General features: G+C 71.7%; 54 protein-coding genes (2 of these 54 cut by a window edge). 36 read left to right on the top strand and 18 right to left on the bottom strand.

Annotation, left to right across the window (positions count from 1 at the left end; translation table 11 throughout):
- The 5 genes from DJ010_RS16845 to DJ010_RS16825 all read left to right on the top strand — a co-directional run.
- Positions 1-1,097, top strand: the 3' portion of a protein-coding gene (locus tag DJ010_RS16845; protein WP_109695900.1) for a glycosyltransferase family 4 protein. It extends 46 nt beyond the left edge of the window; 1,097 of the gene's 1,143 nt are visible here — the last part of the coding sequence; its start codon lies beyond the left edge, outside the window; it ends in the stop codon at positions 1,095-1,097.
- 86 nt (positions 1,098-1,183) lie between these two features.
- Positions 1,184-3,313 (top strand): PhoX family protein, encoded by a 2,130-nt coding sequence (locus DJ010_RS16840; RefSeq protein WP_109695898.1) that lies wholly within the window; start codon positions 1,184-1,186, stop codon positions 3,311-3,313.
- Positions 3,314-3,513: 200 nt separating this feature from the next.
- Positions 3,514-5,997: a leucine--tRNA ligase gene (gene leuS, locus DJ010_RS16835; RefSeq protein WP_109695896.1), complete on the top strand. Its 2,484-nt coding sequence runs from the start codon at positions 3,514-3,516 to the stop codon at positions 5,995-5,997.
- Between the two features lie 22 nt (positions 5,998-6,019).
- Complete coding sequence (locus tag DJ010_RS16830) at positions 6,020-6,880, top strand: DegV family protein (protein ID WP_109695895.1); 861 nt, start codon at positions 6,020-6,022, stop codon at positions 6,878-6,880.
- A 90-nt stretch (positions 6,881-6,970) separates the two neighbouring features.
- Positions 6,971-7,888: a helix-hairpin-helix domain-containing protein gene (locus DJ010_RS16825; RefSeq protein ID WP_109695893.1), complete on the top strand. Its 918-nt coding sequence runs from the start codon at positions 6,971-6,973 to the stop codon at positions 7,886-7,888.
- Between the two features lie 20 nt (positions 7,889-7,908).
- Here the strand turns inward: DJ010_RS16825 and DJ010_RS16820 are convergent, their stop codons facing one another.
- Entirely contained in the window at positions 7,909-8,949 is a 1,041-nt protein-coding gene (locus DJ010_RS16820) for an HPP family protein (protein ID WP_109695891.1), read from the bottom strand.
- 122 nt (positions 8,950-9,071) lie between these two features.
- On the opposite strand from DJ010_RS16820, the gene DJ010_RS16815 reads away from it, so the two are divergent.
- Positions 9,072-11,423: a ComEC/Rec2 family competence protein gene (locus DJ010_RS16815; protein ID WP_245927639.1), complete on the top strand. Its 2,352-nt coding sequence runs from the start codon at positions 9,072-9,074 to the stop codon at positions 11,421-11,423.
- A 10-nt stretch (positions 11,424-11,433) separates the two neighbouring features.
- Complete coding sequence (gene holA, locus DJ010_RS16810) at positions 11,434-12,381, top strand: DNA polymerase III subunit delta (RefSeq protein WP_109696155.1); 948 nt, start codon at positions 11,434-11,436, stop codon at positions 12,379-12,381.
- Positions 12,382-12,457: 76 nt separating this feature from the next.
- Here the strand turns inward: holA and rpsT are convergent, their stop codons facing one another.
- Entirely contained in the window at positions 12,458-12,718 is a 261-nt protein-coding gene (gene rpsT / locus DJ010_RS16805; protein ID WP_109695887.1) for a 30S ribosomal protein S20, read from the bottom strand.
- Between the two features lie 140 nt (positions 12,719-12,858).
- Positions 12,859-13,797 (bottom strand): phosphotransferase family protein, encoded by a 939-nt coding sequence (locus tag DJ010_RS16800; RefSeq protein ID WP_245927638.1) that lies wholly within the window; start codon positions 13,795-13,797, stop codon positions 12,859-12,861.
- Between the two features lie 92 nt (positions 13,798-13,889).
- Between DJ010_RS16800 and lepA the strand changes: the two genes are divergently transcribed.
- The 7 genes from lepA (at position 13,890) to DJ010_RS16765 (ending at position 21,708) form a co-directional block, all read left to right on the top strand.
- Complete coding sequence (lepA, locus tag DJ010_RS16795) at positions 13,890-15,761, top strand: translation elongation factor 4 (RefSeq protein WP_109695885.1); 1,872 nt, start codon at positions 13,890-13,892, stop codon at positions 15,759-15,761.
- Positions 15,758-16,684: an aminoglycoside phosphotransferase family protein gene (locus tag DJ010_RS16790; RefSeq protein ID WP_109695883.1), complete on the top strand. Its 927-nt coding sequence runs from the start codon at positions 15,758-15,760 to the stop codon at positions 16,682-16,684. The genes lepA and DJ010_RS16790 overlap by 4 nt, the downstream gene beginning before the upstream one ends.
- 23 nt (positions 16,685-16,707) lie before the next feature.
- Complete coding sequence (locus tag DJ010_RS16785; RefSeq protein WP_109695881.1) at positions 16,708-17,487, top strand: hypothetical protein; 780 nt, start codon at positions 16,708-16,710, stop codon at positions 17,485-17,487.
- A 26-nt stretch (positions 17,488-17,513) separates the two neighbouring features.
- A complete protein-coding gene (locus DJ010_RS16780; protein WP_109695879.1) occupies positions 17,514-18,155 on the top strand; it encodes an MOSC domain-containing protein in 642 nt (213 codons plus the stop codon).
- A gap of 116 nt (positions 18,156-18,271) precedes the next feature.
- Positions 18,272-20,059, top strand: a complete 1,788-nt coding sequence (locus DJ010_RS16775) for an AMP-dependent synthetase/ligase (RefSeq protein WP_245927636.1) — start codon at positions 18,272-18,274, stop codon at positions 20,057-20,059.
- 37 nt (positions 20,060-20,096) lie between these two features.
- Complete coding sequence (gene hemW / locus DJ010_RS16770) at positions 20,097-21,320, top strand: radical SAM family heme chaperone HemW (protein ID WP_109695875.1); 1,224 nt, start codon at positions 20,097-20,099, stop codon at positions 21,318-21,320.
- A gap of 28 nt (positions 21,321-21,348) precedes the next feature.
- Positions 21,349-21,708 (top strand): TM2 domain-containing protein, encoded by a 360-nt coding sequence (locus DJ010_RS16765; protein WP_109695873.1) that lies wholly within the window; start codon positions 21,349-21,351, stop codon positions 21,706-21,708.
- An 18-nt stretch (positions 21,709-21,726) separates the two neighbouring features.
- Here the strand turns inward: DJ010_RS16765 and DJ010_RS16760 are convergent, their stop codons facing one another.
- Entirely contained in the window at positions 21,727-22,590 is an 864-nt protein-coding gene (locus DJ010_RS16760; RefSeq protein WP_109695871.1) for a DUF3097 domain-containing protein, read from the bottom strand.
- A 54-nt stretch (positions 22,591-22,644) separates the two neighbouring features.
- On the opposite strand from DJ010_RS16760, the gene DJ010_RS16755 reads away from it, so the two are divergent.
- A complete protein-coding gene (locus DJ010_RS16755) occupies positions 22,645-24,180 on the top strand; it encodes an adenylate/guanylate cyclase domain-containing protein (protein ID WP_109695869.1) in 1,536 nt (511 codons plus the stop codon).
- 616 nt (positions 24,181-24,796) lie between these two features.
- Here the strand turns inward: DJ010_RS16755 and DJ010_RS16750 are convergent.
- Positions 24,797-25,642, bottom strand: a complete 846-nt coding sequence (locus tag DJ010_RS16750; protein ID WP_109695867.1) for an MBL fold metallo-hydrolase — start codon at positions 25,640-25,642, stop codon at positions 24,797-24,799.
- 17 nt (positions 25,643-25,659) lie between these two features.
- Complete coding sequence (locus tag DJ010_RS16745; protein ID WP_109695865.1) at positions 25,660-26,421, bottom strand: hypothetical protein; 762 nt, start codon at positions 26,419-26,421, stop codon at positions 25,660-25,662.
- 160 nt (positions 26,422-26,581) lie between these two features.
- Between DJ010_RS16745 and hrcA the strand changes: the two genes are divergently transcribed.
- The 3 genes from hrcA to DJ010_RS16730 are packed head-to-tail and all read left to right on the top strand — an operon-like array spanning position 26,582 to position 29,588.
- A complete protein-coding gene (gene hrcA / locus DJ010_RS16740; protein ID WP_109695863.1) occupies positions 26,582-27,598 on the top strand; it encodes a heat-inducible transcriptional repressor HrcA in 1,017 nt (338 codons plus the stop codon).
- Positions 27,599-27,655: 57 nt separating this feature from the next.
- Entirely contained in the window at positions 27,656-28,828 is a 1,173-nt protein-coding gene (gene dnaJ / locus DJ010_RS16735; RefSeq protein WP_109695861.1) for a molecular chaperone DnaJ, read from the top strand.
- Positions 28,829-28,844: 16 nt separating this feature from the next.
- Entirely contained in the window at positions 28,845-29,588 is a 744-nt protein-coding gene (locus DJ010_RS16730; RefSeq protein ID WP_109695860.1) for a 16S rRNA (uracil(1498)-N(3))-methyltransferase, read from the top strand.
- A gap of 9 nt (positions 29,589-29,597) precedes the next feature.
- Here the strand turns inward: DJ010_RS16730 and DJ010_RS16725 are convergent, their stop codons facing one another.
- Positions 29,598-30,641, bottom strand: a complete 1,044-nt coding sequence (locus DJ010_RS16725; protein WP_158283044.1) for a winged helix DNA-binding domain-containing protein — start codon at positions 30,639-30,641, stop codon at positions 29,598-29,600.
- 34 nt (positions 30,642-30,675) lie between these two features.
- Here DJ010_RS16725 and DJ010_RS16720 point away from each other — a divergent pair, with 34 nt between their 5' ends.
- The 3 genes from DJ010_RS16720 to DJ010_RS16710 are packed head-to-tail and all read left to right on the top strand — an operon-like array spanning position 30,676 to position 32,974.
- Positions 30,676-31,503: a 1-acyl-sn-glycerol-3-phosphate acyltransferase gene (locus tag DJ010_RS16720; protein ID WP_109695856.1), complete on the top strand. Its 828-nt coding sequence runs from the start codon at positions 30,676-30,678 to the stop codon at positions 31,501-31,503.
- 10 nt (positions 31,504-31,513) lie between these two features.
- Entirely contained in the window at positions 31,514-31,981 is a 468-nt protein-coding gene (locus DJ010_RS16715) for an SRPBCC family protein (RefSeq protein WP_109695854.1), read from the top strand.
- 6 nt (positions 31,982-31,987) lie between these two features.
- Positions 31,988-32,974 carry an SGNH/GDSL hydrolase family protein gene (locus DJ010_RS16710; RefSeq protein WP_109695852.1) on the top strand — a complete coding sequence of 329 codons (987 nt, stop codon included), beginning with the start codon at positions 31,988-31,990 and terminating at the stop codon, positions 32,972-32,974.
- Positions 32,975-33,010: 36 nt separating this feature from the next.
- Here the strand turns inward: DJ010_RS16710 and DJ010_RS16705 are convergent, their stop codons facing one another.
- Genes DJ010_RS16705 through DJ010_RS16695 form a run of 3 tightly spaced genes read right to left on the bottom strand, consistent with a single transcriptional unit; the run spans position 33,011 to position 35,589 of the window.
- Positions 33,011-33,925 carry a Gmad2 immunoglobulin-like domain-containing protein gene (locus DJ010_RS16705; protein WP_109695850.1) on the bottom strand — a complete coding sequence of 305 codons (915 nt, stop codon included), beginning with the start codon at positions 33,923-33,925 and terminating at the stop codon, positions 33,011-33,013.
- 27 nt (positions 33,926-33,952) lie between these two features.
- On the bottom strand, positions 33,953-34,990 hold the full coding sequence (locus DJ010_RS16700) for a GerMN domain-containing protein (RefSeq protein ID WP_109695848.1): 1,038 nt from the start codon (positions 34,988-34,990) through the stop codon (positions 33,953-33,955).
- The gene (locus tag DJ010_RS16695) at positions 34,987-35,589 is read right to left on the bottom strand and encodes a SigE family RNA polymerase sigma factor (RefSeq protein WP_245927633.1); all 603 of its coding nucleotides are present in this window, start codon (positions 35,587-35,589) and stop codon (positions 34,987-34,989) included. Before DJ010_RS16695 ends, DJ010_RS16700 begins: the two co-directional genes overlap by 4 nt.
- Positions 35,590-35,671: 82 nt before the next feature.
- On the opposite strand from DJ010_RS16695, the gene DJ010_RS16690 reads away from it, so the two are divergent.
- On the top strand, positions 35,672-36,052 hold the full coding sequence (locus tag DJ010_RS16690) for a histidine triad nucleotide-binding protein (protein ID WP_109695846.1): 381 nt from the start codon (positions 35,672-35,674) through the stop codon (positions 36,050-36,052).
- A gap of 5 nt (positions 36,053-36,057) precedes the next feature.
- On the opposite strand, the gene DJ010_RS16685 is transcribed toward DJ010_RS16690, so the two are convergent.
- Positions 36,058-36,315 (bottom strand): hypothetical protein, encoded by a 258-nt coding sequence (locus DJ010_RS16685; RefSeq protein ID WP_109695844.1) that lies wholly within the window; start codon positions 36,313-36,315, stop codon positions 36,058-36,060.
- A gap of 127 nt (positions 36,316-36,442) precedes the next feature.
- Here DJ010_RS16685 and DJ010_RS16680 point away from each other — a divergent pair, with 127 nt between their 5' ends.
- The 8 genes from DJ010_RS16680 to era all read left to right on the top strand — a co-directional run bounded on the left by DJ010_RS16680 (position 36,443) and on the right by era (position 44,319).
- Positions 36,443-37,459 carry a PhoH family protein gene (locus tag DJ010_RS16680; protein ID WP_109695842.1) on the top strand — a complete coding sequence of 339 codons (1,017 nt, stop codon included), beginning with the start codon at positions 36,443-36,445 and terminating at the stop codon, positions 37,457-37,459.
- Positions 37,460-37,466: 7 nt separating this feature from the next.
- Positions 37,467-37,922, top strand: a complete 456-nt coding sequence (gene ybeY, locus DJ010_RS16675) for an rRNA maturation RNase YbeY (RefSeq protein ID WP_109695839.1) — start codon at positions 37,467-37,469, stop codon at positions 37,920-37,922.
- Positions 37,909-39,210, top strand: coding sequence for a hemolysin family protein (locus DJ010_RS16670; protein ID WP_109695837.1), 1,302 nt, complete (start codon positions 37,909-37,911; stop codon positions 39,208-39,210). The genes ybeY and DJ010_RS16670 overlap by 14 nt, the downstream gene beginning before the upstream one ends.
- A complete protein-coding gene (locus DJ010_RS16665; protein WP_109695835.1) occupies positions 39,203-39,556 on the top strand; it encodes a cytidine deaminase-like protein in 354 nt (117 codons plus the stop codon). Before DJ010_RS16670 ends, DJ010_RS16665 begins: the two co-directional genes overlap by 8 nt.
- A gap of 231 nt (positions 39,557-39,787) precedes the next feature.
- Positions 39,788-41,170, top strand: coding sequence for an FAD-binding oxidoreductase (locus DJ010_RS16660; RefSeq protein ID WP_109695833.1), 1,383 nt, complete (start codon positions 39,788-39,790; stop codon positions 41,168-41,170).
- Complete coding sequence (locus DJ010_RS16655) at positions 41,170-42,462, top strand: SAM-dependent methyltransferase (protein ID WP_109695831.1); 1,293 nt, start codon at positions 41,170-41,172, stop codon at positions 42,460-42,462. The genes DJ010_RS16660 and DJ010_RS16655 overlap by 1 nt, the downstream gene beginning before the upstream one ends.
- Positions 42,463-42,484: 22 nt before the next feature.
- Positions 42,485-43,288, top strand: coding sequence for a siderophore-interacting protein (locus DJ010_RS16650; protein WP_109695829.1), 804 nt, complete (start codon positions 42,485-42,487; stop codon positions 43,286-43,288).
- Positions 43,285-44,319 carry a GTPase Era gene (gene era, locus DJ010_RS16645; RefSeq protein WP_439331698.1) on the top strand — a complete coding sequence of 345 codons (1,035 nt, stop codon included), beginning with the start codon at positions 43,285-43,287 and terminating at the stop codon, positions 44,317-44,319. The genes DJ010_RS16650 and era overlap by 4 nt, the downstream gene beginning before the upstream one ends.
- 264 nt (positions 44,320-44,583) lie before the next feature.
- Here era and DJ010_RS16640 read toward each other — a convergent pair whose 3' ends face one another.
- The 4 genes from DJ010_RS16640 to DJ010_RS16625 are packed head-to-tail and all read right to left on the bottom strand — an operon-like array spanning position 44,584 to position 48,111.
- The gene (locus DJ010_RS16640) at positions 44,584-45,438 is read right to left on the bottom strand and encodes a septum formation family protein (protein WP_109695827.1); all 855 of its coding nucleotides are present in this window, start codon (positions 45,436-45,438) and stop codon (positions 44,584-44,586) included.
- The gene (locus tag DJ010_RS16635; RefSeq protein ID WP_109695825.1) at positions 45,431-46,240 is read right to left on the bottom strand and encodes a septum formation family protein; all 810 of its coding nucleotides are present in this window, start codon (positions 46,238-46,240) and stop codon (positions 45,431-45,433) included. Before DJ010_RS16635 ends, DJ010_RS16640 begins: the two co-directional genes overlap by 8 nt.
- A 34-nt stretch (positions 46,241-46,274) precedes the next feature.
- Complete coding sequence (locus DJ010_RS16630; RefSeq protein ID WP_109695823.1) at positions 46,275-46,766, bottom strand: flavodoxin family protein; 492 nt, start codon at positions 46,764-46,766, stop codon at positions 46,275-46,277.
- A gap of 31 nt (positions 46,767-46,797) precedes the next feature.
- The gene (locus DJ010_RS16625; protein WP_158283043.1) at positions 46,798-48,111 is read right to left on the bottom strand and encodes a YncE family protein; all 1,314 of its coding nucleotides are present in this window, start codon (positions 48,109-48,111) and stop codon (positions 46,798-46,800) included.
- Positions 48,112-48,321: 210 nt separating this feature from the next.
- On the opposite strand from DJ010_RS16625, the gene leuA reads away from it, so the two are divergent.
- The 5 genes from leuA to DJ010_RS16600 all read left to right on the top strand — a co-directional run bounded on the left by leuA (position 48,322) and on the right by DJ010_RS16600 (position 53,408).
- Entirely contained in the window at positions 48,322-50,052 is a 1,731-nt protein-coding gene (leuA, locus tag DJ010_RS16620) for a 2-isopropylmalate synthase (RefSeq protein ID WP_109695819.1), read from the top strand.
- Positions 50,053-50,073: 21 nt separating this feature from the next.
- Positions 50,074-50,943, top strand: coding sequence for an alpha/beta fold hydrolase (locus DJ010_RS16615; protein WP_245927632.1), 870 nt, complete (start codon positions 50,074-50,076; stop codon positions 50,941-50,943).
- Positions 50,944-50,969: 26 nt separating this feature from the next.
- Positions 50,970-51,704, top strand: coding sequence for a DNA repair protein RecO (gene recO / locus DJ010_RS16610; protein ID WP_109695817.1), 735 nt, complete (start codon positions 50,970-50,972; stop codon positions 51,702-51,704).
- Between the two features lie 19 nt (positions 51,705-51,723).
- Positions 51,724-52,524 (top strand): isoprenyl transferase, encoded by an 801-nt coding sequence (locus DJ010_RS16605; protein WP_109695815.1) that lies wholly within the window; start codon positions 51,724-51,726, stop codon positions 52,522-52,524.
- A gap of 62 nt (positions 52,525-52,586) precedes the next feature.
- Entirely contained in the window at positions 52,587-53,408 is an 822-nt protein-coding gene (locus DJ010_RS16600) for a neutral zinc metallopeptidase (RefSeq protein WP_109695812.1), read from the top strand.
- 6 nt (positions 53,409-53,414) lie between these two features.
- Here DJ010_RS16600 and DJ010_RS16595 read toward each other — a convergent pair whose 3' ends face one another.
- Genes DJ010_RS16595 through DJ010_RS16585 form a run of 3 tightly spaced genes read right to left on the bottom strand, consistent with a single transcriptional unit; the run spans position 53,415 to position 56,190 of the window.
- The gene (locus DJ010_RS16595) at positions 53,415-54,422 is read right to left on the bottom strand and encodes a metal ABC transporter permease (RefSeq protein WP_109695810.1); all 1,008 of its coding nucleotides are present in this window, start codon (positions 54,420-54,422) and stop codon (positions 53,415-53,417) included.
- A complete protein-coding gene (locus tag DJ010_RS16590) occupies positions 54,419-55,234 on the bottom strand; it encodes a metal ABC transporter ATP-binding protein (protein WP_211318838.1) in 816 nt (271 codons plus the stop codon). The genes DJ010_RS16595 and DJ010_RS16590 overlap by 4 nt, the downstream gene beginning before the upstream one ends.
- Positions 55,231-56,190, bottom strand: a complete 960-nt coding sequence (locus tag DJ010_RS16585) for a metal ABC transporter substrate-binding protein (RefSeq protein ID WP_158283042.1) — start codon at positions 56,188-56,190, stop codon at positions 55,231-55,233. The genes DJ010_RS16590 and DJ010_RS16585 overlap by 4 nt, the downstream gene beginning before the upstream one ends.
- Positions 56,191-56,254: 64 nt before the next feature.
- Between DJ010_RS16585 and DJ010_RS16580 the strand changes: the two genes are divergently transcribed.
- Positions 56,255-56,498, top strand: the 5' portion of a protein-coding gene (locus tag DJ010_RS16580; protein WP_109695804.1) for an antibiotic biosynthesis monooxygenase family protein. The gene runs 77 nt beyond the window's last position; 244 of the gene's 321 nt are visible here — the first part of the coding sequence; its start codon is at positions 56,255-56,257; its stop codon lies off the right edge, out of view.

Genomic DNA, 56,498 nt, shown 5'->3' with positions numbered 1-56,498 from the left:
GAGTCGTCAACTCGGTCCGCCACGTTGTCGACCGGCTCCTCCGCCAAGGTCACGAAGCGCTGATCGTCGCGCCCGGTCCCGGGCTGCGCGACTACCGCGGGGTCCGCGTCGTGCGCGTGCGGTCGATGGCGGTGCCGATGTACCGGACGTTCCCCCTCGGCCTGCCCGACCGCCAGGTCGAGGAGGCACTGGCCGGCTTCCGCCCCGACGTGGTGCACCTCGCGTCGCCGATCGCCCTCGGCTGGGCGGGGCTCCGCGCGGCCAGGAAGCTCGGGATCCCCACCGTGACCGTCTACCAGACCGACATTCCCGGTTTCCTGCGCCAGTACAAGGTGCCCGGCGATGCAGCGTGCGCCCGCTGGGTGGCCCGGATCCACAAGCGCTCGACCCGCACCCTCGTGCCGTCGCGGTCCGCCCACGCCCAGCTCGAGGCCCTCGGCGTCCCGAACCTGCACGTCTGGGGGCGCGGCGTCGACCTCGACCTCTTCGGGCCTCGGCACCGTTACCCCTACCTCCACCAGAGCTGGGCGAGGAGGGGCGGCGACGGCGCCGCCCCGACGGGTCGCGTGGTCGTGGGGTACGTCGGCCGGCTGGCCGCCGAGAAGCAGGTACGCCGACTGCGCGAGCTCGCCGGGCTGCCCGGCACCAGTCTCGTCGTGATCGGCGACGGTCCCGAGCTGCCGTGGCTCAGGAAGCACCTTCCCGGGGCCCGGTTCACCGGCACGCTCACCGGGGCCGACCTCGCGGTCGCGTTCGCGTCGCTCGACGTCTTCGTCCACACCGGCGCCGACGAGACCTTCTGCCAGACGATCCAGGAGGCACAGGCCAGTGGCGTCCCGGTCGTCGCCCCGGCGCGCGGCGGCCCGCTGGACCTGGTGGAGCACGAGCGCACCGGCCTGCTCTACCTGCCGTCCCGTCCGCAGTCGCTGACGGAGACGGTGCAACGGCTCGTCGGGGACGAGAAGCTCCGGGCGACGCTCGCGACCAACGGACTCGCCCGGGTGGCGAACCGGTCGTGGGCCGACGTCGTCGACGAGCTGGTCGCCCAGCACTACGCGGGCGTCATCGGTCACGGCGACACGCTCGCCGCGGCCTGATCTCGTCCCCGGCGCTTCCCTTGGACTTCCCCGGCCGTTCACCGGGCGGCGGGCCCGGGTTCAGCGGTGACCGATGGGGTCGCGCCATGACTGTGACCCGTCCTGACGACCGCCCGCTCCTGTCCCTCACCCCGGTGTCCCGCGAGGGCTACCGGCACGGCTCGCGCTCCTACCTGACCTGCCTGTTCAAGTGCGGGAACGCGTGCGACCACCCCGAGCCCAACCGGACGACGGCGGGGCACGTGCAGGACGAGATCGCCAAGGCGGTCGCACGACGCTCGGTGCTGCGCGGCGCCGCTGTCGGCACCGGCGCGCTGGTCCTCGGCGGCGCCAGCGCCACCGCCGCCGCCCAGGTTCCACCCGCCGCGGCGGCGACGGCGCCGCTCGCCGCGGCGGGCGGACCGCTCGCCCGCTCCCGGTTCGCCCCGGTGCCGCCCAACCGGCGCGATGCGGTCGTGCTGCCCGACGGCTTCGACCACCACGTGATCATCCGGTGGGGCGACCCGGTCGTCGCCGGTGCGGCGGCGTTCACGCCGTACGACCTCACCGTCGACGTGGTGAAGAAGACCTTCGGCTACAACAACGACTACGTCGGCGTGGTGCCGCTCGGCCGCGACACCGCGCTGATGACGGTCAACCACGAGTACGACGACCAGACGCTGATGTACCCGGCGGGCCGGTACACCGAGGAGGAGATGGCCTGGTTCGGCATCTACTCGCACGGCCTCTCGGTCGTCACCATCAAGCGCGGCGCGGTGCCGGGCTCGTGGTACCGCGAGAAGAACCTGCGCAAGGCCGGGCACAACCGGCGGATCAACGCGGACACCACCTTCGTGATGACCGGCCCCGCCGCCGGCCACGAGCTGCTGAGGACGTCGGCCGACAGCTCGGGCCGCCGGGTCAAGGGCACCCTCAACAACTGCGCCGGCGGGACCACGCCGTGGGGGACGGTGCTGTCCGGCGAGGAGAACTTCAACCAGTACTTCAACACCGAGGGCACGGTGCCGGGCGGCGTGACCCTGGCCAGCGGGGCGACCCTCGCCGACGCCTACACCCGCTACGGGATCGCCAAGGCGGCCGGCGACCCGCGGAAGTGGCACAAGTACGACCCGCGGTTCGACCTCGAGGCCGAGCCCAACGAGGTGCACCGCTTCGGCTGGGTGGTCGAGGTCGACCCGATGAACCCGACCGAGGCGCCCCGCAAGCACTCGATGCTGGGCCGGTTCAAGCACGAGGGCGCCAGCGTCACCATCGCGAAGAACGGGCGCGCCGTCGCCTACCTGGGCGACGACGAGCGCGGCGACTACCTCTACAAGTTCGTCTCCGCCGAGAAGTACGACGCGCGCCGCACCAAGGCAGCCCGCCGGCACAACAAGACCCTCCTCAGCAAGGGCACCCTGTACGTCGCCAAGCTCACCGGCAACGACGCCGGTGCGCCCGAGGCGCCGTACGACGGCACGGGGGAGTGGATCCGCCTGTGCACCGACACCCAGTCCTTCGTCGACGGCATGACCGTCGCCGAGGTGCTGGTCTTCACGCGTCAGGCGGCGGACCTGGTGAGCCCCACCCGGATGGACCGGCCCGAGGACGTCGAGGTCAACCCGGTCAACAAGAGGGTCTACGCGGCGCTCACGAACAACTCCAACCGCGGCTCGTCCTACCCCGCCGACGAGGCGAACCCCGTGACGACCTCCGGCACCCGCACCAGCCCCGGCGCCCCTTTGGTGAACCAGAGCGGCAACCGCAACGGCTACGTCCTCGAGATCACGCCGGACAAGGGCGACCACGCGGCTCGCACCTTCAGTTGGGATCTGCTGCTCGTCTGCGGCGACCCGGAGTCGCCCGAGACCTACTTCGCCGGCTTCGACAAGTCGCAGGTCAGCCGGATCAGCTGCCCCGACAACGTCACGTTCGACAGCGCCGGGAACCTGTGGATCTCCACCGACGGCGCGCCGACCCCGATGGGCCAGAACGACGGGCTGTTCCGCGTCCCGGTGGCCGGACCGGAGCGCGGCCACGTGGAGGCGTTCCTCTCGGTGCCCAAGGGCGCGGAGTGCTGCGGTCCGCTGGTCTACGACGGCGACCGCTCGCTCTTCTTCGCCCCGCAGCACCCGGGCGAGATCGGCGGGTCCACCTTCGACGCACCGGCCAGCACCTGGCCGCACACCGACGACTTCCCGCGTCCCTCCGTGTGCGTGGCGTACCGCCAGCGCTGACCGTGCGCTGACCGCATCACGTTCGTCCGCGCGGCCCCGGGTGGAGTATCCTGGGGCCGTGCGGACGAACCTGCTTCTTACCTAGCCGCGTCGCCCCCGGGTCCACAGAGCCAGACCGGGTCGACGCGGCTGCCCCTCCTGCGTGAGGGGCTTTCTTGTGTCTGGAGCAAGGCGCCACCACCACGAGCATGAGAGAGACCATGAGCGAGCAAGCAGAAGCAGCGTCGTCGTACGACGTCCACGCCGTCGAGGCCAAGTGGCTGCCCGTCTGGGAGCAGATCGACGCGTTCCGCGCCGACGACGCGGCCGTGGTGTCGGGGAAGCGCGAGAAGCGGTACGCGCTGACGATGTTCCCCTACCCGAGCGGCGACCTGCACATGGGCCACGCCGAGGTGTTCGCGCTGCACGACGTGATCTCGCGCTACTGGCGGTTCCGCGGCTACGAGGTGATGAACCCGATGGGCTGGGACTCCTTCGGGCTGCCCGCCGAGAACGCCGCGATCCGCAACGACACCCACCCGGCGACTTACACCTACGCCAACATCGAGACCCAGCTGGAGTCGATGAAGCGCTACGGCCTGGCGTTCGACTGGTCCCGCCGGCTGCACACCTCCGACCCGGAGTACTACCACTGGACCCAGTGGCTGTTCCTGAAGCTGCGCGAGCAGGGGCTGGCCTACCGCAAGAACAGCCCGGTCAACTGGTGCCCGCAGGACCAGACCGTGCTGGCCAACGAGCAGGTGCTGGCCGACGGCACCTGCGAGCGGTGCGGTGCGGAGGTCACCAAGAAGGAGCTGACCCAGTGGTACTTCAAGACCACGCACTACGCCCAGGAGCTCTACGACTGCCTGGACGAGCTGCAGGAGACCTGGATCGGCAAGGTCGTCAACGCACAGCGCAACTGGATCGGGCGCTCCGAGGGCGCCCACGTGGTGTTCGAGGTCGAGGGCCACGGCCCGGTGTCGGTGTTCACCACCCGCCCGGACACGCTGTTCGGCGCGACGTTCTTCGTCGTCGCCGCTGACGCCAAGCTGGCCGCGGAGATCTGCGCCCCGGAGCAGCGCGAGGCCTTCGACGCCTACCTGGAGGACGTCCGCAAGGCCTCCGACATCGACCGGCTGTCGACCGAGCGCCCGAAGACCGGCGTGTTCCTGGGCCGGTACGCCGTCAACCCGGTCACCGGCGAGCGGATCCCGGTCTGGGCCGCCGACTACGTGCTGGCCGACTACGGCACCGGCGCGATCATGGCCGTGCCCGGGCAGGACCAGCGGGACTGGGACTTCGCCAAGGCCTTCGACCTGCCGATCGTCCGCACGGTGCAGCCGTCGGAGGACTTCGACGGCGAGGCCTACACGGGCGCCGGCCCGGCCATCAACTCGGCCAACGACGAGATCTCCCTGAACGGGATGCACGTCGAGGAGGCGAAGTCGACGGTCATCGCCTGGCTGGAGAGCAAGGGGTTGGGCAACGGCACGGTCAACTTCCGGCTGCGCGACTGGCTGCTGTCGCGCCAGCGCTACTGGGGCGCGCCGATCCCGATCATCCACTGCCCGGACTGCGGCGAGGTGCCGGTCCCCGAGGACCAGCTGCCCGTCGAGCTGCCCGAGCTGCGCGGCGCCGACCTGAAGCCGAAGGGCACCTCACCCCTGGGCGCGGCGACCGACTGGGTCACGGTCGACTGCCCGTCGTGCGGCGGCCCTGCGCAGCGCGACACCGACACGATGGACACGTTCGTCGACTCGTCCTGGTACTTCTTCCGGTTCCTGTCGCCGCACGACAGCGCCCGCGCGTTCGACCCGGCGATGGCCGAGGCCTGGGGCCCGGTGGACTTCTACCTGGGCGGCGACGAGCACGCCGTGCTGCACCTGCTGTACTCGCGGTTCTTCACCAAGGCGCTGCGCGACATGGGGCTGATCAGCTGGGACGAGCCGTTCTCGGCGTACCTGTCCCAGGGCAAGGTGATCAACAACGGCCGCAAGATGAGCAAGTCGCTGGGCAACGGCGTCAACCTGGGTGACCAGCTGAAGGAGTTCGGCGTCGACTCCGTGCGGCTGACGCTGGTCTTCGCCAGCCCGCCCGAGGACAACATCGACTGGGCCGACATGAGCCCGGCCGGCTCGCTGCGCTTCCTGCAGCGCGCCTGGCGGTTGTCCGGGGACGTCACGTCGGCCGCGGGCGTCGACCCGGGCGCTGGTGACGTGGCCCTGCGCAAGGTCACCCACCGGGTGGTGGCGGACGCCGAGCAGCTGGTGGAGTCCTACCGATTCAACGTGATGGTCGCGAAGGTCATGGAGCTGGTGAACGCCACCCGCAAGGCGATCGACAGCGGATGCGGGCCGGAGGATCCCGCGGTCCGCGAGGCGGCCGAGACGGTCGCGATCCTGCTGTCGATGGTCGCGCCCTACACGGCTGAGGAGATGTGGGAGCGGCTGGGCCACCAGCCCTCGGTCGCCCAGGCCTCCTGGCCGACCGTCGACCCCGCGCTGCTGGTCCAGGACACCGTCACCGCGGTCGTCCAGGTCCAGGGCAAGGTGAAGGCGCGTCTGGAGGTGGCCCCCGACATCACCGACGACGACCTGGAGGCGGCCGCCCTGGCTGACGCCGACGTGGTCCGCGCGATCGACGGGCGCGAGGTGCGGCGGGTCGTCGTACGGGCCCCCAAGCTGGTCAACGTCGTCGTCTAGTGCGATGCCCTAGCCTCGTCGCATGACGGTCGCGCTCGTCACCGACTCCACGGCCAGCCTCCCACCCGAGGTCGCCGCGGAGTGCCGGGTCTCGGTGGTGCCGGTGCAGGTCGTGATCGACGACGTCGCCTATGACGAGGGCGCCGAGGAGGCCTCTCCGGCCTGCGTGGCCGCCGCGCTGAAGGAGAAGCGCTCGGTCAGCACCTCCCGGCCGGCTCCGGCCGTGTTCGCCGACCTCTACCGCAGGCTGGCCGACGAGGGCGCCACCGAGATCCTCTCGGTGCACCTGTCGAGTGAGGTCAGCGGGACGCTGGAGTCGGCGCAGGTCGCTGCCCGGCACGCGCCGGTGCCCGTGACCTGCGTGGACACCCGCCAGGTCGGGTTCGGCACCGGCTACGCCGTGGAGTCCGCAGCCGCCGTGCTCGCCGACGGCGGGAGCCGCGGCGACGCAGCGGACGCCGCCCGGCGGCGGGCGGACGCGGTGACGTCGGTGTTCTACGTCGACACCCTGGAGTACCTGCGCCGCGGCGGCCGGATCGGCGGTGCGGCCGCGGTGCTCGGCGGTGCGCTGGCCGTGAAGCCGCTGCTCGGCATCGAGAACGGCGTGATCACGACTCTCGAGAAGGTGCGCACCTCGGGTCGGGCGATCAACCGGCTCGAGGAGCTGGCCGTCCTCGCCGCGGGCGACCAGCGGGTCGACGTCACCGTCGCCCACCTCGCCAGCGAGGAGCGGGCCGGCGTGCTGACCACCCATCTCGCCGACCGCCTGGAGAAGCAGCTCGACGGGCGCGAGGTCCGCTGCGGCGAGCTGGGCGCGGTGCTCGGCGCCCACGTCGGTCCGGGCATGCTCGCGATCTGCGTCGCCCCGTTGCTGGACCAGTAACCGCGCACAGACGATCGCCGTCGGGTCGGTTGTCCACAGGCGCGGCGGCGCGGGGGCGCCGTCGCGGGCAGAGGGTCCTAACGTCGTCGCATGCGCAGCAACCGTGGCTCGTCCGCCGACCCGTCGCGCGCCGACGCGGCCGCGCGCCGGCTGGCGTTGCTGGCCGCGGACCTCGGTGCCGCCGACCCGCAGCCGCGCTCCGAGGAGTGGCCACCCGGAGCCGACGACTACACCCGGGTGGTGCCGTCGCGCCGTCCGCCCCCGCCGGTTCCCGAGCCGCCTCCGGAGCCGTCTCCGCCGGTCGCCGCGCCGCCGGCTCTGCCGCGGCCGGGACGCCACGCCGCACGCCGACGATGGGCCGGGATCACGCCTCACCTCCCGGAGCTGGGGGCCGCCCAGCTGACCGTCGTCGCGGTGATCGTCGCTGCGGGCGTCGCGTTCGGTGCGTGGTGGGTGGTGCGCGACCAGGCGGCGCCGGCCGAGTCAGTGGCTCCGCAGCAGCCCGCCTCGGTCGCGCCGCTGGCAACGGGCGCGACCAGCTCCTCGGGGCCAGGCGCGACGGAGGGGACGGTGACTGTCGACGTCACCGGGAAGGTCCGCCGGCCCGGCATCGTCGTGCTCGACAGCGGGGCGCGGGTGGTCGACGCGCTCGAGGCCGCCGGTGGTGAGCGGAACGGGGTGGACCTGAGCACGCTCAACCTGGCCCGGGTGCTGGTGGACGGCGAGCAGATCGTGGTGGGCACGGCCACCGTGGCGGCGCCCGGGCCGGGAACGCCGGTCGCGCCGGGCGGGGCCGCTCCGTCCGGAGCCCCTCCGGTCCTGGTCAACCTCAACACCGCCTCGCAGGTCGAGCTGGAGACGTTGCCGGACGTCGGGCCGGTCACGGCCCTGGCGATCCTCGCCTGGCGCGACGAGCACGGTGGGTTCACCAGCGTCGACGAGCTCCTCGAGGTCGACGGCATCGGAGAGGTGACGCTGGACAAGCTGGGGCCCTACGTCACGGTCTGAGGTCGTGACGTGGCGTCGGGTCAGCGAGATCCGTCCTCCAGCAGCGCGCGGTGGAGGACGGCGATCAGGTCCCCGCGGGTGACGATGCCGACCATCCGGTCCTCGTCGTCGACCACCGGCACCACCTTGAACCCGGTCTGGGTCATGGTCGGCACCAGCTCGGCGACCGGGGTGTCGTCGCGGATCGTGGTGACGTCGGTGATCATGATCGTCTCCACCGGCTCCAGCTCCACCAGGTCGCGGGTGAAGAGGTCGATGATCGAGACCACGCCGACCACCCTCCGGTCGTTGTCGACGACCGGGAGTGTCTTGACCTCTTTCTGCACCAGGACCGTGCGCGCTCGGTAGATCGACTCGAAGGGCAGCACCGAAGCGACGTCGGTGTGCATGATCCGCGACACCGGGACGCTGCCGAGACGCCGGTCGAGCGCGTGCTCCTCGGCGTCGCGGACCAGCGCGACGACGTCCTCGGGGTTGACGTCGAGGCGCTGGGCGAGCCGGGCCATCGCGGACTCGATGTCGGAGGTGTCGAGCGCCGTCGCCGTCTCCGCGGCGGTGGCGGGCGCGGGCTTCGGTGCACGGTGCGGATAGCGGCTCCCGGTGAGCCCGTGCACCACCGACGCCACGACGAGGAGCATGGCCGCGTTGACCGCGACCGGGAGCGCGGCGAACGCGAGCCCTTGCTCGTCGATGACCGGCGTGGCCGTGGCTGCCAGGAGGGCGCACGCGCCGCCGGGTGGGTGCAGGCAGCCGAGCAGCATCATGACGCCGATCGCGGCGCCCACGCCGACCGCGGCCGCGAGCAGCACGTCGTCGATGAGCCAGTGGGCGGTGAGCCCGACGACGGTCGAGATCGTGTTGCCACCGAGGAGCGGCCACGGCTGGGCGAGCGGGCTGGCCGGCACTGCGAAGAGCAGCACCGCTGCCGCCCCCATCGGCGCGACGAGGAAGGGGAGGGCCTCGGGCCCGCCGGGCACGATCTTCACGGTCAGGCCCGCGAGGGCGATGCCGACCAGCGCGCCGAGGGCGCCGCGACCGAGCTCGGCAGGGGAGTAGCGCATCCGGAGACCTTAAGTGGTCGCGGACCGGGAACCGTCCACAGGCCGCGCCGACGCTCCCCGCTCTCCACAGGGCCACCCCGGGCGCCGGGTTGTCGTCGGGCGTCGTCCGTAGCTTCCCCCGCATGACGCGGCAGGAGGACGCATCCGGGACGACACCGGGGCACGACCTGCGGATGGCGGTGATCGGTGCCGCCGGCTGGCTCGCCGGCATCGCCGCCCACCAGGTCGGCGGCGGTGCCGTGGGGATCCCGCTGGTGCTCGCGGTGGCCGCGGTCGCGATGGTGCGCCGGGGCGCCGCGCGCGTCGCTCGCGTCCTCACGGCCTGCGCGCTGGTGGCAGCGGGGGTCGTCACCAGCACCCTGCTCCGGAGCGAGGTGGTCACGCACGGTCCGCTCCGGGCGTTGGCGGAGGACGGCGCGGTCGCGGAGCTGACCGGGACCGTGGTCTCCGACCCGGTCGAGGTGGACGGCCAGTGGGGACCGCAGGTGGTCGTGCGGATGCGGGTGACGCGGCTGACCGCCCGGGGCGCGTCGTACCGGCTGGGCGGGGTGGTGGTCGTGCTGGGCGATCCGGCCTGGTCCGCAGCGGCGCTGGGGTCCGAGGTGCGGACCTCCGGACGGCTGGTCGTCGCCGACGACGGTGGGGCCGCCGCGCTGGTCGTCGCCCCGCGACCGCCCGTGCGGATCCGGGGACCGGACGTGTGGTGGCGCGGAGCAGCGACGGTCCGCGAGTCGATCGGCGCGGCGGTCGCCGAAAGCCCGGTGGCCGAGCGCGAGCTGGTGCCGGCGCTGGTCGTCGGCGACGACGCCGGACTGCCGGACGGGCTCGAGCAGGACTTCCGCACGACCGGCCTGACCCACCTGACGGCGGTCTCGGGCACCAACCTCACGCTGGTCGTCGGGTTCCTGCTGCTCCTCGCCCGTGGTCTCGGCGTGCGCGGACGTTGGCTGACGGTGGTCGGGCTGCTGGGCATCGTCGGGTTCGTCCTGCTCGCCCGCACCGAGCCGAGCGTGGTCCGGGCGGCGGCGATGGGGACGGTCGGCCTGCTCGCGCTCGGCACGGACGGCCGGCGGCGCGGGCTGCGCGCGCTCGGGGTCGCGGTGACCGTGCTGCTGCTGGTGTCGCCGGCGCTGGCCGTCTCCGCGGGGTTCGCGCTGTCGGTGCTCGCGACGGCCGGCATCGTGGTGGTCGGCCCCGGCGTGCACGCGGCGCTCTGCCGATGGCTGCCCGCGCCGGTGGCGGCTGCCGTCGCCGTGCCGTTCGCCGCGCAGCTGGCCTGCACGCCGGTGATCGCCGGGCTGTCCGGCGAGGTCAGCGTCGTCGCCGTCCTCGCGAACCTGCTCGTGGCGCCGGTGGTCGGCCCGGCGACCGTGCTCGGGCTGGCCGGAGGCCTGGCCGGGCTTCTCTCCGGCACCCTCGGACGACTGCTCGGCGCCCTGGCCGGCGTCTGCGTGAGCTGGATCGTCCGGGTCGCCGAGAACGCGGCGGACCTGCCCGTGCCTGCGGTCGCCTGGGGCTCCGGGGCGTTGTCGATCGGCGTCCTCGCCGTGCTGTGCGCTGTCGTCGCCGTGACGGCCCCGCGGCTCCTGCGCAGCCGGCGGGTCGGCGTCGTGCTCGGCGTCGGGTCGCTGCTCGTGCTGCTCGGCGTTCCCGGACGGATCGCGGTGCTCCCGGGCGGCTGGCTCCCGGGCGGCTGGCCGCCGTCGGGATGGGTGCTGGCGGTCTGCGACGTCGGCCAGGGGGACGCGCTCGCCGTCTCGGTGGGCGCCCGCGCCGCGATCGTCGTCGACGCCGGGCCGGACCCGGCGCTCGTCGACCGGTGCCTGGACCGGCTGGGCGTCCGACAGGTGCCGCTCGTGGTGCTGACGCACTTCCACGCCGACCACGTCGACGGACTGGCCGGGGTGCTGCGCGGTCGCGAGGTCGGGACGGTCGAGGCGAGCTCGATGCTCGATCCGGCGGCCGGGTTCGCCGAGGTGGAGGAGGTCGCCGGTGGGAACGGGCTGACGGTGACCGCGGCGCCGTACGGGCTCACGCGACGGTACGGCGACGTCACGGTCCAGGTCGTGTGGCCGGACCTGCCGCAGCCGGTCGCCGGCCCGGGGGACGGCAGCGCCGCCAACGACGCGAGCGTGGTCCTCCTCGTCGAGTCGCACGGGCTGCGGTTGCTGCTGACCGGCGACATCGAGCCGGCGGGCCAGGCACGGCTCGCGGCCGACCTGCCGGACCTGGACGTCGACGTGCTGAAGGTGCCGCACCACGGCAGCGCCTACCAGGACACCGTCTGGCTGGAGTCGCTCGACCCGGAGGTTGCCGTGGTGTCGGTGGGGGAGGACAACGACTACGGCCACCCGCACCCAGGGCTGCTCGACGCCCTCGCCTCCAGTGGCGCCGAGGTGGCGCGCACCGACGAAGACGGCGACCTCGCCGTCGTGCCGGGGGACGACGGACCGGCTGTCGTCACCTCGGACTAGGGTGACCGCCATGCGGGCGGAGGACGTGCTGGGCCGGGTGGTGCTGGTCACCGGCAAGGAGGAGTTCCTGTCGGCGCGGACGGTCGAGGACGTCCGGGCAGCGGTGAAGGCCCACGACGCCGAGTCGGAGATCTCGGACGCGTCCGCCGCCGACCTGACGCTGGCCACGCTGGGCGAGCTCTCCGCTCCGTCGCTCTTCTCCGCCGTGCGCTGCGTGGTGGTCCGCGGCCTGGAGAACCTGCCGGAAGAGTCGGTCGACGGCCTGCTCGGCTACGCCGCGGCACCGGCCGACGAAGTAGCGCTCGTGCTCGTCCACGGCGGTGGGCCGAAGGGCTCCGGCGTGCTGACCAAGCTGCGCAAGCTGGCGACGGTCACCGAGGTGAAGTCGGCGGAGGTGAAGCCCTGGGAGATGGGCGGGTTCGCCGTGAGCGAGGCCCGCCGCCGCGGCGCCACCCTGGACAAGCGCGCCGCCGAGGTGCTGGTTGTGGCGGTCGGCCACGACCTTCGTTCCTTGGCGGCGGCCGTCGACCAGCTCATCAGCGACTTCCCCGGCGAGCGGATCGACGAGGAGAAGGTCGGGCGCTACTTCGGCGGCCGGGCCGAGGTCAAGAACTACGAGATCGCCGACGCCATGCTGGCCGGCAACCGGTCGCTGGCGCTGCAGGAGCTGCGCTGGGCCATCGAGAGCGGCACCTCGGAGGTCTACATCCTCTCCGCCGTCGCGGGCCAGCTGCGCTCGCTCGCCAACCACGTCGCTGGCAATCGCGACGGCGGCATGCCGCCATGGAAGCTGAAGAACCTCAACGCCCAGGCCCGCGGCTGGACCCCGCCCGCACTCGCCCGCGCCATCCGCGCGGTCGCCCGGGCCGACGCCGACCTCAAGGGCGCTTCGAGCGACGCGTCCTACACGCTCGAGCGGCTGGTGCTCACGGTGGCTGCACTCCGGGAGGCCTCCTGACGCACGAAGGCGCCCGACCCCTCGTGGGGTGGGCGCCTTCGCGGAAGGTCGGTGCTCCGGACCGGAGCCAGGGGCCTCAGAGAGAGGCAGCCTTCTTCATGATCGCGGACTTGCGGTTCGCGGCCTGGTTCTTGTGGATGACGCCCTTCGAGGCGGCCTTGTCGAGCTTCTTGGCGGCCTCGCGACCGAGCGCGACAGCCTGCTCCTTGTCGCCGGCCTCGGCGGCCTCGCGGAACTTGCGCACGGCGCTCTTCAGGCCGGTCTTGACGGCCTTGTTGCGCTCGTGCCGCTTCTCGTTCTGCTTGTTCCGCTTGATCTGGCTCTTGATGTTCGCCACTACTACGCCCTTAGGTCTTGTCGATCGGTGAAAGCTGGTCTGGTCCGGAGCGCGTCGGAGCAGGGCAGAACCTGCGTGTGACGCGACGGACAAGATTAACAGCGCGGCCGGACCGGCCCCAAATCGACCGAGCGCGGCGTTCAGGCGGGCGCGGACCACCCGCGGCGCTCGGCCAGCCAGTCGTGGAGGACGTCGGCCTGCCATGCCTGGGCCTCGCGCAGGTAGGGCGACGTCGGCGGCGCCGGCAGCCGGCGCGAGCTCTCGAAGTAGCCGAGCACCAGCGCCAGGACGACGTCGATGTCGTCGGGGTCGACGGCCGACAGCAGCGGGTGGCCGGCGATGTGCGCCTCGACGTCCAGGCCGTCACCCCGCGGCCCGATGAGCAGCAGCGCCGAGTCGAGCCAGTCCGCGCCGACCACGGGCCAGTTCCAGTCGCACATCACCACCGAGCCGTCCGGGCGGACGATCAGGTTGTCGTCGCGGATGTCGGTGTGGCAGAGCGTGTCGCCGTCGACGACCTCCGCGTAGCGGGACGCGAGGGCGTGGTAGTCCGCCGCCCGCGGGTGGTCGGTCCGCGTCCACAGGTCGCGCCACGAGGAGAACTCCTCGATGGCGCTGACGATCCCGCCGGGCGCCGGGGTCAGCAGCCGGGCCACCTCGAGCGCCATCGCCGACGCGGCGGCGAGCTCTTCCGGCACCCAGGGACGCTGGGGCGAGCGGCCCTCGACGTGCTCGAAGCCGAGCACCACCCAGTCGTCGTCGTGGACCCAGCGCAGGGCCGGTGCCGGCAGGTCCTCGGGGAGAAGGGAGAGCTTGCGCGCCTCCTCGCGATAGGCGTCCGCGAACATCCGCTGCGCGACCACCGACGCCGCCTTCACGAAGTGCCGGCTGCCGTCGGCGCAGCGGAGCACCGAGGCGAAGCCGGGGGTGAAGCCCGACGTCATCGACACCGCGTCGACGACGGGCGAGCCGAACCGCTCCTCGACCTCCGACCGGATGTGCGGCGGCAGGAACACCCAGTCCAGGCGGCGGGCGGTGCGGCCGTGGGGGATCCGGGTCGGGAGCGGTACGACGGTCACGTCGCCCATCTTGGCCCGAGCAGGGCCCGCGCGCCCGCCCATTTGCCGCCGAGTCGGCGTTCCGGGCGGGCGGCTGGAACAATGGCTGCACCATGTCCGCATCCGCCCCGAAGCCGGGTCACACCGACCCCGCGATCATCCGCAACTTCTGCATCATCGCCCACATCGACCACGGGAAGTCGACGTTGGCGGACCGGATGCTCCAGCTGACGGGCGTCGTCGGCGAACGCGAGGCGCGGGCCCAGTACCTCGACCGGATGGACATCGAGCGCGAGCGCGGGATCACCATCAAGAGCCAGGCCGTGCGGATGCCGTGGACGGTGACTGCGGACAACGAGGAGGGTGCCGAGCCCGGCACCTACGTGCTCAACATGATCGACACGCCCGGCCACGTCGACTTCACCTACGAGGTGTCGCGGTCGCTGCAGGCCTGCGAGGCCGCGATCCTCCTCGTCGACGCCGCCCAGGGCATCGAGGCACAGACGCTCGCGAACCTCTACCTGGCCATGGGTGCGGACCTGCACATCATCCCGGTGCTCAACAAGATCGACCTGCCGAGCGCCGAGCCGGAGAAGTACGCCGAGGAGCTCGCCGGCATCATCGGCTGCGACCCGGCCGACGTGCTCAAGGTGAGCGCGAAGACCGGCGAGGGCGTCGCCGCGGTCCTGAACGAGATCGTGAAGCAGACACCGGCACCGGTCGGCGACGCCGACGCGCCCGCCCGTGCCCTCATCTTCGACTCCGTCTACGACACCTACCGCGGCGTCGTGACCTACGTCCGCGTGGTCGACGGCAAGTTGTCGCACCGCGACCGGATCAAGATGATGTCGACCAACGCCGTGCACGAGATGCTCGAGGTCGGCGTGATCAGCCCGGAGCCGGTCAAGGCGGGAGAGATCTCCGTCGGCGAGGTGGGCTACCTGATCACCGGCGTGAAGGACGTCCGGCAGTCGCGGGTCGGTGACACCGTGACCAGCCAGCACCACGGCGCGAGCGAGCCGCTCGGCGGCTACCAGCACCCCAACCCGATGGTGTACGCCGGGCTCTACCCGATCGACGGCGACGACTACCCGGTGCTGCGGGACGCCCTGGAGAAGCTGCAGCTCAATGACGCCGCGCTCGCCTACGAGCCGGAGACCTCGGGCGCCCTCGGCTTCGGTTTCCGTTGCGGCTTCCTCGGGCTGCTGCACATGGAGATCACCCGCGACCGGCTCGAGCGGGAGTTCAACCTCGACCTCATCTCGACCGCACCCAACGTGGTCTACGAGGTGCAGATGGAGGACGGCACGCTCCACGAGGTGACCAACCCCAGCGAGTTCCCCGAGGGCAAGATCGCCGAGGTCCGCGAGCCTGTCGTCCGCGCGACCATCCTCAGCCCGGCCGACTACATCGGCACGATCATGGAGCTGTGCCAGGAGAAGCGCGGCAACCTCGGCGGCATGGACTACCTCTCGGCGGACCGGGTCGAGCTGCGCTACACGCTGCCGATGGGCGAGATCGTCTTCGACTTCTTCGACCAGCTGAAGAGCCGCACCAAGGGCTACGCGAGCCTCGACTACGAGCGCACCGGCGAGCAGGCGGCCGACCTGGTGAAGGTCGACATCCTGCTGCACGGCGACCCGGTCGACGCGTTCAGCGCGATCGTGCACCGGGACGCGGCGTACTCCTACGGAGTGATGATGGCCGGCAAGCTCAAGGACCTGATCCCGCGGCAGCAGTTCGAGGTGCCGATCCAGGCCGCGATCGGCGCTCGGGTGATCGCTCGCGAGACCATCCGCGCGATCCGCAAGGACGTGCTCGCCAAGTGCTACGGCGGTGACATCACCCGCAAGCGCAAGCTGCTCGAGAAGCAGAAGGAAGGCAAGAAGCGCATGAAGATGGTCGGCCGGGTCGAGGTGCCCCAGGAGGCCTTCGTCGCCGCCTTGTCGACCACCGGACCCGCGGGCGACAAGCCCAAGAAGTGATCCCGCCCGGCCTCGACCGGCAGCGGTCGCTGGGACCGGACTGGGAGGCCTGGCTCGACCGGCTCCCGGCGCTCGTCGACGCGGTGGTCGGGGAGTGGGAGCTGACGCTCGACGGTGCCGCCATGCACGGGTTCTGCTCGCTGGTGCTGCCCGTGCGCACCCCGAACGGCACCGAAGCCGTCCTCAAGCTGCACACCGATGCCGAGGCCGAGGAGTCCGACCACGAGCACCTCGCCCTGCAGCGGTGGCGCGGCAGGGGAGCGGTCCGGCTGCTCCGCGCCGATCCCGGCCGCCGCGCGTTGCTCCTGGAGCGGCTCGACCCGGTCGACCTCACCGACCACTGGGACGTGGAGGCGTGCGAGATCGTCGCCGGCCTCTACGAGCGCGTCCACGTGCCGCCGATGCCGCAGCTGCGCGAGCAGGCGTCGTACGTCGCCCGCTGGACCGCGGCGCTCGAGCGCGACGCGCACGCCGTGCCCGTGCCGCGACGCCTCGTCGAGCAGGCGACCTCCCTCGCCCACGACCTCGTCGGCAAGCCCGCCACCGCCGTCATCCACGGCGACCTGCACTACGAGAACGTGCTGCTCGGCGAGCGCGGCGGCGAGCCCACCTGGCTCGTCATCGACCCCAAGCCCACCAACGGCGACCCGCACTACGAGATCGAGCCGATGCTGCGCAACCGCTTCGAGGAGTACGGCGCCGCCGGCCACTCCGTCCGCGACGGCATCCGCCGCCGCTTCCACACCCTCGTCGACACCGCCGACCTCGACGAGCCGCGGGCGCGGGACTGGGTCGTCGTCCGCAGCATCCTCGACGCGCACTGGGCGTTCACCGACGCTCGACGTGCCGGCCGCGCGATGACCGCTGAGGAGAACGAGCACGTGACCCGCTGCATCACTGTCGCGAAAGCCGTGCAGGACTGAGGATCCCGGGCGAGAATCGGCCCATGTCTCGGACACTCCGCGTCTTCGGCGCGACCGCGCTCTCGCTCGCCCTCCTCTCGCCCGTCGCGGCCCACGGCGACCGCTGGGGCGACAGTGACCCGGCAGGCGACGTCGAGGGCTCCTCGTGGAGCCCGGACCCCGCGCCGTGCGGCACGGACACCCCGGTCGACAGCACCGCGGTGACCAACAACGACATCACCCACTTCGCCGTGCGGCACACGCGTCGCATCGTCGTCATCACCACCCGGTTCCGGGGGCTCGACCGGAACCTCGAGCAGCACGTGGCCATGCACGTCCGCACGAACCTCGGCGGCTGGTGGCTCGACGTCGACCGGTTCGAGGACGGGCCTGGCAAGTGGAGGATCTTCTCGTTCCTCGCGAAGGAGCCCGACCTGCCGGACCCCGAGGAACTGCCCGACGACGCGTGCGGCATCGGCGTGGCGGTCGTCGGAGAGGGGTGCCGGATGGAGCGGACGCTCGACTTCAAGCGGGACCTCGTCCGGCTGGCAGTGCCCCGGAAGTGTCTCGACAACCCACGATGGGTGCGTGGCGCGGTGGGCGCCTACGGCTGGGTCGAGAGCGATGACCCCTCCAGCACCGAGACTATTCACTGGGACAGCTGGGACGACGGCGTCGAGCTGTCACCATGGGCTCCCTCCTTCGGTCCTCGGGTGCGGGCGACCAGGCCGGACACCCTTCCTGCTCCGACGAGCACCCGGGAACCAGCCGGTGTCGAGCTCCGGGTCTTCGTCCGACCTGGCGGGATATTCCGGCGACGCTGACGCCTCCGCGCTGCGACAATCTCCTCATGCCCCGCCTCCTCTCCGTCAACGTCGGCCTGCCCAAGGAAGCCGAGTGGGCGGGGATCGGGCGGACGTCCATCGACAAGGCCCGGGTGTCCGGCGTGGTCAAGGTGACCGAGCTGGGGGTCGAGGGCGACCAGGTGTCCGACACCCAGCACCACGGTGGCATCGACCAGGCGGTCTACGCCTACGCTCGCGAGGACCTCGACTTCTGGGAGGGCGAGCTCGCCCTCCCGATCCGCGACGGGCAGTTCGCCGAGAACCTCACCACCGAGGGCATCGACCTCAACAGCGCCGCGGTCGGCACCCGGCTCCGCGTCGGCGACGTGCTGCTGGAGATCGCGAGCGTGCGGACGCCGTGCAACGACTTCAAGTGCTGGATGGGCCTCAACGGCTTCGACAACGCCGCGTGGGTGAAGCGGTTCGCCGCGGCGTTGCGGCCAGGCCCCTACCTCCGGGTGCTCGAGACCGGGTCGATCGCGGCGGGCGACCCGATCGAGGTGGTCCACGAGCCCGATCACGGCATCACGGTGCGCGACCTGTTCATCGCTCTCAACCTGGACCGGACCCGGCTGCCCGAGCTGCTGGCCATCGACGACCTGGCCCCGCGGCTGCGGCGCCGGGTCGAGGATTATCTCGCCCGGTAGGGGGTTCGCTACCCCGCGCCAGCCGAGTGATCTAGGTTACTGACCAGTCCTGTCGGTCTCGGAAGCGCATGAGGAGCGTCATGCCCGTTAGCCACGACACCAGCTTTGTCGAAACCATGCCCCAGAACGTGGCGATCCAGTTCCTGGACCGTGTTGCCGCATCCGGCCCCCGGGAGGCGTTCCGGTTCCCCCGGGGCGAGGCCTGGGAGTCCGTCACCTGGGCCCAGACCGGGGAGAGGGTACGCCGCCTCGCGGCGGGTCTGCTGTCCCTCGGGCTCGAACCCGAGCAGCGGGTGGGCATCGCGTCCTCGACCCGCTACGAGTGGATCCTCGCCGACCTCGCCGTCATGTGCGCGGCGGGCGCGACCACGACGGTCTACCCCTCGACCGGTGCGGAGGACACCTCCTACATCGTCGGCGACGCCGACTGCCGCATCGTCTTCGCCGAGGACGCCGCGCAGCTCGAGAAGCTCCAGTCCCACCGCGCGGACCTGCCCAACCTGGGCAAGGTCATCACGTTCGAGGACTCCGCCGCCGACGGGGACTGGGTCATCACCATGGACGCGCTCGCCGAGCTCGGCGACTCCTACCTGGCCGATCACCCGGACGCGATCGAGGCGGTCAGCAAGGAGATCCGGCCCGACCAGCTCGCGACGCTGATCTACACCTCCGGCACGACCGGCCGGCCGAAGGGCGTCCGCACGCTGCACAAGGCGTGGGTGTTCGAGGGCGAGGCGATCAAGGCCCAGAACATCCTCGGTGAGGACGACCTGCAGTTCCTGTGGCTGCCGATGGCCCACTCGTTCGGCAAGGTGCTGCTCTCGACCCAGCTCGCGTGCGGGTTCGCGACCGCCATCGACGGCCGGGTCGAGAAGATCGTCGACAACCTCGGCGTGGTGAAGCCGACCTTCATGGGCGCCGCGCCCCGCATCTTCGAGAAGGCGCACGCCCGCATCGTCACCATGCAGGCGGCCGAGGGCGGCGCCAAGGAGAAGATCTTCAAGAAGGCCTTCGAGGTCGGCACCAAGGTCGACGAGCTCACGATGGCCGGCAAGTCGGTGCCGCTGCCGCTCAAGGTCCAGCACCGCCTGTTCGACAAGCTGGTCTTCAGCAAGGTCCGCGACCGCTTCGGTGGCCGGGTGAAGTTCTTCATCTCCGGCTCTGCCGCGCTCAACGCCGAGATCGCGCAGTGGTTCCACGCTGCCGGCATCCTCATCCTCGAGGGCTACGGCATGACCGAGAACGCGGCCGGCGCCACGGTCAACCACCCCGACCAGTACAAGATCGGCACGGTCGGCCTGCCGTTCCCCGGCACCGAGGTCCGGATCGCCGAGGACGGTGAGGTCCAGCTCAAGGGCCCGCACATCATGGCCGGCTACCACAACCGCGACGAGGCCACCGCCGAGGCGATGACCGACGACGGCTGGCTGCGCACCGGTGACAAGGGCGAGATCGACGCCGACGGCTACCTCAAGATCACCGGCCGCATCAAGGAGCTCTTCAAGACGTCGGGCGGCAAGTACATCGCACCGCCCGCCATCGAGGCGAAGTTCAAGGCGATCTGTCCCTACGTCAGCCAGTTCATGGTGTTCGGCGCGGAGCGCAACTTCGTGGTCGCGCTGATCACCCTGGACCCCGACGCGATCGCAGGCTGGGCCGCCGAGAACGGCATGGAGGGCACGTCGTACACCGACCTGGTCCGCTCGGACAAGGTGCGCGCGATGGTCGCCGACTACGTCGACGAGCTCAACGGCCAGCTCAACCGCTGGGAGACCATCAAGAAGTGGGAGCTGCTCGACCACGACCTGACCATCGAGTCCGGCGAGCTCACCCCCTCGCTGAAGGTCAAGCGCGCCGTCGTCGAGTCCAACAACAAGGACCTGATCGACAGCTTCTACGGCTGATTCGGCCGGCGTGACGGCACCCTGAGACAATCGCAGGGTGCCGTCCGCCTTGCCCGCTGGGGAGCCCGCGCCCCGCGACGGCTCGCTCCCCGGGAGTGCGCTGCGGGCGCTCGGCGGAAGCCCATTCGGGCTCTACGTGCACGTGCCGTTCTGCCGAGTGCGCTGCGGCTACTGCGACTTCAACACCTACACCGCCGAGGAGCTGGGTGGTGGTGTCTCCCGGACGACGTACGTCGACCAGGCGGTCGCCGAGGTCCGGCTCGCCCGGGGGGTGCTGGGCGAGGCACACCCCCCGGTGGAGACGGTGTTCCTCGGCGGCGGCACCCCGACGCTGCTCCCGGCCGACCACCTCGGCCGGCTGCTCCGTGTCGTCGACGAGGAGCTCGGGCTGGCGCCTGGCGCCGAGGTGACGACCGAGGCCAACCCGGACTCCGTCGACCTCGCCTACCTCGAGCAGCTGCGCGAGGCGGGCTACAACCGGATCTCGTTCGGGATGCAGTCGGTCGTCCCGCACGTGCTCGCCACGCTGGACCGCACCCACGACCCCGAGCGGGTGCCCGAGGTGGTCGCTGCGGCCCGGACCGCGGGTTTCGACCAGGTCAGCCTCGACCTCATCTACGGCACACCCGGGGAGAGCACGGCGGACTGGGCGCGGTCGGTCGAGGCGGCGCTCGCCTGCGCGCCCGACCACGTCTCGGCGTACTCGCTGATCGTGGAGGAGGGCACCGCGCTGGCCCGCCGGGTCAAGCGCGGTGAGCTCCCGATGCCGGACGAGGACGACCTCGCCGACAAGTACCTGGCCGCCGACGACCTGCTCGTGGCCGCCGGCCTCGACTGGTACGAGGTGTCCAACTGGGCGCGCGACGACGCCGCCTGGTGCCGGCACAACGTCGGCTACTGGACCGGGGCGGACTGGTGGGGGATCGGACCGGGCGCCCACTCCCACGTCGGTGGCGTGCGGTGGTGGAACGTCAAGCACCCCGCCGCGTACGGCGACCGGACGGTCGCCGGCGCGAGCCCCGCCCACGCGCGGGAGGTCCTCGACGAGGAGACCCGACGCGTCGAGCGGGTGCTGCTCGAGGTCCGGATCCGCGAGGGCCTCCCCGGGGACGTGCTCGACGGCGCCGGCCGGGCCGCCGTGCCGGACCTGGTGGCTCGCGGACTGGTCGAGGCGGAGCCGTGGGAGCGGGAGGACCGGGTCGCGCTGACCCGGCAGGGGCGGCTCCTGGCCGACCTGGTGGTCCGCGACCTGCTGCCCTGAGGACCGGGAGGGAACGTAGGATCGCCGGGTGGGAGAGCAGCCGCCGGAGTACCAGCCGTACCAGCCGCCGGCCTACGGGCAGCAGCCGCCGCCGTACGGCCAGCCGCCGTCGCCGTACGGCTTCAACCCGGCCGCGCCGTACGGCGTGGACCCGGCCACCGGGCTGCCCTACTCGGACAAGACCAAGCTGGTCGCCGGCCTCCTCCAGGTGATCATCCCGTTGGGCATCGGCCGGATGTACATGGGCCAGACCGGCCTCGGCGTCACCCAGCTGCTGGTCACGATCTTCACCTGCGGGCTCGGCAGCATCTGGCCGTTCATCGACGGGATCATGATCCTGGCGGGCAACCCGCGCGACGCCCAGGGCCGTCCGATGAAGATGAGCTGACGGCTCCTGGAGCGGCCGTCAGTCGACGGTCACGAAGTCGATCAGCTCCTCGACCCGGCCCAGCAGCGCCGGCTCGAGGTCGGCGTAGGAGCCGACCCGCGACAGGATGTGCTGCCAGGCCCGGGCGATGTCGGCCTGGTCGCGGTGCGGCCAGCCGAGGTGCTGGCACACGCCCTTCTTCCACTCGACGTTCCGCGGGATCGTCGGCCACGCCTTCAGGCCGACCCGCTCGGGCTTCACCGCCTGCCAGACGTCGACGTAGGGGTGGCCGACGATCTTCACGTGCGCGCCGTTCGGCCCGCGCGCGATCGCGTCGGCGATCCGGGACTCCTTGGACCCCTTGACCAGGTGGTCGACGAGCACGCCGACCCGCCGCTGCGGGCCGGGCTTGAACGACACCAGGTGGTCGGCGAGGTCGTCGACACCGCCGAGGTACTCCACGACCACGCCCTCGATGCGCAGGTCGTCGCCCCACACCTTCTCGACCAGCTCGGCGTCGTGGCGGCCCTCGACGAAGATCCGGCTGGCGCGCGCGACCCGGGCCTTGGCGCCGTGCACGGCGACCGAACCGCTGGCGGTGCGCTTCGGCCTGCCCTGGTGGTCGAGCTTGTCGGAGCCCGTACGACGCACCGGAGCGGTCAGGATCACCGGCTTGCCCTCGAGCAGGAACCCGGGACCCAGCGGGAAGGTACGTCGCTTGCCGCGCCGGTCCTCCAACGTGAGCGTGTGCAGGTCTCGGTCGACCGCGACGATCTCGCCGCACCAGTCGGCGGTGACCTCCTCGACGACGGCGCCGAGCTCGGCCGGAGCCTCCACGGCACGGCCGTTCCTCGGCCTGTTCCAGTCACCCGCGAGCACGTCGGTCCCGTAGCGATCAACCACGTCGGGAAACGCTAGTTCGTGGACGGATCGCATTCTTGGCGACACACTCGACGTGTGCTCGATCGCATCACCGGGTGGTTGTACGAGCGCCTGGGGTCGCGGTACTGGCTCGTGCTGGCGGTCGGTCAGGCGCTCGTGTCGATCTTCGTCGCCCTCATCACCGTCGTGATCCTCGCGTCCTACTACGACGCGTCCACCCACGACGTGGTCCGACTCGCGGCGTTCGGGTCGATCCTCACCGCGATCGCGGTCCTGGGTGGGTCGCTGCGCACCCGGGCCGCCTTCTGCGCGGTCCGCACCTGGCACGGCACGCCGGACCCGACGCCGGCGGAGACCGTGAAGGCATGGGAGACGGCCTCGACGCTGACCTACGTCCAGTACCGGCGCAACAGCTGGTGGATCAACCCGTTCGTGGTGCTGCCGACCAGCGCGTTCGGCGTGGTGCTCTTCGACCTGGGCTGGGCCGACTTCTTCGTGCTCGTCCTGGCCTGCGTGGTGCCGGCGGTCTACGCCACGATCCTCAGCTACTCGGCCGGCGAGATGCTGTCGCGGCCGCTGGTCGCCGCCATCGCCCCGCAGCTGGCCGACGACTTCCCGTTCAGCAGGATCGGGCTCCCGGTGCGCAAGCGGATCATGCTGGGCCCCTCGGTCTACACGATCGCCACCGCACTGCTCGTCGCGAGCCTGCTCGGCGAGCGCAGCGGCTCCGACGACCTCGTGCTCACGGTCGCGGCGTCAGTGGGCATCGGCCTGCTGCTGTCCCAGGAGCTCTCGGTCCTGCTCGCCGAGGCGATCACCGTGCCGATCGAGCGGGTCCGCGCCGCGATGAGCCGCGTCGAGGCCGGCGACCTCGCGGCCCGGGTGCCGGTGACCACCAGCGACGAGCTCGGTGAGCTCGCCCACGACTTCAACCTGATGGTGCGCGGGCTCGAAGAGCGCGAGCAGATGCGCGCCGCGTTCGGCACCTACGTCGACAAGGAGGTCGCGGCGCTGATCCTCTCGGGCCAGTTCCCCGAGGAGGGCGTCGAGATCGACGTGTCGATCATGTTCTGCGACGTGCGCGGCTTCACGTCGTACGCCGAAGCCGCGCCGGCCACCGAGGTCGTAGCGGTGCTCAACCGCCTGTTCACGGTGATCGTGCCGATCGTCGACCGCAACGGCGGCCACGTCGACAAGTTCATCGGCGACGGCCTGCTCGCCGTCTTCGGTGCGCCCGAGGTCTACCCCGACCACGCCGACCGCGCGGTCCGCGCCGCCCGCGAGATCGTCGCGGCGACCACCGCCCTCGACACTGGGTTGTCGGTCGCGGTTGGTGTCAACACCGGCCGGGTCGTCGCCGGCTCGATCGGCGGCGCCGGACGGCTGAACTTCAGCGTCATCGGCGACGCCGTCAACGTCGCCGCCCGGGTCGAGGCGGCGACCCGCGACACCGGCGACGACGTGCTCATCACCGCCGCGACCGCGGCGATGCTGCAGAGCGACATCCCCCTCGTCTCGCGCGGGAGCATCCCGCTCAAGGGCAAGTCCGCTCCGATGGAGGTGCTCGCGCCGGTGCCGGTGGCGGCGCCGTCGGCCGAGCAGCCGGTCTGACTCGGGGGTGGTGTTCGATCGCTGCGCGGCTTGATGTGTGGGTCGTGCGGGTGGCGCGGTGGTGCCGGGAGGTCCTCGGCCTGCGCGGGAGGGCTCGCGCCGGCGGGGCAACCACATCTGTCCCCCAGCAGCGCGGTCGCTTCGCTCCCGCGGTGCTGGGCGCCGCAGCCAGACCCATCCACGCCCCGCCGGCGCGACCCTCCCGCTTGACCTGGACCTCCCGGCCCCACCGCCCGGCGAGCACGACCGACCCCTCGGGGTGGGCGGGTCTCACCTGTCGTGCTCGCCGGTGGCCGGCCACGTGGCACATGACCAACCACATCCACCTCGTCGTGGAGCCGGGTGTGGCGCGGGCGTGGCCTGCCCACCCTGGCCGGTGCGGGGCGTGGGCCCCGGTGGGCGAGTCCGGGCCCCGCCGGCTTCGAAGGCGGTGTCCTGGTCCCGACGTGTAGGACCGGCGTTGCGAGAACGTCGGGCGGCCGGGCCCTGCTTGATCTGGCCGGCGGAAAAGGCCCGGCTTTGAAGCCGACCGGGCCCCACGACCCGCTCCGGCCCGAACCGGGCAGGCCACGCCCGACACACACCGACCGGCGCAACTCACCAAGCCCGCGCAGCGTCAGATCAGCGGCAACCGCTTCTGCGACCGCGGCAGCTGCTCGTACCCCCGACGGACGGCGTTCTCCAGCGCCTCGGCCGGGAACGGCCACTCGGCGGCGGCCAGCGCCTCGTCGACCGGCACGCCGCGGGACGCGAGGTCGCGGACTGTCTCGGCCACCACGCCGATGTCGGCGCGCTGGTCCTGCACGAAGGCCTGGTCCACGACGGCGCCGTGGCCGGGAACGACGACCGTGGCGGAAGTGGTCAGGTTCAGCACCAGGTCCAGGGTGAGCGGCCAGTCGAGGGGGAAGGAGTCCTCGCCGTAGGCGGGCGGGCCGGACTGCTCGACGAGGTCGCCGGCGAGCACCACGTCGGCGTCGGGGACCCGGACGACCAGGTCGCCGCCCGTGTGCCCGCGGCCCGGGTGCACCAGCTCGACACCGCGGTCGCCGAGGTCGAGCACGGCGGCGGAGCTGAACGTGTGGTCGGCGGGGACGATCTCGGTGGCGAGGATGTCGGGGACGCGCGGGTCGTCGCGGTGGCGGGACTTCGCCTTCCACGCCTCGCCGCTCTCGATCGTCCGCGCGGCGGCCTCCTCGGTCGCGTGGATCGGCAGGCCGCCGTACTCCTGGCGGAAGGTGCCGTTGCCGAAGGTGTGGTCGAAGTGCTCGTGGGTGTTGACGACCGCGACCACCTCGCCGGCGCCGAGCGCGCGGATGTCGTCGATGACGTCACGCGCGAGCGGGCCTGAGGCGTAGGTGTCGACGACCGCGAGACCGCGCGACCCGCCGACCAGGCCGATGTTGAGGTCGATGAACTCGTAGTGGGCGACCCACACCCGGTCGGCGATCTCGGTGAACGGCATGCGGCGAACCTACGCCGTCAGCAGATCCCCGAATGGAGATGGTCCCGGAGCAGCTCGCCGAGCTCGGCGGCAGACGTGGCGGCGCGGCCGAACGCGAGCATGCGGCTGTGGGCACCGGTCAGGTCGACCCACTGCACCTCGACCCGGTCCGGGCGCAGGTCCGTGAGGTGGACGCCGCCGATGTCGCGCACCCGGGTCCCGGTGGTGCTGGAGACCGCCCGCCGGAGCTCGTCCTGGTGGCAGCGGTTGGCGTGCTCGGCCGAGCGCTGGAGGAAGCCGCGGTTGAGCCGGTGGGCGGGGGAGACGTACTCCGCGAGCGGCACCCGGTCCTGCGCCCGCTCCCCGGACGGGCGGGTCCGGGTCAGGAGCACGTAGTCGAGCTCGAGGCAGACCGTGTCGCGCACCCGGTCGCAGCACGGGCACTCCTCGCGGTCGGCCACCGCGAGCCGTCCGGCCAGGACGATCGACGCCGCGCGCGCCGCCGACCCGGGCCGGCCGAGGCCGCTGGTCAGGGTGAGGAGGGCGTTGCGGCCGTCGGCGGCCGCCTGCGCCAGCGGGGCGCCGGCGGGGCAGGCGAAGACCGGCCGGCCGTCGACGTCCCGCAGGTCGAGGCCGTCCTCGCCATCGACGTCGCCACCTTCGGCGGGGTCCTCGAGGAGGCCGGCCGTGACGTCGTCGACACCGTCGACGACCAGCCGGACGTCCGCCGGGCACGACAGGATGCTGCGGGCCACCGCGGCGAGGCGGGAAGCGGTCTGCTGGCTGTTGGCGACGGTCACGGGCACTCCTCGGGTTAGTTAGGCAAGCCTAACCTACTGCGAGACGCGGGCGACAGGCGGCAGCCGCCGGGTACGGCGTCCGCGACCTCGGCGGTATTCTTTTGGCACTCCGGGTATTCGAGTGCCAAGTCCGACGATCCGACCGCCGAAGGGAGGCGAGATGCAGGAGGACCGCAGGCTCGCTGTGCTCCGCGCGATCGTGGAGGACTACGTCGCCACCGAGGAGCCGGTCGGGTCCAAGGCGCTCGTCGAGCGGCACGGGCTCAACGTCTCACCGGCGACGATCCGCAACGACATGGCGGCGCTGGAGGACGAGGGCTACCTCGCCCAGCCGCACACCAGCGCGGGGCGGGTGCCGACCGACAAGGGCTACCGGCTCTTCGTCGACCGGCTGACCACCGTCAAGCCGATGAGCAGCGCCGAGCGGCGTGCCATCTCGACCTTCCTCGACGGCGCCGTCGACCTCGACGACGTGGTGCACCGGTCGGTGCGCGTGCTCTCCCAGCTCACCCGCCAGGTCGCGGTCGTGCAGTACCCCAGCCTCTCCCGCTCGACCGTGCGGCACGTCGAGATCGTCTCGCTGACGCCGACCCGTCTGCTGCTGGTGCTGATCCTCAGCAACGGCAGGGTCGAGCAGCGGCTCGTCGAGCACGACGCCGAGATCGCCGGGGAGGACCTGACCGCGCTGCGGTCGCGGGTCAACCGGGCCGCCACCGGCGAGCAGATCTCGCAGGCGGCGACCGCGCTCAACGCCGTCGTGGACGGCGACGAGCCCACGCCGCCGGCCATGGCTGCCGTCGTCGATGCCCTCGTCGAGGCGATGAGCGACCACCGCTCCGACGAACGGATCGCCGTCGGCGGCACCGCCAACCTCGCGCGGTTCGGGGACAACTTCGAGTCCGCGGTCCGCCCGCTCCTCGAGGCGCTCGAGGAGCAGGTCGTGCTGCTCAAGCTCCTCGGCGAGGCGACGAGCGGTGGCGCCGTCACCGTCCGCATCGGCGCCGAGGGACCCTACGAGGAGCTCTCCTCGACCAGCGTGGTCGCGACCGGCTACGGACCCGACGACGCCCTGTCGTCGCTCGGGATCGTCGGCCCGACCCGGATGGACTACCCGAGCACGATGGCGGCCGTCCGCGCGGTGGCCCGCTACGTGTCCCGGATCCTCGACGAGGGCTGATCGGCACCGCCGGCGACCGGACCACCCCGACCCACCACCAGACCAGCAAGGAACCACGTGAGCCAGGACCTGTACGACCTCCTCGGTGTCGCCCGCGACGCGGATGCCGACACCATCAAGAAGGCCTACCGGCGCCTCGCCCGACAGCTGCACCCCGACGTCAATCCCGACCCGGACGCCCAGGAGCAGTTCAAGCAGGTGTCGACGGCCTACGAGGTGCTGTCCGACCCCCAGAAGCGCGCGGCCTATGACCGCGGTGGGGACCCGTTCGGCGGCGGCTTCGGCGGCGGCCAGGGCGCCGGCTTCTCCTTCACCGACATCATGGACGCGTTCTTCGGCGGCGCGGCGGGCGGCGCCACCCGCGGTCCGCGCTCGCGGACCCGCCGCGGCCAGGACGCCCTCATCCGGCTCGAGGTCGACCTCGCCGAGGCGGCGTTCGGCGTCTCCCGCGAGCTCAAGGTCGACACCGCCATCCACTGCACGACCTGCGGGGGCAGTGGCGCCGCGCCGGGCAGCGAGCCGGTCACCTGCGAGACCTGCCACGGCCAGGGCGAGGTCGCCCACGTGCAGCGGTCGTTCCTCGGCGAGATCCGGACGCTGCGGCCGTGCCCGTCCTGTCGCGGCTTCGGCACCGTGATCCCCGACCCGTGCCGCGAGTGCGCGGGCGACGGGCGGGTCCGCTCGCGCCGTACCCTCACCGTCAAGATCCCCGCCGGTGTCGACACCGGCACCCGCGTGCAGCTCAGCGAGCAGGGCGAGGTCGGCCCCGGCGGTGGGCCGCCCGGCGACCTGTACGTCGAGATCCACGTCGCCCCGCACCCGACGTTCACGCGGCACGGCAACGACCTGCACTGCACGGTCTCGGTGCCGATGACGGCCGCGGCGCTCGGCACCGTCGTCACGCTGCCGACGCTGGAGGCCGACCTGGTCGACGCCGACGGAGCGGACGAGTCCGGCCTCGAGACCGGGTTCGAGCTCGACATCGCGCCGGGCACCCAGTCGGGAGCCGAGACCGTGATCCGCGGCCAGGGCGTGCCCGGGCTGCGCGGCGGTCGCGGCGACCTGGTCGTGACGGTCAGCGTGGAGACCCCGACCCGGATCGACCCGCGCCAGGAGGAGCTGCTGCGCGAGCTCGCGGCCATCCGCGGCGAGGAGCGGCCGGCGGCACAGGTGAAGGCGACCCAGAGGTCGATGTTCGGCCGGCTCCGCGACGCCTTCCAGGGTCACTGACCGGGCGAGGTCGACCGTGACGCTGCCCCAGCACCTGGTGCCCTCGCTGGCGGGCGTCACGACCGGGTCGACGGTGACCGTCGAGGGCGACGAGGCCCACCACGCGGTCGTCGTACGACGACTGCGCGTCGGCGAGCAGGTGACGCTGGCCGACGGCACGGGGTCGGTCGTGGTCGGCGAGGTCAGCGCGACCACGAAGCGGGCGTTCGACGTGACGGTGACAGCGGTGCGAGAGGTCGCCGAGCCGACGCCCGCGGTGACCGTGGTCCAGGCGCTGCCCAAGGGGGAGCGCGGCGAGCTCGCGGTCGAGGTGCTGACCGAGATCGGTGCGAGCCGGATCGTCCCCTGGGCCGCCGCGCGGAGCGTTGCGGTGTGGAAGGGCGAGCGGGCGGCGAAGTCGCACGCGAAGTGGCAGAGCACGGCCCGGGAGGCGGCCAAGCAGGCCCGTCGTGCATGGCATCCGGTCGTGCCACCCCTCGCCACGACGGCCGAGGTGGCCGGGCTGGTGCGGTCCGCGGACCTGGCGGTGGTGCTGCACGAGGAGGCGGCCGAGCCGCTCGGTGCGATCGCCGTCCCGGACGTCGGCGACATCCTGGTCGTGGTCGGACCGGAGGGCGGCCTCACCGAGGAGGAGGTCGGGTTGTTCGTGGCCGAGGGTGCGGTCGCCGTACGCCTGGGCGAGGAGGTGCTCCGCACCTCGACGGCCGGCGTCGCTGCGGTCGCGGCGTTGTTGTCGCGGACCGGCCGCTGGGGGGCGTGAAACCGGCGGTCACCGGGCGAGCAGCGCCTCCACCCGTGCGACCTCCTCGTCGAGCTCGGCCTGCTCGCGTTTGGTGAGGTCGCGGTGCAGCCGGTCGATCTCGACCTTGCCGTCCACCGGCCGCCAGATGCCAGCGAGCCGGCCGTCGGCGAAGAGCGTGTTGCCGATGCCGCCGTTGGTGCCCATCCACGACTTCCGAGCCTCGGGGTCGGTCACCCGGTCGCGGGCGGCGTGGGAGAGCCAGAGGTTGTCGTAGGTGCCCAGCAGCCGCACCGGCGCCGGTGCGTCCTCCTCGGCGACCGGCGCGCCCTCGACGTCGTAGAGCACCTTCCCGTCCTCGTCCTCGTGCTGCACCAGGTCGTCCATCCCCTTCAGCACCGGCACCAGCCGGGTGACGGCCGACCACGCCGTGACGTCGGCGGCGGTGGCCGGACCGAAGGCGCGCAGGTAGCGCCGCACCAGGTCCGGGACGTCCGGTTCACCCATCGGAAGTCCGGTCCAACGGTCGACGTAGTCGTAGACCACCCCGCCGGACTTCTTCCAGCAGCCGCGCGGCGGCAGCTGCGCCAGCGGCGCGATGCTGCGCGCAAGCTGGCCGAGCTGGGTGGCGGAGTAGGGGTACCGCTCCGCCAGCCGCAGCCCGATCTCCTTCTGGGGGAGCGGACCGTCGGCCAGCACCTCGCGGAGCGCGGCGACCGCCTCGGCCCGGTCGATCTCCCGGGCGTCGCCGATGCTCTGGCTGACGCGGATCTCCTGCTCGATCCGCGCCGCCACCCACGGGCGCAGCACGGCCGCGTCCTCGGGCGTCAGCAGGTGGATGGTGCCGCGCATGGTGAGCAACCGCACCAGGGCCCGCTCCTCCAGGAGCCGGCTGACCTCATGGGGGTCGAACTCGGTGAGCCGGGCGGCGAGCGAGAGGTACGGCGGCAGGTTCTCCTGGGCCTGGAGCCCGATCAGGTGCTCGGTCATCTGCACCGGGGTCATCGCGACCCGTTCGAGGAGGTGCTGGCGCAGCAGGAGGGTGCGGTTGAGGCGCTGCCGGGTCAGACGCATGCCGGGACAGTAGTGCGGCACTAGTGTTCGCACCATGGCGCTGCTCCGACTGCCGTCGCTGCACCGGGTGCCGGACGGGATCGAAGGACGCGATCCCGAGTTCATCCGGCGGGCCCTCCCGCGCCTGTGGCTGGCCTTCGAGCTCTACTTCCGCGCCGAGGTCGACGGCTTCGAGCACGTCCCCGACGAGCCGGTGCTGTTCGTCGGCAACCACAGCGGCGGCGCGAGCGTGCCGGACACCTGGTTGTTCGTGCTGGCGCACAACACCTACTTCACCGTCGAGGGCCGGCCCCTGATCGGGTTGGCGCACCGGATCATCACCGACATGCCGCTCCTCGGCGACTTCGCCCGCAAGTTCGGCATGGTCAAGGCCGGCCCGCACCGCGCCCGGCAGATGCTCGCGCAGGGCGCCAACGTGCTCGTCTACCCCGGCGGCGACGTCGAGGCGCTGCGGCCGACCCGGGACCGCAACCGGATCGTGTTCGACGGTCGCAAGGGCTTCCTCAAGCTCGCCCACGAGACCGGCGTCAAGATCGTCCCCGTCGTCGCGACCGGCGGGCAGGAGACCGTCTACATCTTCAACGACGGCCGCCGCACGGCGCAGGTGCTGGGCTTCGACAAGTACCTCCGCATCAAGTCGGTGCCGATCACGCTCAGCTTCCCCTGGGGCTTCCTGCCGGGCGGGCTCCCGCACCTGCCGCTCCCGGCGAAGATCCGGATGCAGGTGCTGCCGCCGATCGACCTGCGGGAGAAGTACGGCGAGGACCCCGACTGGGACGAGGCCTACGAATTCGTGACCTCCACCATGCAGGTCGCGCTGTCGTCGCTGGCCGCACGCACGACCCTCCCGGTGCTGGGCTGAGGGCGCGCTGATGACCACCACCGCGACCAGGTCGATCGTCGTACGACGTCCGTTCGACGTGGTCGCGAAGGTCGCGACCGACCCTGGCGTGCTGCTGCCGCTCGTCGCGGGGCTCGGCCGGTTCGAGTTCATCGCCGCCGACGACGACGGCACCGAGGAGTGGGACATGTTCCTCGACATCGGCGCCGTCCATGTCGGCGGGCGCGTGCACGTCGAGCCGGCCACCCCGCGGTTGTCGTGGCACTCGGTGCGCGGCACCCGCCACGCGATGGAGGTCGAGGTGACCGAGCACCCCGACGGGGCCCGGGTCACGATGTCGATGACCGTGCGGCTCGGCGGGCTGGTGCTCGGCCGGATGGCCGAGGTGCTGGCGCGCGGCATCGCCGGGCGGCACCTGGTGGCCGGGCTGGAGCAGGTGCGCCACCACCTCGAGTTCGGCGGCGGGGACGACGGGACCTCGTTGCCGGCCGCGCGTTAGGCAGTCATGCGCACCCGGATCGCGGCCGCCGTCTCCCTGGCCGCCGCCATCGTCCTCGTCGTCCCAGCCGGTCCCGCCGCCACGGTCGCCGCCGCCGAGCCTCCCGCGTACGACGAGTACGTCGCGCTCGGCGACTCCTGGTCCGCGGACGTGGTCTTCCTCGACCGCCACGGGCTGCCCGACGCCACCCACGTGCCGATCGACTGCGCCCAGTCGCACGTCAACTACCCGAAGCTGGTCGCCGCGGAGCTGGGCGTGGAGGTGCTGCGCGACGCCACCTGCGGCTCGGCCACGACCGACCACTTCACCGCACCGCAGTCGCTGCCGCTCGGCGGCAGCAACCCGCCGCAGTTCGACCGGCTGACGCCGACCACCGACCTGGTGACCGTCGGCATCGGAGGCAACGACGCCGGGTTCGCCGGCGCTGCGCTCGCGTGCATCAGCCTGCTGCCCGTCGAGACGATCCCGATGGACCTGCTGCCGCTGCCGGAGCTCCCGGTGCCGCTGATCTCCACCTCCACCTTGCCCGTGGGCGGCTGCAAGAAGTACTTCACCGCCGGTGGCGTCGACCGGCTCGCCGTGGCCATCGAGGAGTCCGAGGTCAAGCTGGTGCAGGCGTTCCTTGCGATCCGCCGGATCTCACCGGAGGCCAGGATCCTTGCGGTGAACTACCTGGCCGCCGTCCCGAAGCGGGGCTGCTGGCCGCTGGTGCCGGTGACCGACAAGGACATGGCCTACCTCTACGAGACGTTCCAGAAGCTCAATGCGATGGTGGCGCGTGCCGCGCGGCGCGGTGGCGCCGAGCTGGTCGACACCTACACGCCCACCGTCGGCCACGACATGTGCAAGGGCCCGCGAGTGCGGTACGCCGAGGCGCTCGGCCTGTCGGTCAACGACCCGGCGATCGGCGTGCCCGCCCACCCGAACGCCGCCGGTGCGCGGGCGCAGGCCGAGGCGGTGCTGGAGCACCTCCAGCATGCGGTCGTCGAGTAGTCCGAGCCGCCCGGCGAGGACGTAGCGAGACGCCGACTACTCCACGACGATCGTCTTGGTGTCCTCGGTCGGCCCGAACCCCTCGCCGTCGGAGGGGTCGTCGGTCATCGCCACGAACGTGTAGGTGCCGGGCGCGAGGCCGCTGACGTCGACCTCGGACTCCCACGGCCAGAGGTGGTCGATCCAGCCCTCGGCGGTCGCGAAGCCCTCGACGACGACCTTGCCGGACTCGTCGCGGACCTGCCACGGCACCGTGGCCTCGAAGGAGCTCGCGGCGCCGCTGGCGGTGAACGACCCGCTCACGGTCTCGCCCTCGGCCGGAGCCGTCACGTTGACCAGGCCGCGGGTCGAGAGCTCGTCGGCCTTGCCGACCTCGGTCGCGTCGACGCCGAAGAGCGTGCCGGCGGGCTCGACGACCACCGGCGCCTCCTCGCCCTGGACGCCTTGGAGCGTGTAGACGAGCTGCTGGACCGCCAGCTCGGCGTCAGCCTTGGTCATCCCGGACGCCCGGCTGCTCCAAGCGTCGTCGGCCGTGGTGACCACGAACCGGCCGCCGTCGTACTCGATGCTCTCGAAGGTCCCGCCCGGGAACAACGTCCGGTAGTCCGGGTCGGCGGTGTCGCCGGCCGTCATCACCGCGACCGCCTCCTCGAGCGGGTTGTCGTCCTCGACCGCTCGCAGCTCGGAGAACAGGCGCGGCCCCTGGGGCGAGTCGGCGACGAAGAAGATCGGCACCGTGACCGTCGAGGCCGCGGTCGTCCCGCTCTCGGTGGGCTCCTCGGTGACGGTCGCGGTCGGCTCCGTCGGGCTGCTCGCGTCGGAGGTCTCGGCCGCGGGGGACGACGCGGGGTCGTCGGCGGTCGTCGGCTCCTTCTCGTCGTCCCCGCAGCCCGACAGGACGAGGGCGGTGAGAGCCGCGGTCAGGGCGAGGGGGAGGGCGTGACGCTTCATGGTTCCGATCCTCTCGGTGGTGGACGGTCAGCGGACGGTGATGGTCCGCGTGTCGGTGAATTCCTCGGGCCGGTCGGACGTCTGCCCCGTGTCGACGACCGACGCCTCGAGCACGTAGTCGCCGGGAGGGAGGTCGCCGACGTCGATCGGGCGGGTCTCCCACCCGGGGGCGCCGAGGGTGGCGCGGGCGTCGGGGCCGGTGATGTCCACGGGCGTGGTGGTTCCTTCGCGGACGACCGCGCCGTCGGTCTGCCGCAGCGTCCAGGTGACGTCGCGGACGTAGGTGGCCATCGTGCCGTTGGCGACGAAGGTGTCCTCCTCGACGGCCAGCTCCTCGCCGGGGTCGGTGATGTTGACCGGGGTCAGGAGGCTGAACGACGTGTCGCGCCGGACCTGCGCGCCGACCGGCAGGCCGAGCACCTCCCGGGCCGGGCGGCCGTCCCGCTCGAACGACACCGGCAGCGCCTTCCCGATCGCGGCCTCGGCCGTGTAGACGGCCTGCTGCACGCCGAGGTACGCAGCGGGGGACCGGGGCGCCTCGAGCGCCTCCTCCGAGCCGAGCCCGACGACGATCCGGTCCTCCTCGACGATGACCGAGGCGAAGGCGTCCGCCGGCCACAGGGTCTCGTAGTCGGGATCCGTGGCGCCCAGGCTCAGCCGCTGCAGGGCGAGCAGTGCCAGCTCGGCGGGGTCCGCGGTCTGCCCGACCGCCTGGAACTCACGGAACAGCCGCGGGCCGGTGGGGGTGGGTGCGACGAAGTAGACCCCGGCTGCGCGGGTGATCGGCTCCTCCGACGGACCCGGTGCGGGCGGTGCGGACGCGACCGGCGCCTGGTCGGGGTCGTCGGTCTCGTCGGTGAGGCCGCCGACGACGAACGTCGCGGCGACGACGGTGGCGCCGACCGCTCCGGCGCCCACGAGGACCGGCAGCCAGCGCCGGCCGGTGGCCGTACGGCGGACGCGGGTGCGCCGTCGTACGTCCGCGAGCCGGTCGCGAGGGTCGACGTCGGCGACGGCGTCGCGGAGCAGCGCGCGCAGGGTCTCGTCGTCGTGGCTGTCGTTCATGGTTCCGACCTCAGGTCCGGGCCGAGCCCCGCCAGGATCGGGCGCAGACTGGCGGCGCCGCGCGAGGCATGGCTCTTCACCGCGCCCCGGCTGATCCCGAGGGTCTCGGCGATCTCCGCCTCGGAAAGGTCCAGGTAGTAGCGCAGCGCGAGCACCTCGCGCTGCCGCCGGGGCAGCTGCTGCAGTGCGTCGAGCACCAGCTGTCGCCGGGCGTCCCCGAGCACCTTCTGGTCGGCGGCGGGCGCCGGGTCCGGTCCCTGCTGGCGGGCGAGGTAGCGCCCGACCACCCCGCGGTGGCGCAGCGCCGAGCGGGAGCGGTTGACCACCGCCTGGCGTAGGTAGGCGAGTGCCTTGTCGCGCTCGGTCAGCCGGTCCCACTTCTGGTGCACGGCGACCAGCGCGTCCTGCACGATCTCCTCCGCGGTGCCCTGGTCGCGCACGAGCAGCACCGAGAGCCGGACCAGCTGGTCCCAGTGCGCGAGGTAGAGCGCCTCGACGCCGGCGTCGGCGTCGGCAGGCAACCCCGGGCGGGCCTCGGTCACGCCGAGGCTCCACGCCGGGGCCGGCGCGATCGTGGGGAGCGCTGCATAGCTGGTCACGCTAGTTCCACGCGCGAGCCCACGACCGGGTTGACGTCGGCGCGCCCCCTCTTGAAATAGGGTGCCGTGGGATGGTGGGCACGTGACCTCTCCCACGGACCCCACCCCGTTCGACCCCGAGTGCCTGTTCTGCAAGATCGTGACCGGCGACGTGCCGGCGACGATCGTGCACGAGTCGGAGACGACCGTCGCGTTCCGTGACCTGAACCCGCAGGCCCCCACCCACGTGCTCGTCATCCCGCGCAGCCACTTCGCCAACGCCGCCGACCTGGCCGTGGGCGAGCCGGCCACGGCGGCCGACCTGTTCGACGCGGCCCGCGAGATCGCCGTCCAGGAGGGCATCGACGGACCCGACGCCGGCTATCGGATGGTGTTCAACACCGGTCCGGCCGCGCACCAGACGGTCTTCCACGCCCACCTGCACGTGCTGGGCGGCCGGTCGATGACCTGGCCGCCGGGCTGAGCACCCTAGAGCGCCTGGAACAGCCGCATCACGGCGAACAGCACCGGCAGGCCGAACACGACCAGCAGGAACCACGCGGTGAACCGGTGGTAGGCCTTCGCGCCGTCGAGCGACCCGGCGAAGTCCAGCAGCGCACCGTCGGGGACGTGGTGGGTCAGCCCGAGCCTGCGGGCGTCCTCGGGCAGGTGGTTGCCGGGGAACCAGTCGGGCTCGGTCTCGGGTGCGACGTCGACGGTCTCGTCGTCGTACTCGTCCCCGCGCATGCGCCCACGGTACGCGTCGGCAGGGCGCGGCGCCGGATTAAACGGGGTCGGTCCCTGCGTTGATCCGAAGTAGCATGTTTGTCCACTCACCGATGCCGCACCAGGAAGGCCGCCCCTCCGGGCAAGGATGACCAACTCACCCACGCACCAGACCCGTCACACCGTCGTGGTGCCCAACAGCATCGACATGGTCAGCCTGCTCGGCCCCGGGGACGAGCACCTCGGCCTGATCGAGCGCGGTTTCGGCTGCGAGATCCACGTCCGCGGCAACCGGATCACCCTCCACGGTGACCCGGGCGAGGTCGCGCTCGCAGAGCGCCTGCTCGACGAGCTGGTGGCGATCCTGCGCACCGGTCAGGGCGTCACGCCCGAGACCGTCGAGCGCGTCGCAAGCATGCTCCGAACCGAGACGACCGAGCGCCCGGCCGACGTGCTGTCGATGAACATCCTCAGCAACCGCGGCCGCTCGATCCGCCCGAAGACGCTCAACCAGAAGCGGTACGTCGAGGCGATCGACAAGCACACGATCACCTTCGGCATCGGCCCAGCCGGCACCGGCAAGACCTACCTGGCGATGGCGAAGGCCGTGCAGGCGCTGCAGTCCAAGCAGGTCAACCGGATCATCCTGTCGCGGCCCGCGGTCGAGGCGGGGGAGAAGCTCGGCTTCCTGCCGGGCACGCTCAGCGAGAAGATCGACCCCTACCTGCGGCCGCTCTACGACGCGCTCCACGACATGATCGACCCCGAGTCGATCCCGAAGCTGCTGGCCGCCGGCACCATCGAGGTCGCGCCGCTGGCCTACCTGCGCGGCCGGTCGCTCAACGACTCCTTCATCGTGCTCGACGAGGCGCAGAACACCACGCCCGAGCAGATGAAGATGTTCCTCACCCGGCTCGGCTTCGGCTCGAAGATCGTCGTCACCGGCGACGTGACCCAGGTGGACCTGCCGTCCGGCACCACCTCGGGCCTGCGGATCGTCGAGGGCATCCTCGACGGCGTGGAGGACCTGACCTTCGTGCGGCTCACCGCCCACGACGTCGTGCGGCACAAGCTCGTCGGCCGGATCGTCGCGGCCTACGACGAGTACGACGCCCGCGTCGAGCAGTCCGCCCCCGTGGCGAGGCCCCAGCGCCCCCATGGATGATTCCCTCGTGAGCATCGAGGTCCTCGACGAGTCCGGCACGGGCGTCGACGTCAAGCAGCTCGCGCGGCTCAGCCGGTTCGTGATGGACCGGATGCGGGTGCACCCGCTCGCCGAGCTCTGCATCAAGGCCGTCGACGAGGACACCATCGCGCAGCTCAACGCGCAGTGGATGGAGAAGGAGGGCCCGACCGACGTCCTGGCCTTCCCGATGGACGAGCTGCGGCCCGGCCTGGTGACCGAGGAGCCCGAGGAGGGCGTCCTCGGTGACCTGGTGCTCTGCCCGACCGTCGCCGAGCGGCAGGGCGAGGCGGCCGGCCACGGCACCGTCGCCGAGCTGGAGCTGCTGACGGTGCACGGCATCCTCCACCTGCTCGGCTACGACCACGCTGAGCCCGAGGAGCACAAGGAGATGTTCGGCCTGCAGGACCGCCTGCTGGCCGAGTGGCGCGATGCCGAGCGGTGACTTCTGGTTGCTCGTCACCGCGGCGGTCCTCGTCGTGATGGCGGGGCTCTTCGCTGCCGCTGAAGCCGCGCTGGGCGGGTTCTCCCGGGCCCGGGCCGGCGAGCTGGAGGGCGAGGAGAAGGCCGGCGCGCAGCGGCTGGTGGTGGTGCTCGACGACGCGCCGCCCTACCTCAACACGGCGCTGTTCGTCCGCATGCTCTGCGAGATCGCGGCCATCGTCCTCGTCGCCGTGCTGGTGACCGAGTACGTCGACCGGTCCTACTGGGCCCAGGTCGGCATCGCGACCGGCGCCATGCTCGTCGTCTCGTTCGTCGTGGTCGGCGTCGCCCCCCGCACCCTCGGCCGGCAGCACGCGGACACCGTCGCGCTCTGGTCGGCCTGGCCGCTGTGGGCGCTCACCCGGATCCTCGGCCCGTTCCCCAAGCTGCTGATCATGATCGGCAACGCGATCACCCCGGGCCGCGGCTTCCGCGAAGGTCCGTTCTCGACCGAGACCGAGCTGCGCGAGCTGGTCGACATCGCCGAGGCGTCCGCGGTCATCGAGTCCGACGAGCGCAAGATGATCCACTCGGTGTTCGAGCTCGGCGACACCACGGTCCGCGAGGTGATGGTGCCGCGCGGCGACGTGGTCTACATCGAGACCTACAAGAACCTGCGGCAGACGCTCTCGCTGTTCTTGCGCTCGGGCTTCTCCCGGGTGCCGGTGATCGGTGAGAACCTCGACGACGTGCGCGGCTTCGCCTACCTCAAGGACGTCGTCCGCCGTGACTTCGAGGCGCCCGACGTGGAGCTGACCCAGCGGGTCGAGGAGATCATGCGCCCGGTCGTGTGGGTGCCCGACTCCAAGCCGGTCGACGACCTGATGCGCGAGATGCAGGCGGGGCGCCAGCACATCGCGGTCGTCGTCGACGAGTACGGCGGCACCGCCGGACTCATCACCATCGAGGACCTGCTCGAGGAGATCGTCGGTGAGATCACCGACGAGTACGACGAGGAAGAGGTCCTCGTCGAGCACCTCGGGGACGGCGAGGTGCGGGTGTCCTCGCGCTACCCGATCGACGACCTCGACGAGCTCTTCGGCTTCGACGTCGACGAGGAGGACGTCGACTCGATCGGCGGGCTGATGGCCAAGCACCTCGGCAAGGTCCCGATCCCGGGCTCGGCCGTGGAGTGCCACGGCCTGCGGTTCGAGGCCGAGGAGGCAGCCGGGCGGCGCAACAAGGTCGGCACGGTCCGGATCCGCAGGCTGGCGCCGGTCGAGCTCGACGATAATCACTCGCATGCCTGAGCTCCCTGACCTGACAGCCGAGGACAAGAAGCTGGTCACCCTCGCGCGCGCCACCCGCGCGCGCATCGGTGCGGCCGAGGGTGCGGCCGCCCGCGACACCGACGGGCGTACCTACGCCGCGGCCACGGTCGCGCTCCCGTCGTTGCAGCTCAGCGCCGTCGCGGCCTGCGTCGCGATGGCGGTCGCCTCCGGCTCCACCGGGGTGGACGCGGTCGTCGTGCTGGGGGAGTCCGGCGGGTTGGGCGACTCCGACCGGGCGGTCCTGGGCGACTTCGCCGGCGCCTCCGGGGTGCTGGTCCACGTGGGCGACCCGCGCGGGACGATCGCCGACACGCTCGCGCTCTGAACGCCCTGCCGAGGTGATGGCGGCCCGCCCCGGGTGAGGGGCGGGCCCGCCGCAGTGCCACCCTGCCCGGAGATCACAGCCTCGCCGGCGAGCAGGAACGCCACGCTGGCCGGGCCCCCGGGGGTGGGGCTCACGGGAAGCGATCTTGGCACGGTCCGATCGCGGTGACAGCCGAACCGGGCAAACTTTTCCACTTGCCCGTCCCCCTGCGGTGCGGGGTAGTTTCGTCGCGTGGCTGACCGTGCCTGGGACCAACACCGGCGGGCCGTCGAACGGCTCGGGAGCTCCTACCGTGCCATCCCGCCCGGCGAACCGGTGCGGCTGGCGAAGCAGACGACGAACCTGTTCCGCGCCCGGGCCGCGAGCTCGGCACCCGGCCTCGACGTCAGCGGACTGACCGGCGTCATCGAGGTCGACCCGCACCCCGCCGAGGGGCCGCCCGTCGCCGAGGTGCAGGGCATGTGCACCTACGAGGACCTGGTCGACGCCACCCTGCCCTACGGGCTGATCCCGCTCGTCGTGCCGCAGCTGCGCACGATCACGCTCGGTGGCGCGGTCACCGGTCTCGGCATCGAGTCCACCAGCTTCCGCAACGGCCTCCCGCACGAGTCGGTGCTCGAGATGGACGTCTTCACCGGGGCGGGCGAGGTGGTGACGGTGCGTCCGGGCGACGAGCTGTTCGACGCCTTCCCGAACTCCTACGGCAGCCTGGGCTACGCCACCCGGCTGCGCATCGAGCTCGAGCCGGTACCGCCGTACGTCGCGCTCCGGCACGTCCGCTTCGACGACCCCGGCCTGCTCGCCAAGACGATCGAGGAGATCACCCGCTCGGGCGAGCACGAGGGCGCACGCGTCGACGGGCTCGACGGCGTCGCGTTCGCGCCGGGGGAGTACTACCTGACCCTTGCGCGGTGGACCGACCGTGCGGGCGAGGTCAGCGACTACACCGGCCAGCAGGTCTACTACCGGTCGATCCAGCAGCGGGACAGCGACCTGCTGACGATCTACGACTACCTGTGGCGGTGGGACACCGACTGGTTCTGGTGCTCGGGCGCGTTCGGCGCGCAGCACCCGGTGCTCCGGCGGCTGTGGCCCGCGAGCAAGCGCCGCTCCGACGTCTACATGCGGCTGCTCGGGCTGGACCGCAAGCTCGGGATCGCCGACCGGCTCGACCGCCGTGCCGGCCGGCCGCTGCGCGAGCGGGTGGTGCAGGACATCGAGGTGCCGGCCGACCGGCTGCCGGAGTTCCTCGACTGGTTCGACGCCGAGATCGGCATGCGACCGGTGTGGCTGTGCCCGCTGGTCTCGAGGGGCTCGACCGGCGGCCGAGGCTGGACCGCCTACCCGCTCGAGCCCGGCGCGACGTACGTCAACGTCGGCTTCTGGGGCACTGTCCACGTCGGCCCCGACGCCGTGAACGCCCCGCGCAACCGGGCGATCGAGGCCAAGGTCCATGACCTCGGCGGCCACAAGAGCCTCTACTCCGAGGCGTTCTACGACCCCGAGACCTTCGACCGGCTCTACAACGGCCCGGCACTCGCCGCGGTGAAGCGGCGGCACGACCCCGACGACAGGTTGACCACTCTCTACGACAAGGCTGTGAGGAGCCGCTGATGACACAGTCCACGACCGCCCGGAAGCTCTCCATCGCGGAGGCTTTCGACAGCCTGATGCGGGAGCCGCTCCCGCTGCGGATCACCGCCTACGACGGCAGCGGCGCCGGACCCGAGGACGCGCCGTACCGCTTCCACATCGCGAGCGAGCGCGGCCTCAGCTACCTGATGAGCTCGCCCGACCCCGACCTCGCGATGGCTCGCGCGTACGTGTCGGGCGACCTCCAGCTGTTCGGGACCCACCCCGGCGACCCCTACGAGGCGCTCGTGGTGCTCAAGGACGGCATCAAGTTCCGTCGGCCCAGCCCGTCGGAGCTGGTCACGCTGGTGCGGTCGCTCGGCGTCAGCCACCTGGTCCCGCCGACGCCGCCCGCTGAGGAGGCGCCCTCGCGCGTGCGCCGGATCTTCGAGGGCTTCCGGCACAGCCTGACCCGCGACGCCGAGGCGATCCACCACCACTACGACGTCTCCAACCGGTTCTACGAGATGGTCCTCGGGCCCTCGATGACCTACACCTGCGCGGTCTTCCCCCATGAGACCGCCACCCTCGAGGAGGCGCAGACCACCAAGTACGACCTGGTCGCCCGCAAGCTCGACCTGAAGCCCGGCCAGCGGCTGCTCGACCTCGGCTGCGGCTGGGGCGGCATGGTGCGTCATGCGGCGAAGGAGTACGGCGTCAAGGCGCTCGGGGTGACCCTATCCCAGCAGCAGGCCGAGTGGGCGCAGGAGGAGATCAAGCGGCAGGGCCTGGACGACCTCGCCGAGGTCCGCCACCTGGACTACCGGCTGGTCGAGGAGGGCGATTTCGACGCCGTGAGCTCGATCGGGCTCACCGAGCACATCGGCGTGCGCAACTACCCGTCGTACTTCACGTTCATCAAGGACAAGCTCAAGCCCGAGGCGCGGCTGCTCAACCACTGCATCACCCGGGCCAGCAGCCACCAGAGCCACAAGCCCGGCGAGTTCATCGACCGCTACGTGTTCCCCGACGGCGAGCTCGCTGCCCCGGGGCGGTTGGTGAGCGCGGTGCACGACGTCGGTCTCGAGGTGCACGACGTCGAGAACCTGCGCCTCCACTACGCGCGGACCCTCGCCGGGTGGTGCGCGAACCTGGAGGCCAACTGGGACGCCTGCGTGGCCGAGGTCGGCGAGAACACCTGCCGGGTGTGGGGCCTCTACATGGCCGCGTCGCGGCTGTCGTTCGAGCGCAACGAGATCCAGCTGCACCACATCCTGGCGGCCAGGCTCGGCGACGACGGCGGCAACGGGTTCCCGCTGAGGCCGACCTGGTAGGGCACTCGATAGCCTTGGGCGGGTGAGCACCCGCGCCGAGCAGTACGTCGCCGACGTGCTCCGGCGCGACCAGGTCTCCCCACACCTGGTGCGGCTGACCCTGGGCGGTCCCGGGCTGGCCGGGTTCACCTCGACCGGCGTCCCGGACGAGTGGGTCGGACTGGTCGTGCCCGGCCAGTTCCAGAGCCGCTACTACACGGTGCGGTCGTGGTCCGGCGGGGAGCTCGTGCTCGACGTCGTCGTCCATGAGGTCGGCCTGGTCACCGAGTGGGCCTCGGGCGACTGCGTCGGCGACCAGGTGACGATCACCGAGCCGAAGGGATCGTTCGCGATGCCCGACGGCGCGGCCTGGCTGCTCCTCGTCGGCGACCTCACCGCCCTGCCGGCGATGGCGCGGATCGTGGAGACCCACGGGCGGTCGGTCCCGACGCGGGTGTGGGCAGAGGTCAGCGACGTCGAGCAGCTCGCCGACTACCTGCCCGGCGGCGCCGACGTGGCGTTCATCGGGCTGGACGGGCCGGACAGGTCGAGCCGGCTGGCGGAGATCGTCGAGCGGATCGACTGGCCCGAGGGCGACGGCTACTTCTGGATGGCCGGTGAGTCCGCACAGATGCGGGCGATCCGCAAGCACCTGATGCGGGAGCGAAGGCTGCCGTCGACGGCGTACGACGTGATGGGCTACTGGCGCGCCGTCGCCGCCCGCCAGCCGCGCCCCGTCGACCCCGGCCCCATCTGGCGCGCCGGAAAGGCCGCCGGCAAGACCGACGACGAGATCTGGGCCGACTACGACTCCGCGCGGGCCGCCCAGGAACAGGGACAGCAATGAGCCGCGAGTTCGACCACGAGTCCGAGGACTTCGACGACGAGGACTTCGACGACGAGGACTTCGACGAGGACTTCGGCGCGATGCCCGCGCCGGCTCCGGCGACGTTCACCGCGTCGGAGGGCTTCCGCAGCGGGTTCGCCTGCTTCGTCGGCCGTCCCAACGCCGGCAAGTCGACGCTCACCAACGCCCTGGTGGGACAGAAGATCGTCATCACCTCCGACAAGCCGCAGACCACCCGCACCGTCGTCCGCGGCATCGTGCACCGCCCCGACGGGCAGCTGGTGCTCGTCGACACCCCCGGACTCCACAAGCCGCGCACCCTGCTAGGGGAGCGCCTCAACGACCTGGTGATGGCCACGTGGTCGGAGGTCGACGTGGTCGCCGTCTGCTTCCCGAGCGACGAGAAGATCGGCCCCGGCGACCGGTTCCTGGTGAACGAGCTCGGCAAGGTGCGTCGTACGACCAAGATCGCGGTGGCCACCAAGACCGACCTCGCCGAGCCCGACCGGATCGCCGCCCACCTCCTCGACATCGCCGAGCTCGGCCGTGAGACCGGCACCGACTGGGCCGAGATCGTCCCCGTCTCCGCCGTCGCAGGCGACCAGGTCGGTCTGCTCGCCGAGCTCCTGGTCGCCCGGATGCCCGAGGGCCCCGCGCTCTACCCCGACGGCGACCTCACCGACGCCCCCGAGGAGGTCCTCGCGGCCGAGCTGATCCGCGAGGCCGCCCTCGACGGCGTCCACGACGAGCTCCCGCACTCGATCGCCGTCGTCGTCGAGGAGATGGGCCTGCGCGACGGCCGCCCCGACGACAAGCCGCTCCTCGACATCTACGCCAACCTGTACGTCGAGCGCGACTCCCAGAAGGGCATCGTCATCGGCAAGAAGGGCACCCGCCTCCGCCAGGTCGGCTCGGTCGCCCGCAAGCAGATCGAAGCCCTCCTCGGCACCCCCGTCTACCTCGACCTCCACGTCAAGGTCGCCAAGGACTGGCAGCGGGACCCCCGCCAGCTCCGCAAGCTCGGCTTCTGACCCCCGCCGACCCGTCGCAAACTCGCACGCGGACACCGCCGACCCGTCGCAAACTCGCACGCAGTTGGCCTCGACCCGTCGCAAACTCGCACGCGGACACCGCCGACCCGTCGCAAACTTCCACGCGAATGGCCTCGACCCGTCGCGTACTTCGCGACGGGTCGGCGACTCTGGGGCGTGAGTTTGCGACGGGTCGGCGACTCTGGGGCGTGAGTTTGCGACGGGTCGGCGACTCTGAGGCGTGAGTTTGCGACGGGTCGGCCGTTAGTCGGGGGCCCAGCAGAGACCCCAGGTCTGGCCCATCTCCCACTGCTCCTTCGTGGGGTACTCGTAGCCCCAGCGGTAGTCCAGCGGGTCGTCGGCGACGTCGAGCCCGGCGTCGGAGCAGGGGGTCTCGAGGGCATCCTTGGCGGCGGCGACGCCGGGGTACTCGCCCGGGTCATAGGGGACGACACGGATGGCACGCCAGGAGTGGTCCGCGGAGCAGATGACGCGTTCGAAGTCCTCGGCGTCGGGGGCGGCAGTGCCGCACATGGCGTAGCGGTCGCGGACGGCGTCGTCGTCGAGCGCGCCCTCGAGGCTCGTGTCCGGCTCGGCGAGCACCTCGTCGCCTGCCACGACGACGACGTCGCAGCGGTACCACTCGGCGCCGCGATCGGACTGGGCGAGGCTCGGGGTGAACCACACCGGGCGGATCATGCTGAGCCGCAGGTCGGCCTGGTCGCCGCCGAGGAAGTCGGCGAGGGCGGCGGGACACGCTTCGGCGACCTGGGCCTGGACGTGCTGGGAGTCGACGGCCACCAGATGACCCTGGACGACGGTGTCGAGCACGCCGACGGCGTACGTCTCGGAGGTGTGGCGCCCCTTGCAGGCCGTGGGCTTCGAGGAGTTCGTGGGTGCGAGCGCCTGCCGGAAGCTGAGCGCGTAGCAGGCACCGTCCTTCGGCGCCGCGGGCGGCGGCGCCGCGGTGGGCGGCGAAGTCGGGGCCGCCGTGGAGGTCCCCGTCTCGGCCGGTTGGTCGTCGTCACCGCCGCCGGAGCATCCTGCGAGGAAGGTGACGGCGAGACCCGTCGCCAGGAGGTACGGCGCCGCGCGGCGTCGTACGCCGCGATCAGTCACGCGTCTTCGCCCAGCACACCGACCGCCGGATGCCGGCCTGCCACTCGGCCTCGTGGAAGTGGGTGAACGCGTACTCGAAGCGCGCCGGGTAGTTCAGCCACGCCTTGATCGACTCGGCGCAGAACGCCTTGGTGCGGCTCGCGACCACCTCGTCGCCGGGATACTCGTCCTTGGGCTCGCCGACCTTGATCGTGGTGGCTGCACGCCACTGGTGGTCCTGGGCGCAGGGCACCTTCTCACCCTCAGCAACCGTCTCCCCGGTCGCGCAGACCAGCCAGCGGTCGTCGGGACGACCGAGGAGGAGGCCCTTCGCCGTCTGGGGCAGCGGCCGGTACTCCTCACTCGATGCGTTGCCGCCCACGACGTCGCAGCGGTACCAGCGGGCGCCGTCGTCCCACGCCTTCTCCGACGGCCGGAACCACGCCCAGCTCACGATCGTCCGCAGCACCAGGCTCTCGTCGGCGCCGAGGAACTTCGCGTACTTCTTCATGCAGGTCCGGTAGGCGTACTCGCCGAGCTTGGAGTCGTCGTAGTCGACGTCGTCGAACTCGGCGGGGAGCTCGCCCACCGCGAACGTCTCGGCGGTGTGCTTCTCCTTGCAGTCGACGGTGCTGGTGGCGTTGGCCGGCAGCTCGACGTCGGCGGGGGTCAGCATGCGGCAGACGCCGAGCTCGGGGAGGGCGGTGGAGTCGACCTGGTCGGGGTCGACGTTCTCGCCCTGCGGCTCCGAGGAGCAGGCGACCAGCGCGGACATCACGAGGAGAAGGCCGAGCACGGCAACGAGAGCGCGGGCGTGCCTCATCGCCGTCTCCCTCGCTGGTCTGGTCCGATGTCCGTCAGGTGCTGAGCAGTGCCGCGATCGTAGCGCCCAGCTCGTACGCCGCCGACTCGTCCTCGGGAGTGACGTCCCCGAGCAGGGCGAGCACGTCGTACGACTGCTTCCAGCCGAGCGCACCCACGATCGACTGCACCGCCCGCACCCCGCCGGTGAGGTCGTAGCGACCGTGCATCCAGAGACCGTAGGGCCGCCCCTTCGTCTGACCCTCCGACTCGCCGGCCCCGCCGCCGGGATCGAGCGCCCCGCCGACGGCGAGGAAGGTGCTGTCGAAGAAGTGCTTGAGAGCCCCGCTCATGTAGCCGAAGTTCACCGGCGAGCCCAGCAGGTAGCCGTCCGCCGCCAGCACGTCGTCAGCGGTCGCCTCCAGCGCCGACCGTACGACGACCTCGACCCCCTCGATCGCGTCGTCGCCTGCCCCGCTCAGCGCCGCCTCGAACAGCGCCTGGGTCGAGCGGGTAGGGGAGTGGTGGACGACGAGAAGTCGGGCCATCCGCGGAACGCTACCCGGCTCGCCGGCACGGCTAGCGCCGGAATCCGATGATCTTGGCGCTGACGACGAGATCGCCGCCGTCGTTCAGGGTGACGTGGATGGTCGACTTCACACGGAGCGCGAACCGAACCACTGCGTGACCGCTCCGATCGAGCCGGTAGGGAACTCGGCCGCTGACTTGGTCATTGCGGTCCCATCGCTCGATCCAGGCGATGCCGCGGCGTGACTGGAGGGGGCCCGCGGCCCGAACGTCGACCGTCACCCTCTCGCCACGGGCATAGCGCTTCTTCCGGGTGGTGACGCGGAGGACCGTGTCCTCTCGCGGCCGGATGGCCCAGAAGCGAGCCTCGGAGCCCCGATCGGCGAACTCGATCCCGTAGAGCACTTCCTCGCCGAACTCGAGGGATCGCCGGCGGAAGCTCAGCTCCTCGTCCTGGAAGATCGGGTCGTCGGTGCTCACGAACGCGTGGTCGCGCATGAGGTGCGTTGTCGTCGAGTAGACCCGGACGTCCCCTGCCGGCGAGTAGCGGTGGAGTCCGAACGCCACCACGCCGTCCTCGCGTGCGACGACGGTCTCGGGCTCTGGCTGGGTCGGTGCGTTCACCGGGCTTCCGTCGTACGCGCCGACGACGGAGAGGTCGCGCATGTCGAGCACCAGCCCGGATTCGACGACCAACCGGTCGGTGCCGGGGATCACTGCGAGGTCCGTGGTCTGGTTGAGGACGGAAGTGTCGCCACGGTCGACGATGGCAACAGGATCCGCCTCGACGTCGAAGGACGAGATGTCGTATCCGCCGATCAACGCGACCAGGATCCCGTGCGCAGCGGAGAACACGAGTCGGCCGCTCCCGGATCCGGGATGGGTCACGGGCACGTCCGCGGTAGCTGGGTCGAAGATCCTGATCGCGCTGAACTTGTTGGGACAGTAATCGCCGAAGACCACAAGTCTGCCCACGCGAACCAGGTCCTGCGGGCACGAGGGCATCGTCTGCGAGCCGGTTGTCCAGCTCGGCAACGGATGCTCGGCGACGACCTCGAGGGTGGACGTGTCGATCTCGGCGATGGCGTGGTCGTCCGACAGCCCGACGTACAAGCGGGTGGCGTCCTCGGAGAGCACGAGTCCGCGGGCTCCACCCATGCCGGCGATGACACCGACCGGCTCGCCCTTCAGGTCGAGGACGACCAGCTCGCTGGAGCCCCTGTCCTGGCTGACGTATACGTGGCCATGGGCCTCGTCCACCGCGAGATCGAAGAAGCCGTCCAGTCGCAGCGAAGTACGTGCGTCTGCCCCAGCCGACGGTTGCAGCGCGGCGAGAGCCGCAGTGACGGCGAGTGCGGTGGTCACGATCACGACGCCGCAGGTCCGACGTACCCGAGAGGTGTTCAAGAATGGTTCCCGTCGATAGGTGGTCGGGCGGATGCTAATCTGGCTCCCGTCATGATGCGCGCGCTTCTTCTTGGTTGCCGCAGCGAGGTCTGAATCTGCCGGACCCCCTCGCTGCGGAGTGTTCGTGCGCGACCGGCGCCCATCGTTCGCCGATCATCGAGGTAAGTCATGACCACCATTCCCGAGCAGCAGCCCAGCGGGATGCCGTTCCACCGCTACACCGCGTTCCAGCCCGTCACCGTCCCGGACCGCACCTGGCCGGACCAGAAGATCACGAAGGCGCCGCGGTGGCTCTCCACCGACCTGCGTGACGGCAACCAGGCACTCATCGACCCGATGAGCCCGGCGCGCAAGATGAAGATGTTCGAGCTCCTGGTCCGGATGGGCTACAAGGAGATCGAGGTCGGGTTCCCGGCGGCGAGCCAGACCGACTTCGACTTCGTGCGCCAGCTCATCGAGGACGACAAGGTGCCGGAGGACGTCCGCATCTCCGTGCTGACCCAGGCTCGCGAGGACCTCATCGAGCGGACGGTCGAGTCGCTGGTCGGCGCCGACAAGGCGACCGTCCACCTCTACAACGCGACCGCCCCGCTCTTCCAGCGCGTCGTCTTCAACGTCTCGGAGGCCGAGTGCATCGCGATCGCGACGCGCGGCACCGAGTGGGTGATGAAGCACGCCGAGAACCTGCTGTCCGGGTCGGACTTCGGCTACCAGTACAGCCCCGAGATCTTCACCCAGACGCCGACCGACTTCGCGCTCGAGGTGTGCGAGCGGGTGTCCGACGTGTGGCAGCCGGAGCCCGGCCGCGAGATCATCCTCAACCTGCCGGCGACCGTCGAGATGTCGACGCCCAACACCTACGCCGACCAGATCGAGTACTTCGGGCGCGGCCTGACGCGGCGCGACGTCACCGCGATCAGCCTGCACCCCCACAACGACAGGGGTACGGCGGTCGCGGCGACCGAGCTCGCGCTGATGGCCGGTGCCGACCGGGTCGAGGGCTGCCTGTTCGGGCACGGCGAGCGCACCGGCAACGTCGACCTGGTCACGCTGGCGATGAACCTGTTCAGCCAGGGGATCGACCCGATGGTCGACCTGTCCGACATCGACGAGGTCCGCCGCACCGTCGAGTACTGCACCCAGCTGCCGGTCCACCCGCGCCACCCCTACGCGGGCGACCTGGTCTACACCGCCTTCTCCGGCTCCCACCAGGACGCCATCAAGAAGGGTCTGGAGGACCTCGACCGGATCGCGGAGGACGCCGGCAAGCCGGTCGGCGAGATCCCGTGGGAGGCGCCGTACCTGCCAATCGACCCGAAGGACGTCGGCCGCACCTACGAGGCCGTCATCCGCGTCAACAGCCAGTCCGGCAAGGGCGGGGTCGCCTACGTGCTGAAGGCCGAGCACAGCCTCGACCTGCCGAGGCGAGCCCAGATCGAGTTCAGCCGGGTCATCCAGCAGCACACCGACGCGCAAGGCGGGGAGGTCACGCCGGAGGAGATCTGGTCGATCTTCCGCGCCGAGTACCTCGACCGCACCCAGCCCTACGAGCTGACGAGCTGGAGCTCGGTCACCGACGCCGAGGGCGACGACGAGCAGCAGGTCAACCTCGTGGTCCGCGGCGAGGAGCGCACCTTCTCCGGCCTGGGCAACGGGCCGGTGGCGGCGTTCGTCGACGGGATGCGGCAGGCGGGTGCGGACATCCGTGTCCTCGACTACGCCGAGCACGCCCTCTCCTCGGGCGGCGACGCGGTCGCGGCGGCGTACGTCGAGTGCGAGATCGCCGGCGAGATCGTCTGGGGCGTCGGCATCCACCACAACATCGTCACGGCGTCGCTCCGCGCGGTGGTCTGCGCCGCCAACCGGGCCCAGGCCGAGACGATCCCCCACCGGAGCTGAGGCGCCTGTCAGGATGGAGGGGTGAGCGAACGACACCTCGCCTCCGAGCGGGTCGGCCAGTTCTTCCTGGAGACCGACGGCGGTCGTGACCGCCTGGAGTACACCGAGTACGGCACCGGCGACGCCTGGGTGGTGCTGCTGCCCGGCCTGCTGATCCCGCGGCGGATGCACGACCACCTCGCGCGGACCCTTGCGGCCAACGGTGCCCACGTGGTCACGCTCGACTTCCTCGGGCACGGCAGGTCGGACAAGCCGGACGACCCGTTCGCCTACTCGGTGACGTCGTTCGCGCGGCAGGTGGTCGCGCTGCTCGACGAGCTGGGTGCGGGGCAGGCGGTCATCGGGGGTACGTCGCTCGGGGCCAACGTCGCGCTCGAGGTGGCGGCGATCGCCCCGGAGCGGGTGCGTGGCCTGATCGTGGAGATGCCGGTGCTCGACAACGCGCTCGAGGTCGCCATCGTGTCGTTCGCGCCCCTCCTCCTGGGTGCCCGGGTGTTCCCGTTCGCGTTCTCCGGGCTGCGGTTCGTGACCCGGCGGGTGCCGCGCGGCGTCGTGCCGTGGTGGATCGGGATCGGCCTCGACACGCTCGACCACAAGCCGGGCCCGCTGGCGGCGTACGTCCACGGGCTGTTCTTCGGCCGGGTGGCGCCGCCGGCCTCGGAGCGCCGCCGGATCCAGGCGCCGACCCTGGTCGTCGGCCACCCGCGCGACCCGCTGCACCCCGCGTCGGACGCGGAGATGGTCGCGAGCGAGCTCCCGAACACGACGTTCGTGAAGGCCACGTCGATCCTGGAGTGGCGCCGTTCGCCCGAGCGGCTCGACCTGGCGGCCACGAAGTTCGTGCTCGACTGCTGGCGCCCGGCGCGGCGCACACGGCGTACCGCGAACTAGTCGGTGGTGGGCGGCAGAATGGGCGGGTGCTCTACCGCGACGAGGCGATCGTGCTCCGCACCCGCAAGCTGGGTGAGGCCGACCGCATCATCACCCTGCTGACCCGTCAGCACGGGCTGGTGCGCGCCGTCGCGAAGGGCGTGCGCCGCACGACGTCCAAGTTCGGCTCGCGGCTCGAGCCGTTCACGCACGTCGACCTGCAGCTCGCCGTGGGGCGCAACCTCGACACGATCACGCAGGCCGAGGCGCACGGGTCGTACGCCGCACCGCTCGGCGCCGACTATCAGTGCTACACCGCCGGCACGGCGATGCTGGAGACCGCCGAGCGGCTGGTGGTGGAGGAGCGGGAGCCTGCCGTCCAGCAGTTCCTGCTGCTGCTCGGCGCACTGCGCGCGATGGCGTCGGGGGAGCGGGCGGCCGGGCACGTGCTCGACTCCTACCTGCTGCGCTCGCTCGCCGTCGCCGGCTACGCCCCGTCCTGCTCCGACTGCGCGCACTGCGGCCGCGAGGGGCCGCACCGGTGGTTCAACCCGTCGATGGGCGGCGTGCTCTGCGCGACCTGCCGGATCCCCGGCTCCGCCAGCCCCGCCCCCGAGACGCTCACGCTCCTCGGGGCGCTCCTCTCCGGGGACTGGCCGGTCGTCGAGGCGGCCGATCCGCGCCACGTCCGCGAGGCGAGCGGGCTGGTCGCCGCGTTCGTGCAGTGGCAGCTCGAGCGCGGCCTGCGGTCGTTGCCGTACGTCGAGCGGGCGGCCCCGTAGGGTCGTCTAGCCTTCACCCGTGCGCCGCAGCAGCCGATCGACGACCTCGCGTCGGGAGCCCCGTCCGCCGACCCCGCACCCGTCGGGCGCGCGGCCCCCGGCGATCCCGGCGGAGCTGGTCCCGCACCACGTGGCGATCGTGATGGACGGCAACGGCCGGTGGGCCAAGGAGCGGGGGCTGCCCCGCACCAGAGGGCACGAGCAGGGCGAGCACTCGCTGTTCGACGTGGTCGAGGGCGCGATCGAGATCGGCGTGAAGGCGATCTCGGCGTACGCCTTCTCCACGGAGAACTGGTCCCGCAGCCCCGACGAGGTGAAGTTCCTCATGGGCTTCAACCGCGACGTGATCCGCCGCCGACGCGACGAGATGCACGAGCTCGGCGTCCGCGTGCGCTGGGCCGGGCGGGCACCGCGCCTGTGGAAGTCGGTGATCAAGGAGCTCCAGGTCGCCGAGGAGATGACGAAGCGCAACGACGTCCTCACCCTGACGATGTGCGTCAACTACGGCGGTCGCTCGGAGCTGGGCGACGCGGCCCGGGCGCTGGCCCAGGACGTCGCCGCCGGGCGGGTCAACCCGGCGAAGGTCGACGACCGCACGCTGGGTCGCTACCTCTACGTCCCCGAGCTCCCCGACGCCGACCTGATCTGGCGCACGTCGGGGGAGCAGCGGCTGTCCAACTTCATGCTGTTCCAGGCCGCCTACTCCGAGCTCGTCTTCTCCGACGTGCTCTGGCCCGACGTCGACCGCCGGCATCTGTGGGAGGCGGTCGAGGCCTACGCCAGGCGCGACCGGAGGTACGGCGGCGCCGACCCGGTGTGACACCGGTCTGACTCGTGCGAATCTCCTGCCGATCCAGCGGTGCGGGCAATACGCTTCGCGCCATGAATCCCCCTCGTCTGGCCCGCCTCGTCGCGCTCGCCCTCGCCGCGTCCCTCTCCCTCGCCGCCTGCGGCGACGACGGTGACGGCGAAGCGACCGACGTCGAGACCGTCTTCGAGACGGTCACCCCGGGCGCCGAGGACACGGGGGCGTCGGACCCCACGGAGCCGCCGAGCGACACGACCACCACGGACGTGCCGACCACCGAGTCGATGACGATCTCCCCGACCGGCGACGTCGACGAGGCGGAGCTGGCCGAGGACATCCAGTCCGCCCGCCAGGTGGCCGACGGCTGGTGGGCCACGCACTGGAAGGACTATTTCACCGGCAACTACACCGCGCCCAACGTGTTCAACGGTGACGGCATCTACGACGGCTACGACACCGAGAACGCGCCGACCTGCTATGGCGACGTGCTGCCGCCGGGCAACGCCTTCTACTGCCCCGACGGCGACTACGTCGCCTGGGACATCACGCTGCTGGAGCTCGGCTACGAGATCGGCGACTCCTGGCCCTACCTGATCATCGCCCACGAGTGGGGTCACGCGATCCAGGCGGACCTGTCGATGGACCTCCAGTCGGAGCAGTACGAGCTGCAGGCCGACTGCCTCGCCGGCGCCGTCCTCTACGGCTCGAGGGACGACGGGACGCTGGAGTTCGAGCCGGGCGACGAGAAGGAGATCGTCGACGGCCTCAACTTCATCGCCGACGAGGTCCCGTGGGGCATGAGCGGCGACCACGGCGACTCCTTCCAGCGGATCGAGGCGTTCAACCTCGGTCGCACCGACGGCGTCCCCGGCTGCCTGCCGGGCATGACCAACTGATCGGAGCTAGTGCTCGTCGTAGTGCGCGCCGTGCTCGGCATGGCGGTGTCCGTCGTGGACGTAGTCGACATGATCGTCGTGCGGGACCGCGAGGTGCCCGCAGCGCGGGCCGTGCTGGTGCGGGTGCTCGCCGGCCGGCTCGTGGTCGGTCGGGACCGTCTCGGGGAACGGGGCGCGCAGTCGGGCGCGGTGGCGGGTCCACACCCCGACCGGCCAGGCGATCACGTAGCCGGCGAGAGCAAGCAGCACGATGGTCGGGCCGGGCGTCGCGTTGATGTCGTGCGTCGACGCCACCGCCGCCAGCACGAGGCCGCCCACCGACGCGAGGGTGCCGAGCACCATCGCCGCGGCGATCGTGGTGCGGAACGAGCGCGTGAGCTGCTGCGACGTGGCCACGGGCACGACCATCAGCGCTGAGACCAGGAGCAGGCCGACCGTGCGCATGGCGACCGTCACGCTGACCGCGGCGAGCACCGCGACCAGGACGTTGTAGAACCGGACCCGCAGTCCCGCCACCCGGGCGAACTCCTGGTCCTGCGCGACGGCGAAGAGCTGCGGCGCGAGGCCGAGGCAGAGGAAGATCACCGCCGGTGCCAGCACCATGGTCACCAGGAGGTCGTCGACGGAGATCGTCGTGAGGGATCCGAAGAGGTACCGCTGGAGCGAGGCAGCGCTCTCGTTGCCGATGCCGCTGATCAGGATGCCGCCGGCGAGCCCGCCGTAGAAGAGCAGCGCGAGGGCGACGTCGCCGTTGGTCTGCCCGCGTTCGCGGATGACCTCGAGGAGGATCGATCCCGCGATCGCGACGAGCACCGCCGTCCACAGGGGAGACGCGCCGGTGACCAGGCCCAGGGCGACGCCGGTGACGGCCACGTGGCCGATGCCGTCGCCCATCAGCGCCAGCCGGCGCTGGACGAGGAACGTGCCGACCGCGGGTGCGGCCAAGCCCGTGAGCAGGGCCGCGATGAGTGCGCGCTGCATGAACGGCAGCTCGAAGAGCTCGATGGCGTTCATCGGACCCCTCCGTTCGGCGGGTCCAGCGGCGAGGCCACCCGGGGCGCGTGGTCGCGGTGCGACGGCCCGGCGTGGTGGTGGTGCGTGTGCGGCTCGGCGAACCACGGTTCGTGCGCCTCGTGGTCGCGCAACGGCGGCCCGTCGTAGACGATCCGGCCGTCCCGCATCACCACCGCCCGGTCGACCAGCGGGGCGAGCGGCCCGAGCTCGTGCGCGACGAGCACCACCGTCGCCTGCCGTGCCTTGAGCGCGCCCAGCGCGCCCGCGAGGGCCTGCTGGTTGGGCAGGTCGACGCCGGCGGTCGGCTCGTCGAGGAAGAACAGGTCGGGCTCGCCCGCGAGCGCGCGAGCGATGAGGACCCGTTGCTGCTGGCCGCCGGAGAGGTGGCTCACGGCGTCCCGCCGCCGGTCGGCCAGGCCGACCACCTCGAGCGCCTCTTCGATGGCGGCGCGGTCGGCGCGGGTGAGCGGTCGCAGCAGCCGGCGGCGGGTCAACCGGCCGGCGGCCACGACCTCCCAGACCGAGGCGGGTACGCCGGACGCCGCCGTCGCCCGTTGGGGCACGAAGCCGATTCGCTGCCAGGCTCCGAAGTCGTCGAGCGGCGTGCCGAAGAAGCGGACCTCCCCGGCGCTCACCGGGCGCAGGCCGAGCAGGGCGCGGACGAGGGTGGACTTGCCGGAACCGTTGGCCCCCATCAGGGCCAGGAAGTCGCCCTCCCCGACGTCGAGGTCGATCCCGCGGAGCACGGGCCGGCCCCCGATCTCGACCGCCCCACCCGCGATCGAGACCGCTGGCGTGGAGCCAGGGGTCATCGGCATCCGTTGGCTTCCCTGATCGCGTCGAGGTTGGACCGCATCAGTGAAAGATAGTCCTCGCCGGACGAGGCGTCGGTCAGGCCCTCGATCGGGTCGAGCGTGGCGGTCCCGAGATCGAGGTCGGCTGCCAGGCTCTCGACCAGGTCGGGCTCCAGCGGCTCGCTGAACACCGTCGTGATCCCCTCGTCCGCGATGAGCTCCTGGAGCTCGCCGACCACCGCCGGGGTCGGCTCGGCGTCCGGGGAGAGGCCGACGAGCGGGGCCAGGTGCACGCCGTACTTCTCCAGGTAGCCGAACGCGTCGTGCGACACCACGATCGTGTCGCGCTCGCAGTCGGCCAGGCCTGCCACGTAGTCGTCGTCCAGCGACTGCAGGTCGGTCCTCAGGTCGGCTGCGTTCGACCGATAGTCGTCGCCGTGGTCCGGGTCGATCTCGGCGAGCTCGTCCGCGACCGCGTCCGCGAGGTCGGCGACCCGCAGCGGGTCCTGCCAGAAGTGCGGATCCGTGTCTCCGTGATCGTGCTCCTCGCCTTCGTGCTCCTCGCCCTCGTGCGCCTCGCCCTCGTGCTCCTCGTGCTCCCCGTGGGACTCCTCGGCCGCCAGCAGGTCCACCACCTCCGACGCGTCCAGCGGAACGCCCTCGGCGTTCTGCTCGACCGCGTCGTCGACGGCGGGCTGGAAGTCGTGCTGGAACACGACCAGGTCGGCCGAGGCGATCTCGGCGGTCTCGCCGACGTCGAGCTCGAGGTCGTGCGGCTCGGTGCCCGGCTGGGTGAGCAGCTCCACGTCCGCGTGGTCGCCCGCCACCCGCTCGGCGACATAGGCGAGGGGGTAGAACGCGGCCGCCACCGTCACCCCGTCGTCGGAGTCGGCCCCGCCTTCGTCGAAGGCGGAGCACCCGCTCGCAACGATGCTGAGCGAGAGGACGACAGTGCAGAGGATCGGCCAGCGCATGAGAATCATTCTCAACTAGTCGGGGGGCGACCGTCAAACCGGGGCGGATCGCTACGCTCGTCCGGTGCTCGTCGTCAACCGGTTCCGGCTTCCGGAGGGCGCGTCGGAGGACGTCTTCCGCGCCGACCTCACTCTCGCCCACGAGACCCTCGCCGCCCAGCGCGGCTATCTCGCGGGCGAGATCGGGCGCAACCTCGACGACCCGTCGCTGTGGGTGCTGACCACGCGCTGGGAGTCCGTCGGCGCCTACCGCCGCGCGCTGTCGACGTACGACGTCAAGCTCAGCGCCGTGCCCACGCTGAGCCGCG

The sequence above is a fragment of the Nocardioides silvaticus genome (assembly GCF_003160695.1).
GTDB lineage: Bacteria > Actinomycetota > Actinomycetes > Propionibacteriales > Nocardioidaceae > Nocardioides > Nocardioides silvaticus.
The sequence above is the reverse complement of the archived record's forward strand: the minus strand, read 5'-3'. Positions and strand labels throughout refer to the sequence as shown.

Excerpts from the sequence above, each read along its gene's own strand:
- DJ010_RS16840 (WP_109695898.1), top strand. The coding sequence starts at position 1,184 with ATGACTGTGACCCGTCCTGACGACCGCCCGCTCCTGTCCCTCACCCCG.
- leuS (WP_109695896.1), top strand. The coding sequence starts at position 3,514 with ATGAGCGAGCAAGCAGAAGCAGCGTCGTCGTACGACGTCCACGCCGTC.
- DJ010_RS16830 (WP_109695895.1), top strand. The coding sequence starts at position 6,020 with ATGACGGTCGCGCTCGTCACCGACTCCACGGCCAGCCTCCCACCCGAG.
- DJ010_RS16825 (WP_109695893.1), top strand. The coding sequence starts at position 6,971 with ATGCGCAGCAACCGTGGCTCGTCCGCCGACCCGTCGCGCGCCGACGCG.
- DJ010_RS16820 (WP_109695891.1), bottom strand. The coding sequence starts at position 8,949 with ATGCGCTACTCCCCTGCCGAGCTCGGTCGCGGCGCCCTCGGCGCGCTG.
- DJ010_RS16815 (WP_245927639.1), top strand. The coding sequence starts at position 9,072 with ATGACGCGGCAGGAGGACGCATCCGGGACGACACCGGGGCACGACCTG.
- holA (WP_109696155.1), top strand. The coding sequence starts at position 11,434 with ATGCGGGCGGAGGACGTGCTGGGCCGGGTGGTGCTGGTCACCGGCAAG.
- lepA (WP_109695885.1), top strand. The coding sequence starts at position 13,890 with ATGTCCGCATCCGCCCCGAAGCCGGGTCACACCGACCCCGCGATCATC.
- DJ010_RS16785 (WP_109695881.1), top strand. The coding sequence starts at position 16,708 with ATGTCTCGGACACTCCGCGTCTTCGGCGCGACCGCGCTCTCGCTCGCC.
- DJ010_RS16780 (WP_109695879.1), top strand. The coding sequence starts at position 17,514 with ATGCCCCGCCTCCTCTCCGTCAACGTCGGCCTGCCCAAGGAAGCCGAG.
- DJ010_RS16775 (WP_245927636.1), top strand. The coding sequence starts at position 18,272 with ATGCCCCAGAACGTGGCGATCCAGTTCCTGGACCGTGTTGCCGCATCC.
- DJ010_RS16750 (WP_109695867.1), bottom strand. The coding sequence starts at position 25,642 with ATGCCGTTCACCGAGATCGCCGACCGGGTGTGGGTCGCCCACTACGAG.
- hrcA (WP_109695863.1), top strand. The coding sequence starts at position 26,582 with ATGCAGGAGGACCGCAGGCTCGCTGTGCTCCGCGCGATCGTGGAGGAC.
- DJ010_RS16725 (WP_158283044.1), bottom strand. The coding sequence starts at position 30,641 with ATGCGTCTGACCCGGCAGCGCCTCAACCGCACCCTCCTGCTGCGCCAG.
- DJ010_RS16720 (WP_109695856.1), top strand. The coding sequence starts at position 30,676 with ATGGCGCTGCTCCGACTGCCGTCGCTGCACCGGGTGCCGGACGGGATC.
- DJ010_RS16715 (WP_109695854.1), top strand. The coding sequence starts at position 31,514 with ATGACCACCACCGCGACCAGGTCGATCGTCGTACGACGTCCGTTCGAC.
- DJ010_RS16710 (WP_109695852.1), top strand. The coding sequence starts at position 31,988 with ATGCGCACCCGGATCGCGGCCGCCGTCTCCCTGGCCGCCGCCATCGTC.
- DJ010_RS16705 (WP_109695850.1), bottom strand. The coding sequence starts at position 33,925 with ATGAAGCGTCACGCCCTCCCCCTCGCCCTGACCGCGGCTCTCACCGCC.
- DJ010_RS16700 (WP_109695848.1), bottom strand. The coding sequence starts at position 34,990 with ATGAACGACAGCCACGACGACGAGACCCTGCGCGCGCTGCTCCGCGAC.
- DJ010_RS16685 (WP_109695844.1), bottom strand. The coding sequence starts at position 36,315 with ATGCGCGGGGACGAGTACGACGACGAGACCGTCGACGTCGCACCCGAG.
- DJ010_RS16680 (WP_109695842.1), top strand. The coding sequence starts at position 36,443 with ATGACCAACTCACCCACGCACCAGACCCGTCACACCGTCGTGGTGCCC.
- DJ010_RS16670 (WP_109695837.1), top strand. The coding sequence starts at position 37,909 with ATGCCGAGCGGTGACTTCTGGTTGCTCGTCACCGCGGCGGTCCTCGTC.
- DJ010_RS16665 (WP_109695835.1), top strand. The coding sequence starts at position 39,203 with ATGCCTGAGCTCCCTGACCTGACAGCCGAGGACAAGAAGCTGGTCACC.
- DJ010_RS16655 (WP_109695831.1), top strand. The coding sequence starts at position 41,170 with ATGACACAGTCCACGACCGCCCGGAAGCTCTCCATCGCGGAGGCTTTC.
- era (WP_439331698.1), top strand. The coding sequence starts at position 43,285 with ATGAGCCGCGAGTTCGACCACGAGTCCGAGGACTTCGACGACGAGGAC.
- DJ010_RS16635 (WP_109695825.1), bottom strand. The coding sequence starts at position 46,240 with ATGAGGCACGCCCGCGCTCTCGTTGCCGTGCTCGGCCTTCTCCTCGTG.
- DJ010_RS16630 (WP_109695823.1), bottom strand. The coding sequence starts at position 46,766 with ATGGCCCGACTTCTCGTCGTCCACCACTCCCCTACCCGCTCGACCCAG.
- leuA (WP_109695819.1), top strand. The coding sequence starts at position 48,322 with ATGACCACCATTCCCGAGCAGCAGCCCAGCGGGATGCCGTTCCACCGC.
- DJ010_RS16600 (WP_109695812.1), top strand. The coding sequence starts at position 52,587 with ATGAATCCCCCTCGTCTGGCCCGCCTCGTCGCGCTCGCCCTCGCCGCG.
- DJ010_RS16595 (WP_109695810.1), bottom strand. The coding sequence starts at position 54,422 with ATGAACGCCATCGAGCTCTTCGAGCTGCCGTTCATGCAGCGCGCACTC.
- DJ010_RS16590 (WP_211318838.1), bottom strand. The coding sequence starts at position 55,234 with ATGACCCCTGGCTCCACGCCAGCGGTCTCGATCGCGGGTGGGGCGGTC.
- DJ010_RS16585 (WP_158283042.1), bottom strand. The coding sequence starts at position 56,190 with ATGCGCTGGCCGATCCTCTGCACTGTCGTCCTCTCGCTCAGCATCGTT.